The organism is Streptomyces sp. TS71-3 (assembly GCF_018327685.1).
In the GTDB taxonomy this organism is placed as follows: Bacteria; Actinomycetota; Actinomycetes; order Streptomycetales; family Streptomycetaceae; genus Streptomyces.
Genome location: NZ_BNEL01000003.1, coordinates 2,190,907 through 2,246,964, shown reverse-complemented (window position 1 = coordinate 2,246,964; position 56,058 = coordinate 2,190,907). Strand labels below are relative to the sequence as shown.

53 protein-coding genes (1 of these 53 only partly in view) are annotated in these 56,058 nt (G+C 71.1%); 31 read left to right on the top strand and 22 right to left on the bottom strand.

Translation table 11 applies throughout. The features are described 5' to 3' along the window. Positions 1-223 precede the first annotated feature (223 nt). The 5 genes from Sm713_RS33690 to Sm713_RS33670 all read left to right on the top strand — a co-directional run bounded on the left by Sm713_RS33690 (position 224) and on the right by Sm713_RS33670 (position 6,663). Positions 224-1,513 carry an ABC transporter substrate-binding protein gene (locus Sm713_RS33690; protein WP_212913742.1) on the top strand — a complete coding sequence of 430 codons (1,290 nt, stop codon included), beginning with the start codon at positions 224-226 and terminating at the stop codon, positions 1,511-1,513. A gap of 106 nt (positions 1,514-1,619) precedes the next feature. Then, on the top strand, positions 1,620-2,555 hold the full coding sequence (locus tag Sm713_RS33685) for a carbohydrate ABC transporter permease (RefSeq protein ID WP_212913741.1): 936 nt from the start codon (positions 1,620-1,622) through the stop codon (positions 2,553-2,555). 16 nt (positions 2,556-2,571) lie between these two features. Beyond that, entirely contained in the window at positions 2,572-3,399 is an 828-nt protein-coding gene (locus Sm713_RS33680; protein WP_212913740.1) for a carbohydrate ABC transporter permease, read from the top strand. Next, entirely contained in the window at positions 3,396-4,439 is a 1,044-nt protein-coding gene (locus tag Sm713_RS33675) for a LacI family DNA-binding transcriptional regulator (RefSeq protein ID WP_212913739.1), read from the top strand. The genes Sm713_RS33680 and Sm713_RS33675 overlap by 4 nt, the downstream gene beginning before the upstream one ends. 289 nt (positions 4,440-4,728) lie before the next feature. Further along, on the top strand, positions 4,729-6,663 hold the full coding sequence (locus Sm713_RS33670) for a cellulase family glycosylhydrolase (protein WP_212913738.1): 1,935 nt from the start codon (positions 4,729-4,731) through the stop codon (positions 6,661-6,663). Positions 6,664-6,719: 56 nt separating this feature from the next. On the opposite strand, the gene Sm713_RS33665 is transcribed toward Sm713_RS33670, so the two are convergent. Genes Sm713_RS33665 through Sm713_RS33655 form a run of 3 tightly spaced genes read right to left on the bottom strand, consistent with a single transcriptional unit; the run spans position 6,720 to position 10,578 of the window. Further along, positions 6,720-7,688, bottom strand: a complete 969-nt coding sequence (locus Sm713_RS33665; protein ID WP_212913737.1) for a dioxygenase — start codon at positions 7,686-7,688, stop codon at positions 6,720-6,722. Beyond that, complete coding sequence (locus Sm713_RS33660) at positions 7,685-8,740, bottom strand: maleylacetate reductase (protein ID WP_212915028.1); 1,056 nt, start codon at positions 8,738-8,740, stop codon at positions 7,685-7,687. Before Sm713_RS33660 ends, Sm713_RS33665 begins: the two co-directional genes overlap by 4 nt. A 5-nt stretch (positions 8,741-8,745) precedes the next feature. After that, positions 8,746-10,578 (bottom strand): FAD-dependent monooxygenase, encoded by a 1,833-nt coding sequence (locus Sm713_RS33655; RefSeq protein WP_212913736.1) that lies wholly within the window; start codon positions 10,576-10,578, stop codon positions 8,746-8,748. A 502-nt stretch (positions 10,579-11,080) separates the two neighbouring features. On the opposite strand from Sm713_RS33655, the gene Sm713_RS33650 reads away from it, so the two are divergent. The 11 genes from Sm713_RS33650 to Sm713_RS33600 all read left to right on the top strand — a co-directional run bounded on the left by Sm713_RS33650 (position 11,081) and on the right by Sm713_RS33600 (position 16,692). Then, on the top strand, positions 11,081-11,233 hold the full coding sequence (locus Sm713_RS33650) for a hypothetical protein (RefSeq protein WP_212913735.1): 153 nt from the start codon (positions 11,081-11,083) through the stop codon (positions 11,231-11,233). Next, positions 11,230-11,766 carry a DUF6879 family protein gene (locus Sm713_RS41855; RefSeq protein ID WP_374196137.1) on the top strand — a complete coding sequence of 179 codons (537 nt, stop codon included), beginning with the start codon at positions 11,230-11,232 and terminating at the stop codon, positions 11,764-11,766. Before Sm713_RS33650 ends, Sm713_RS41855 begins: the two co-directional genes overlap by 4 nt. Further along, a complete protein-coding gene (locus Sm713_RS33640) occupies positions 11,699-12,616 on the top strand; it encodes a helix-turn-helix transcriptional regulator (protein WP_212913734.1) in 918 nt (305 codons plus the stop codon). Before Sm713_RS41855 ends, Sm713_RS33640 begins: the two co-directional genes overlap by 68 nt. A gap of 134 nt (positions 12,617-12,750) precedes the next feature. Further along, a complete protein-coding gene (locus Sm713_RS33635; protein ID WP_212913733.1) occupies positions 12,751-13,278 on the top strand; it encodes a hypothetical protein in 528 nt (175 codons plus the stop codon). Further along, the gene (locus Sm713_RS33630) at positions 13,271-13,417 is read left to right on the top strand and encodes a hypothetical protein (protein ID WP_212913732.1); all 147 of its coding nucleotides are present in this window, start codon (positions 13,271-13,273) and stop codon (positions 13,415-13,417) included. The genes Sm713_RS33635 and Sm713_RS33630 overlap by 8 nt, the downstream gene beginning before the upstream one ends. After that, positions 13,381-13,869: a 3'-5' exonuclease gene (locus tag Sm713_RS33625; RefSeq protein ID WP_212913731.1), complete on the top strand. Its 489-nt coding sequence runs from the start codon at positions 13,381-13,383 to the stop codon at positions 13,867-13,869. Before Sm713_RS33630 ends, Sm713_RS33625 begins: the two co-directional genes overlap by 37 nt. Then, positions 13,856-14,494, top strand: a complete 639-nt coding sequence (locus Sm713_RS33620) for an aldo/keto reductase (RefSeq protein WP_212913730.1) — start codon at positions 13,856-13,858, stop codon at positions 14,492-14,494. The genes Sm713_RS33625 and Sm713_RS33620 overlap by 14 nt, the downstream gene beginning before the upstream one ends. Further along, positions 14,472-14,999 carry a dTMP kinase gene (gene tmk / locus Sm713_RS33615; protein WP_212913729.1) on the top strand — a complete coding sequence of 176 codons (528 nt, stop codon included), beginning with the start codon at positions 14,472-14,474 and terminating at the stop codon, positions 14,997-14,999. The genes Sm713_RS33620 and tmk overlap by 23 nt, the downstream gene beginning before the upstream one ends. 364 nt (positions 15,000-15,363) lie before the next feature. Beyond that, entirely contained in the window at positions 15,364-15,684 is a 321-nt protein-coding gene (locus tag Sm713_RS33610) for a recombinase family protein (RefSeq protein WP_249416870.1), read from the top strand. 20 nt (positions 15,685-15,704) lie between these two features. Next, positions 15,705-15,974: a hypothetical protein gene (locus Sm713_RS33605; RefSeq protein WP_212915025.1), complete on the top strand. Its 270-nt coding sequence runs from the start codon at positions 15,705-15,707 to the stop codon at positions 15,972-15,974. After that, complete coding sequence (locus Sm713_RS33600) at positions 15,892-16,692, top strand: hypothetical protein (protein ID WP_212913728.1); 801 nt, start codon at positions 15,892-15,894, stop codon at positions 16,690-16,692. The genes Sm713_RS33605 and Sm713_RS33600 overlap by 83 nt, the downstream gene beginning before the upstream one ends. Here the strand turns inward: Sm713_RS33600 and Sm713_RS33595 are convergent. Genes Sm713_RS33595 through mptB form a run of 3 tightly spaced genes read right to left on the bottom strand, consistent with a single transcriptional unit; the run spans position 16,617 to position 20,337 of the window. Then, the gene (locus tag Sm713_RS33595) at positions 16,617-17,645 is read right to left on the bottom strand and encodes a helix-turn-helix domain-containing protein (protein WP_212913727.1); all 1,029 of its coding nucleotides are present in this window, start codon (positions 17,643-17,645) and stop codon (positions 16,617-16,619) included. The genes Sm713_RS33600 and Sm713_RS33595 overlap by 76 nt on opposite strands. Beyond that, complete coding sequence (locus Sm713_RS33590; protein WP_212913726.1) at positions 17,642-18,778, bottom strand: glycosyltransferase 87 family protein; 1,137 nt, start codon at positions 18,776-18,778, stop codon at positions 17,642-17,644. Before Sm713_RS33590 ends, Sm713_RS33595 begins: the two co-directional genes overlap by 4 nt. Beyond that, on the bottom strand, positions 18,775-20,337 hold the full coding sequence (gene mptB, locus Sm713_RS33585; protein WP_212913725.1) for a polyprenol phosphomannose-dependent alpha 1,6 mannosyltransferase MptB: 1,563 nt from the start codon (positions 20,335-20,337) through the stop codon (positions 18,775-18,777). Before mptB ends, Sm713_RS33590 begins: the two co-directional genes overlap by 4 nt. 464 nt (positions 20,338-20,801) lie before the next feature. On the opposite strand from mptB, the gene Sm713_RS33580 reads away from it, so the two are divergent. From Sm713_RS33580 to Sm713_RS33555, 6 genes are all read left to right on the top strand, one after another. Next, complete coding sequence (locus Sm713_RS33580) at positions 20,802-21,848, top strand: LacI family DNA-binding transcriptional regulator (RefSeq protein WP_283249838.1); 1,047 nt, start codon at positions 20,802-20,804, stop codon at positions 21,846-21,848. 464 nt (positions 21,849-22,312) lie between these two features. Then, positions 22,313-24,493, top strand: coding sequence for an endo-1,4-beta-xylanase (locus Sm713_RS33575; protein ID WP_212913723.1), 2,181 nt, complete (start codon positions 22,313-22,315; stop codon positions 24,491-24,493). Positions 24,494-24,498: 5 nt separating this feature from the next. Continuing rightward, positions 24,499-25,983, top strand: a complete 1,485-nt coding sequence (locus Sm713_RS33570; protein ID WP_212913722.1) for an ABC transporter substrate-binding protein — start codon at positions 24,499-24,501, stop codon at positions 25,981-25,983. A 341-nt stretch (positions 25,984-26,324) separates the two neighbouring features. Further along, positions 26,325-27,332, top strand: coding sequence for a carbohydrate ABC transporter permease (locus tag Sm713_RS33565; protein ID WP_212913721.1), 1,008 nt, complete (start codon positions 26,325-26,327; stop codon positions 27,330-27,332). 13 nt (positions 27,333-27,345) lie between these two features. After that, on the top strand, positions 27,346-28,221 hold the full coding sequence (locus tag Sm713_RS33560) for a carbohydrate ABC transporter permease (protein WP_212913720.1): 876 nt from the start codon (positions 27,346-27,348) through the stop codon (positions 28,219-28,221). 156 nt (positions 28,222-28,377) lie between these two features. After that, complete coding sequence (locus Sm713_RS33555) at positions 28,378-30,387, top strand: hypothetical protein (protein ID WP_212913719.1); 2,010 nt, start codon at positions 28,378-28,380, stop codon at positions 30,385-30,387. Between the two features lie 32 nt (positions 30,388-30,419). On the opposite strand, the gene Sm713_RS33550 is transcribed toward Sm713_RS33555, so the two are convergent. Next, positions 30,420-31,271: a phytanoyl-CoA dioxygenase family protein gene (locus Sm713_RS33550; protein ID WP_212913718.1), complete on the bottom strand. Its 852-nt coding sequence runs from the start codon at positions 31,269-31,271 to the stop codon at positions 30,420-30,422. 90 nt (positions 31,272-31,361) lie between these two features. Here Sm713_RS33550 and Sm713_RS33545 point away from each other — a divergent pair, with 90 nt between their 5' ends. Both Sm713_RS33545 and Sm713_RS33540 read left to right on the top strand, forming a co-directional pair. Further along, positions 31,362-32,324, top strand: coding sequence for an AraC family transcriptional regulator (locus tag Sm713_RS33545; RefSeq protein ID WP_212913717.1), 963 nt, complete (start codon positions 31,362-31,364; stop codon positions 32,322-32,324). Continuing rightward, positions 32,314-33,663 carry a Gfo/Idh/MocA family protein gene (locus Sm713_RS33540; RefSeq protein WP_212913716.1) on the top strand — a complete coding sequence of 450 codons (1,350 nt, stop codon included), beginning with the start codon at positions 32,314-32,316 and terminating at the stop codon, positions 33,661-33,663. Before Sm713_RS33545 ends, Sm713_RS33540 begins: the two co-directional genes overlap by 11 nt. Before the next feature lie 361 nt (positions 33,664-34,024). On the opposite strand, the gene Sm713_RS33535 is transcribed toward Sm713_RS33540, so the two are convergent. Beyond that, positions 34,025-34,897 (bottom strand): AraC family transcriptional regulator, encoded by an 873-nt coding sequence (locus Sm713_RS33535; protein WP_212913715.1) that lies wholly within the window; start codon positions 34,895-34,897, stop codon positions 34,025-34,027. Positions 34,898-35,010: 113 nt separating this feature from the next. Here Sm713_RS33535 and Sm713_RS33530 point away from each other — a divergent pair, with 113 nt between their 5' ends. Then, on the top strand, positions 35,011-35,832 hold the full coding sequence (locus tag Sm713_RS33530) for a phytanoyl-CoA dioxygenase family protein (RefSeq protein WP_212913714.1): 822 nt from the start codon (positions 35,011-35,013) through the stop codon (positions 35,830-35,832). A 168-nt stretch (positions 35,833-36,000) separates the two neighbouring features. Then, positions 36,001-37,167: a HoxN/HupN/NixA family nickel/cobalt transporter gene (locus tag Sm713_RS33525; protein ID WP_249416868.1), complete on the top strand. Its 1,167-nt coding sequence runs from the start codon at positions 36,001-36,003 to the stop codon at positions 37,165-37,167. 62 nt (positions 37,168-37,229) lie between these two features. Here Sm713_RS33525 and Sm713_RS33520 read toward each other — a convergent pair whose 3' ends face one another. Together Sm713_RS33520 and Sm713_RS33515 are read right to left on the bottom strand one after the other, a co-directional pair. Further along, positions 37,230-38,807 carry an NCS1 family nucleobase:cation symporter-1 gene (locus Sm713_RS33520; protein ID WP_212913712.1) on the bottom strand — a complete coding sequence of 526 codons (1,578 nt, stop codon included), beginning with the start codon at positions 38,805-38,807 and terminating at the stop codon, positions 37,230-37,232. Between the two features lie 314 nt (positions 38,808-39,121). Further along, positions 39,122-40,120, bottom strand: coding sequence for a TIGR03842 family LLM class F420-dependent oxidoreductase (locus Sm713_RS33515; protein WP_212913711.1), 999 nt, complete (start codon positions 40,118-40,120; stop codon positions 39,122-39,124). Positions 40,121-40,492: 372 nt separating this feature from the next. On the opposite strand from Sm713_RS33515, the gene Sm713_RS33510 reads away from it, so the two are divergent. After that, entirely contained in the window at positions 40,493-40,648 is a 156-nt protein-coding gene (locus Sm713_RS33510) for a hypothetical protein (protein WP_212913710.1), read from the top strand. Then, positions 40,645-40,983 (top strand): nuclear transport factor 2 family protein, encoded by a 339-nt coding sequence (locus Sm713_RS33505; protein WP_212913709.1) that lies wholly within the window; start codon positions 40,645-40,647, stop codon positions 40,981-40,983. Before Sm713_RS33510 ends, Sm713_RS33505 begins: the two co-directional genes overlap by 4 nt. 117 nt (positions 40,984-41,100) lie before the next feature. Here the strand turns inward: Sm713_RS33505 and Sm713_RS33500 are convergent, their stop codons facing one another. The 4 genes from Sm713_RS33500 to Sm713_RS33485 form a co-directional block, all read right to left on the bottom strand. Continuing rightward, the gene (locus Sm713_RS33500; RefSeq protein WP_212913708.1) at positions 41,101-41,829 is read right to left on the bottom strand and encodes a heparin lyase I family protein; all 729 of its coding nucleotides are present in this window, start codon (positions 41,827-41,829) and stop codon (positions 41,101-41,103) included. A gap of 396 nt (positions 41,830-42,225) precedes the next feature. Next, entirely contained in the window at positions 42,226-43,278 is a 1,053-nt protein-coding gene (locus tag Sm713_RS33495; RefSeq protein ID WP_283249854.1) for an RNA polymerase subunit sigma-70, read from the bottom strand. Further along, on the bottom strand, positions 43,275-44,018 hold the full coding sequence (locus Sm713_RS33490) for an SDR family oxidoreductase (RefSeq protein WP_212913706.1): 744 nt from the start codon (positions 44,016-44,018) through the stop codon (positions 43,275-43,277). Before Sm713_RS33490 ends, Sm713_RS33495 begins: the two co-directional genes overlap by 4 nt. Before the next feature lie 272 nt (positions 44,019-44,290). Then, positions 44,291-45,784, bottom strand: a complete 1,494-nt coding sequence (locus tag Sm713_RS33485) for an aldehyde dehydrogenase (RefSeq protein ID WP_249416867.1) — start codon at positions 45,782-45,784, stop codon at positions 44,291-44,293. A 233-nt stretch (positions 45,785-46,017) separates the two neighbouring features. Here Sm713_RS33485 and Sm713_RS33480 point away from each other — a divergent pair, with 233 nt between their 5' ends. After that, complete coding sequence (locus Sm713_RS33480; protein WP_212913705.1) at positions 46,018-46,950, top strand: AraC family transcriptional regulator; 933 nt, start codon at positions 46,018-46,020, stop codon at positions 46,948-46,950. Positions 46,951-47,212: 262 nt separating this feature from the next. On the opposite strand, the gene Sm713_RS33475 is transcribed toward Sm713_RS33480, so the two are convergent. Together Sm713_RS33475 and Sm713_RS33470 are read right to left on the bottom strand one after the other, a co-directional pair. Further along, positions 47,213-49,357: a SpoIIE family protein phosphatase gene (locus tag Sm713_RS33475; protein WP_212913704.1), complete on the bottom strand. Its 2,145-nt coding sequence runs from the start codon at positions 49,355-49,357 to the stop codon at positions 47,213-47,215. 479 nt (positions 49,358-49,836) lie between these two features. Then, entirely contained in the window at positions 49,837-50,553 is a 717-nt protein-coding gene (locus Sm713_RS33470) for an SAM-dependent methyltransferase (RefSeq protein WP_212913703.1), read from the bottom strand. Positions 50,554-50,659: 106 nt separating this feature from the next. Between Sm713_RS33470 and Sm713_RS41310 the strand changes: the two genes are divergently transcribed. Then, complete coding sequence (locus tag Sm713_RS41310; protein ID WP_283249860.1) at positions 50,660-50,794, top strand: hypothetical protein; 135 nt, start codon at positions 50,660-50,662, stop codon at positions 50,792-50,794. Positions 50,795-51,054: 260 nt separating this feature from the next. Here the strand turns inward: Sm713_RS41310 and Sm713_RS33460 are convergent, their stop codons facing one another. From Sm713_RS33460 to Sm713_RS33450, 4 genes are all read right to left on the bottom strand, one after another. Beyond that, entirely contained in the window at positions 51,055-51,402 is a 348-nt protein-coding gene (locus tag Sm713_RS33460) for a hypothetical protein (protein ID WP_249417144.1), read from the bottom strand. Continuing rightward, complete coding sequence (locus tag Sm713_RS40975; protein ID WP_249416866.1) at positions 51,288-51,551, bottom strand: DUF427 domain-containing protein; 264 nt, start codon at positions 51,549-51,551, stop codon at positions 51,288-51,290. Before Sm713_RS40975 ends, Sm713_RS33460 begins: the two co-directional genes overlap by 115 nt. Before the next feature lie 192 nt (positions 51,552-51,743). After that, positions 51,744-52,097, bottom strand: a complete 354-nt coding sequence (locus Sm713_RS40970) for an amidohydrolase family protein (RefSeq protein ID WP_249416865.1) — start codon at positions 52,095-52,097, stop codon at positions 51,744-51,746. Between the two features lie 605 nt (positions 52,098-52,702). Next, complete coding sequence (locus Sm713_RS33450; protein WP_212913702.1) at positions 52,703-53,170, bottom strand: transposase; 468 nt, start codon at positions 53,168-53,170, stop codon at positions 52,703-52,705. Between the two features lie 117 nt (positions 53,171-53,287). On the opposite strand from Sm713_RS33450, the gene Sm713_RS33445 reads away from it, so the two are divergent. Then, entirely contained in the window at positions 53,288-54,094 is an 807-nt protein-coding gene (locus Sm713_RS33445; protein WP_212913701.1) for an ABC transporter ATP-binding protein, read from the top strand. 29 nt (positions 54,095-54,123) lie between these two features. Here Sm713_RS33445 and Sm713_RS33440 read toward each other — a convergent pair whose 3' ends face one another. Together Sm713_RS33440 and Sm713_RS33435 are read right to left on the bottom strand one after the other, a co-directional pair. Further along, positions 54,124-55,245: an IS630 family transposase gene (locus tag Sm713_RS33440; RefSeq protein WP_308293206.1), complete on the bottom strand. Its 1,122-nt coding sequence runs from the start codon at positions 55,243-55,245 to the stop codon at positions 54,124-54,126. Between the two features lie 205 nt (positions 55,246-55,450). Beyond that, a protein-coding gene (locus Sm713_RS33435) for an LCP family protein (RefSeq protein ID WP_212913699.1) crosses the window boundary here: on the bottom strand, positions 55,451-56,058 show its 3' portion. 1,108 nt of this gene lie beyond the right edge of the window; only the last 608 of its 1,716 coding nucleotides appear in the window; the start codon falls outside the window, past its right edge; its stop codon occupies positions 55,451-55,453.

The window sequence follows — 56,058 nt, the reverse complement described above, 5'->3', positions numbered from 1 at the left end:
CGCCACGGAGCCCGCCGCGCGGACACTCCGGGGCCGCCGGGCCCACGGTCCGGCGCCGGTCCGTCGGCCGCGCACCCACCCTCGGCCCGTCCGGCGCCGACCGGGCCCAACGGGCCGCCGTCAAGGGGTTGAAAAGAAGCCGAACGCCTCCTACATTCCTCGGACCCCGTCCAGGTACATCGATTAACCACGCGTTAACCGCCATGGTTGGAGGCACTCCGCTGTGCGCTCACCACTGACCCGGCGCGGCCTGCTCGCCGCCGGTTCCGGCCTCGCCGCCGCCACCGCCCTGCCGGCGCTGTCCGGTTGTTCCTCCCTGGCCGCGGCGGACTCCGATCCCGACACCCTCGTCGTGCACACCCAGCTCGGCACCACCGCCCCCGGCTCGCCCACCTACCTCTCCCTCCTCGACGGGTTCCGCAAGGAGAACCCGGGGGTCAAGGTCAAGAACCTCATCAACGGCGACGACCTCGGGCAGGTCTACGAGACCTCGCGGCTGGCCCGCAAGGAGGCCGACGTCGTCATGGTCAACATCGACGACAAGACGGTGGCGTGGACGGACGTCGGTGCCACCATCGACGTCACGCACCACCTGGACGCCTGGGGGCTGCGCGAGCGCGTGCTGCCCGACGCGCTCGCCCAGTGGACCGACGACAAGGGCAGGCTGCGCGGCTTCCCCTACTTCGCCGCCAACTGGCCCGTCGCCTACAACCGGGCGCTGCTGGAGCGGGCGGGCGTCGACGCGCTGCCCGCCACCGGCGACGAGCTGATCGCCGCCTCCCGCAAGCTGCGCGCCAAGGGGATCCAGCCCGTGACCGTCGGCGGCAACGACTGGACGGGCCAGAAGCTCCTCGCCCAGGTCATCCAGACCTTCCTGACGAAGGACGAGGCCCGGCACGTCTACTCCACCGGCGACTTCTCCGGCCGCGGCGTCCGGGAGGGCATCGAGTACTTCGTGACGCTGCGGGACGCCGGGGTGTTCGCGGACAAGGCGCAGGGCCTCACCTCCGACACGATGACCACGCAGTACAACACCCAGGCCGCGGCGGTGGAGTCGGCGATGTCGTCGGCACTCGCGAAGGTGCCGGACGGCGTGGCACGGCACACCGACGTGGGCGGCTGGCCGCTGGCCGGCGGCAGCGTGCACGCCAAGCCCACCATCATGCGGACGTACACCCTGATCGGCTTCTGGATCAGCCCCAACGGCACGAAGAAGATCGACCTCGTCGAGAAGTTCGTGCGCTACATGTACCGGCCGGAGAGCGTCGCCCGCTTCATCACCGAGAGCGGCCGTGACATGGCCCTGCACACGGACACCGTCAGCAAGGACTTCCCCCTCGTCGCCGCCGCCCGGCGGCTGGGCGGCGACGTGAGCGAGGTGCTGCTGGCCGACGTGTATGTGCCGGCCCCCGCCAACCAACCTCTCATCACGGCCACCAGCACGTCCTTCACCCGCGGCACCAGCGCCGCGAAGGTGCGCGCCGCGCTGGAGGCGGCGTACCGCACCGGATGAACGGCACACCGCCCCGGGCGCACCGCTCCCCGGCACGCGCGGACCACCCCACCCGCACCCGCCCGCACCCCCAGCCCCCTCGGCCCGATCCCACGGGAGCCACCCCATGACGACCCTCACACCGACCCCGGGCGGGACCGTGGTCCGCCCGGCCGACCCGCCCTTCGCCGCGCGGCACCAGTCGCCCCGGCAGGGCGGCACGATCCTCGCGGTGCCCGCGCTGCTCTGGTACCTGGTCTTCATGGTGGGCCCGCTGGTCGCCATCTTCGTGATCGCGGCGCTGCACTGGCCGGGCATGCTCCAGCCGGTGTCGTTCGCCGGGCTCGGCAACGTCCGCACCGTCCTCGACGACCCGGTCTTCTGGGACGCGGTGCGCAACACCGCCATCCAGCTCGCCGTGACGCTGCCGGTGATGATCGTGTGCGCCTACATGCTGGGCTACTACGTGGCGCAGCGCCCGCCCGGCCACCGCGTCATCCGCTATCTGCTGTTCATCCCCGGGCTCGTCTCGACACCGGCCAAGGCGATGGTGTTCTACGCCGCGCTCTCCCCCGACGGGCTGCTCAACGGCGCCCTGAAGGGCGTGGGCCTCGGCTCGCTCACCGACGCCTGGCTCGCCTCTCCGACGACGTCCCTGGCGTGCCTGATCGCGCTCGACGTGTGGAGCGGGGTCGGGTTCACCGCCGTGCTGTTCGCCGCCCGGCTCGCCGCCGTGCCCGGCGAGCTCGGCGAGGCCGCGCACCTGGACGGCGCCGGGCACTGGCGGACCATGTGGCGCATCCACTTCCCGGTGATCCGCGACTACGTGGGCGTGGTCACGATGCTCCAGTTCCTGTGGACGCTGTTCGACTCCGCGCAGCGCGTGCTGCTGCTCACCCAGGGCGGCCCCGGCACCTCGTCCACGACGCTGTCCTTCCTCGTGTACCAGAAGGCCTTCATCGCCGCCGACCTCGGCTACAGCCAGACCGTCGGCGTCATCCTCTTCCTCGTCGGACTCGCCGGGCTGCTCGCCATCCGGCGGCTGTTCCGCCAGACCTACTAGACCCAAGGCGGCTGACATGAAGCTCGGCAAACGATGGCTGCCCGCACACGTGCTCGTCTGGACCTACGCGGCGCTGCTGCTCGTGCCGCTCTACTACCTGCTCGCGTCGGCGTTCAAGTCCAACGACCGGATCTTCGCCCACCCCTTCGCGCTGCCGTCGTCCCTCGGCCTCGGCAACTTCCGCACCGCGTTCACCAGCGCTGACCTGGGCCTCGCCGTCGTCAACTCGTCGCTGGTGACGGTGTTCTCGCTGGCGCTGACGCTGCTGCTCGCGCTGCCCGCCGCGTTCGCGCTGGCGCGGTCGGCGGGGCGGGCGGCCGTGGTGATCGAGCGGGTCTTCTCGCTGGGCTTCCTGATCCCCACCTTCGCCGCGCTCTTCCCGACGTTCCTGCTGGCCGCGGCGACCGGGCTGTTCCACACCCGCACCTTCATGGTGCTCTTCCTGCCCGCGACCGCGCTGCCGCTGTCGATCGTGATCCTGGTGCAGTTCATGCGCACGGTGCCCGGGGAGATGGAGGAGGCCGCCCGACTGGACGGCGCGTCCACCTTCGGCGTGCTGCGGCACGTCTACACCCCGATGTGCCTGCCCGGCATCGCGACGGTGCTGCTGCTGAACTTCCTGACCTTCTGGAACGAGTACCTGTACTCGCTGGTCATCATCGGCCCCGACCCGGCCCAGCGCACCGTCCAGGTGGCCCTGCCCACCCTGAAGGCCATCACTGGCACCGACTACGGCGTGCTCACCGCCGGCACCGTGCTGACCCTGCTGCCGGTGTGGGTCGTGTACACCGTGCTCCAGAAGCGGATGCAGCAGTCCCTCGTCAGCGGGGCGGTGACGATGTGAGCGTCCCGACCGCGCGGCCCGTCAGGCGGCCCACCATCAAGGAGGTGGCGACCGCGGCCGGGGTGTCGACGGCGGCCGTGTCGCAGGCGTTCAACCAGAAGGGCCGGCTGTCCGCCGGGACCCGGCAGCGGATCCTGGACACGGCCGTGCGCCTCGGCTGGTCGCCCAGCGCGCCGGCCGCCGCGCTGCGCAGCTCCCGCACCCGCACCCTCGCCCTCGTCGTGCGCCGCCCCGCGGACGTGCTCGGTGCCGACCCGCACTTCAGCGAGCTGATCACCGGTCTTGAGGGCGAACTCGCGCCCCGCGGCTACGGCCTGCTGCTGCACCTGGTCGCCGGGGTGCAGGAGGAGAACCTGGTCTACGAGCGGTTCGCCGCCGAGGGCCGGGTGGACGGCGCCGTGCTGACCGACGCGCGCACCGACGACACCCGCCCCGCCCTGCTGGCCCGCCACGGCCTGCCCGCCGTGATGCTCGGCGCCCCCGACCGCACCGCCCCGGTGCCGGTCGTCGGCCTCGGCCACCAGGGCGCCGGGATCGCCGAGGCCGTCCGGCACCTGATCGGCCTCGGCCACCGGCGCATCGGCTACGTGGCGGGGCCCGCGGAGTTGCAGCACACCCGGATGCGGCACGGCGTCTTCGAGGCGGAACTGCGCGCGGCCGGCCTGCGGCCCTTCGCCGTGCTGCACACCGACTTCACCGAGCGCGCCGCCGTCGCCGCGACCGAGGCGCTGCTCGACGCCCCGAACCGGCCCACCGCCATCGTCTACGCCAACGACTCCATGGCGGTCTGCGGCATCGGCACCGCCCAGCGCGCAGGGCTGCGCGTGCCCGGCGACCTGTCGGTGATCGGCTACGACAACCTTCCGCTCGGCCACTGGCTGCACCCCCGGCTGACCACCGTCGACCAGCAGGTGCAGCGGGTCGGCGCGGCCGCCGCCCGGCTGCTGCTGGCCCGCTGCGGCGAGGACGTCGAGGAGCTGCCGCTCGACGGCCGGCCGCGCCTGGTGGCCCGCGAGTCCACCGGACCGGCACCCGACTGACACCACACGCCCGGCGCACGCACGCCAGCGGGCATCCAGTACCGCACGCACACCCGCGGGCACCCACCACCGCACGCACACCCGCGGGCACCAACTACCGCACGCCCATCACCGCCCACCCACCACCGCACAACTCACCACCGCGCACCCGACACCACACACGCACGCCCCCGCGATCCACACCGCCACCACGACCCCCACCGCACCCCCGCCCCACCCCACCCCGCGCCGCACCACACCGCCACCCGCACCCGCACCCGCACCCGCACCCGCACACCCGAGAAGGACCATGCGACGCCACAGCGCCCACCTCGCCCACGACCCCGCCGTCCTCCCGTGGCTCGGCGCCAACTTCTGGTCCCGCACCGGCGGGCCGCTGATGTGGCGCCACTACGACCCGGCGACGGTGCGCGAAGAACTGGCCGCCCTGCGCACCCACGGCCTGACGATGACCAGGTCGTTCTTCTACTGGCCGGACTTCCACCCCGAGCCCCACCGGGTCGACGAGGCGCTCTGCCGGCACTTCGCCGACTTCCTCGACGCCCACACCGAGGCGGGCATGGCGACGGTGCCCACCTTCCTCGTCGGGCACATGTCGGGCGAGAACTGGGACCCGGCGTGGCGCGGCGGCCGCGACCTGTACGAGGACGTGTGGATGGTGGGGCGGCAGGCGTGGTTCGTGTCGCAGATGACGCGCCGCTTCAAGGACCACCCCGCGGTCACCGGCTGGCTCATCTCCAACGAGATGCCCGGCTACGGCCGCGTCTACCAGGTCGACCCGCCCTCCAGCGATGTCGTGACGGCCTGGGCGGGGATCATGTGCGACGCCGTGCGCGCCGCCGGCGGCACCCAGCCCCTCTCCCTCGGGGACGGCGCGTGGGGCATCGAGGTCACCGGCCGGGACAACGGCTTCTCCCTGCGCGAGACGGCCGAGTACGTCGACTTCGTCGGCCCGCACGTCTACCGCTCCGACACCGACCGCGTCCGCCAGCACCAGCGCGCCGCCTTCGAGTGCGAGCTGGCGGCGGTCACCGGCGCGCCCGTCGTGCTGGAGGAGTTCGGCCTGTCCACGGACACGGTCTCGGACGAGAACGCGGCGGTGTACTACCGCCAGACCCTGCACAACTCCCTGCTCGGCGGCGCCACCGGCTGGATCGCGTGGAACAACACCGACTACGACGACCTGTGGGACCGCGCGCCGTACGACCACCACCCGTTCGAGATGCACTTCGGCATCACCGACGGCACCGGCGCCGCGAAGCCGCCGCTGCGCGAGATGGCCGCGTTCGCCGAGGTGCTCGGGGCCGTCGACTTCCCGCGCTGCCGCCGCGCCGAGGCGGACGCGGCGCTGGTCGTCCCGGCCTTCCTGGAACGCGGCTACCCCTACAGCAGGCCCGCCGACCGGCCGCTGATCTTCACGTCCCTGCACCAGGGCTACGTGGCCGCCCGCGCCGCCGACCTGCCGACGGCCCTCACCCGCGAGGCCGACGGCCTGCCCGGCCGGGCCGCCCTCTACCTGCTGCCGGCCACCCGCCAGCTCACCGCGCGCACCCGGCGCGAGCTGGCGGCGAGGGCCGAGGAGGGCGCCACGGTCTACCTCTCGTTCTGCTCCGGGGAGCACCCGGTCACCCGCGGCCCGTGGTTCGACGGCCTGGACGGCCTGTTCGGCGTGGAACTCCAGCTCTCCTACGGAGTCGCCGAGCCGATCGAGGACGACGTCCTGGAGATGACGTTCACCGCGGACTTCGGCCCGCTGTCCGCCGGGGACGTGCTGCGCTTCCCGGTCGCGGGCAACGCCGACAGCCGCGCGTACCTGCCGGTCGTGCCGCGCGGTGCCCGCGTGGCCGCCGTCGACGCGCACGGCCGGCCCGCGCTGCTGGTCAACGACACCGGGCGGGGCCGCACCGTGCTCGCCACCTACCCTCTGGAGCACATGGCGGCGCGCACCGCCCGCGTCAACCCCGAGGACACGCACAGGCTGTACGCCGCGCTGGCCGAGGTCGCCGGGGCCCGGCGGAGCGTGAGGGTCGACAGCCCGTACGTCGGCGCGGACGTGCTGGTCCACGAGGACGGCCGGCGGTTCGTGTGGCTGGTCAGCCAGTCGGCCGAGGAACTCACCCTCCGGCCCGCGACGGGCGGGACACTGCACGACCTCGCCACGGGCGAGCGGGCCGAGGACGTGACGCTCGCCCCGTTCGGGGTGCGGGTGCTCGAACTGCGGTGACGGGCGCGCCGGCGGCGCCGGGCCCCGGCCCCGTGCCACCGGTGGTGCGCCGAGTGTCAGCCCTCCGCCGCCGGAGCCGTGCCGTCCGCCGGCGCCAGCACGATGTCGAACCGCACCCGCGACCAGCCGGACATGCCCGGGTCGCGCCCGTCGGGGGTCTCCGTGCCGGGCGAGCACGCCTCGAAGTCCTTGACCAGGGAGGGCCTGACCCCGAACACCGCGTCCTTGTCGAGCAGGTCGTCACCGCGCACGAAGATGTGCGTGACCAGCGTGCGCAGCCCCTCCGCCGTCACCATGAAGTGCAGGTGCGCGGCGCGCAGCGGGGAGCGCCCGGACGCGGTGAGCAGGGCGCCCACCGGGCCGTCGTACGGGATCGGGTACGGCGTCGGGGTCACCGCCCAGAACGCGTAGCCCCCCTTGTCGTCGGTGAACAGGTGCGCACGCGCCGCGGTCCGGTCGTCGTCGTACTGGACGTCGTACAGTCCCTCGCCGTCCGCCTCCCACACCTCGATCCGGGCACCCGGGACCGGCGCGCCGTCGGCGTCGGTGACGGTGCCCTCGACCCAGCACGGCCGGCCGGTGGCGCCCGCCGCGATGTCGCCCCCGATGTCCACCCGCGGCGAGCCCTCCACGAAGAAGGGACCGAAGACCGTGGCCTCCGTGGCGTCGCCGTAGGCCTCGTTGTTGATCGCAACCGTCTGCATCGACGCGCCGAGCACGTCCGACAGCAGGATGAACTCCTGCCGGTGCTCGTCGGTGATGTCCCCCACCGCGGTCAGGAACTCCACCGCCTTGCGCCATTCGTCCTCCGTGAGCCGCACCTCGCGCAGGAACGCGTGCAGGTGGCGGGTGAGGCTCTGCATCAGCTCGCGGGTCCGCGCGTCCGGCGCGCCGGCGAACGAGGCCGCCACCCGGTCGGTCAGCTCCTGCTCGCGGGCCGCCTGTTCGGCGGGCACCGGGGCCCCTGATGCCGGGGCTCCCGGGCGGGCAGCGGTCTGGGCGGGCACCGTGTCACCTGCGGTCATGCGAGGTCGTCTCCGTTCCACGCCGCCGACAGGAGGCGTTCGAGCACAGCACGGGTCACCGGCGCCGGATTGTCCGGCGGTACGACGGGGAGGATGAGCTCGGCAGCGGCCGGGATGTCCGCCCTGGCGAAGCCGAGGTCGCGCAGGGATCTCGGGGCCCTCACCGCGCGCCGCAGGTCGGCGAGACCGGTCAGGGAGCTGCCGGACTCGAAGGCACGCGCCAGACGCGTCTCCGCCTCCGGCGCGTACGGCGCGTTGAGGGCCAGGACGTGCGGCAGGACCACGGCGTGGGTCTGGGCGTGCGGGAGGCGGTAGGCGCCGCCCAGCACGTGGCAGATCTTGTGGTGCAGTCCGGAGCCCGCCGAGGAGAAGGCCACGGCGGCCACGTAGGCGCCGTAGAGGACCAGCTCGCGCCCCTTGAGGCCGGAGGGCTCCGCGGCGACCAGCGGCAGCCCCCCGGCGAGTGCGGCGAGGCCCTCCGTGGCCAGCGCGCGGTCGATCGGGTCGGAGCCGGGGCTCCACATCGAGTCGACGCAGTGGGCGACGGCGTTCAGCCCGGAGGCCACGCTCATCGCCACCGGCAGCGAGAGGGTGAGCCCGGCGTCGTAGACGACCGCCGCGGGCAGCACCCGGGGGTCGGTGCCGGTCGTCTTGCGGGAACCCTCCGTGGTGCCCCAGACCGCGGTCGCCTCGGAGCCCGCGTAGGTCGTCGGAACGGCCACCACCGGCAGGCCGGTGGTGAGCGCTACGGCCTTGGCGAGCCCCGTCGCGGAGCCGCCGCCGACGCTGACCACGGCGTCCGCCTCCGCCCTGGCCGCGGCCTTCCGGGCGCGGGCGGCCACCTCGGTGGGCACGTGCATGACCACCTCGTCGTGGCGCAGCGCCACCGGGAGCCCGGCGGTGATCCGGTCGGCGACCGCCCCGGCCGAGGGCGAGGCGATCACCATGACCCGGCGCGCACCGAGCCGTTCGATCTCACCGGCCAGCGCGTCGGCGGCGGATCCCGGTGCGAAGTGCACCCGTTGGGCGTGGGACTCGTGAACGAAGCGCATGGACCTCATGGCGTGCCTCCCCGTCCCAGGATCCGCGACATCGCCGCCGAGAGCGACCCCGCGGGATCCTCCGGCATGCTTGCCACGCGCCACGCGATGTGCTTGTCGGGACGGACGAGCAGGGCACCGTCCTCCTCGACCTCCCGCAACCGGGCCCAGTCGTAGTACAGGTCGGTGACCTCGCGTCCGGGACCGATCACGACCACGGCGAGGTCCACGCCCAGCTCCGCGGCGACCTTCGCGGCGGACGCCTGCCAGGCCTCGCCCGCGATCCCGGTCAGGAGCGTGAACCGGCCGTAGGGCGCGAGGTCGTGCGTGGAGAGCTTGCGGGCGCTGTCCCCCACCCAGGCGTGCGGCAGCCGCCCGCCCGGGACCGTCGAGGGCTCGTAGTACAGCTCGGGGTCGCGGGTGGGCGCGGGGCGCTCGGAGCCGTCGGACGCCACGGCCTCGGAGGTGTAGAACTGGCCGAGCTCGACGCCGTGCGCGTTGAACTCGTAGTTCTTGAGCTCCATGGCCTCAAGCAGCGCCGCCCGCTTCCTGGCCCCGGCGGGCGTGTTCGCCTTGCGCTCCTCCATCTGCTCGACCATCTCGGCCTCGGTCATCCCGCCGTGCACGCCGAGGGCGTCGAAGAGCTGCACGAACTCCCGGCTGGACTGGTTGGCCCGCAGCACGATCTGCCGCGCCACGGGGGCGCGCTCGGCCGTGTACGTCTCCAGCAGCGAGGGCGCCGCCTGCCCGCCCAGCACGGCCGCGAGCTTCCACGCCAGGTTGTACGAGTCCTGCACGGAGGTGTTGGAGCCGAGGCCGTTGGACGGCGGGTGGCGGTGCACGGCGTCCCCGGCGCAGAAGACCCGGCCGGAGTGCAGCCGCGTCGCGTACATCTCGTTGTTGCCCCACAGGGAGGTGCCGGTGATCTCGACGTCCAGGTCCGGGAGGCCCAGCAGGTTGCGGACGATCCGGGTGGCCGCCGCCTCGTCGACGACCGGCGGCTCGTCGTTGATGTCGTAGCCCCACACGACGAGCCACTCGTTCCACGGGCGCACCATGCGCACCAGTCCGGCGCCGATGCCGCCGACGTCGGAGCCCGGCTGGATCACCCAGTACAGGACGGAGGGCCGGTGGCCCACGTACTCGCTGATGTCGGCCTTGAAGGTGATGTTCATGGAGCCGGCGATGTCCATCGCGCCCTCCATGGGCAGCGCGATGTCCTCGGCCACCTTCGACCGGGCCCCGTCGGCGCCGATCAGGTACTTCGCGCGGATCGTGTACCGCAGGCCGGTGAGCCGGTCGAGGACCTCGACGTCGACCTTCTCGGCGTCCTGGGTGTGCGAGAGGTACTCGGTCGAGAACCGCGTCTCGGTGCCGCGGGCCGTGGCGTTCCTGACCAGGATCGGTTCGAGGTAGTTCTGCGGTATGTCGCAGGTGAGCGACGGCGAGGCGAGCCGCTGGTCGGCCTCGCGCGCCGGGTGGGTGCCCCAGGTGAGGATCCGCCCGATCTCCTCCCCGGCGATCGAGGAGCAGAACACGGTGTCGCCGATCAGCGCGTGGTCGGTGGCGTCGGCCAGCACCTCGTCCTCGACGCCGAGGTCCCGGAAGATCTCCATGGTGCGCTGGTTGGTGATGTGCGCGCGCGGCGTGTTCGCGGTCCACCGGTACTTGGTGATCAGGATGTTCGGGACGCCGAGGGTGGCCAGGAACAGCGCGGCCGACGCTCCGGCCGGGCCGGATCCGACGATGAGGACGTCCGTCTCCACGACGGCACCGGTCGACGGTGCGCTCGCGCGCGCCGCCGCCGCGGTCTGACTCGTCGTGGCCCGGCCCTCGTCGACATCCGGCATGGAGTGCCCCTTCGCTGCGCTCGGCCCGCCCGCCGGACCGGTGTGGACGGCAGTGTCGCGCATGGTTCCGCTGGGGCGGGGGGGCCGGGCACTGCTGTGGCGGAAAGTGTCATGTGGTGACGGTTTCCGTGCGGCTTGGGGTGAGCCGGTTGTGCGCAGTTCCCCGCGCCCCTTTCACTTTCGGAGGCCGGGTTTGCGGTTGGCGCGTGCCCCGAGAGAGGCGCGTGGGGACAAGGGGGAGACCTCCTGACCTGTCCACCCCTGTCACGAGTCTCGGACACTCGTTGTGACTGTGACAGTGTGTGAAGAGGGCGGACCCGCAGGCGAGGTTCGCTCGGTGCGCCGTTGACGGGCAACCGCCCGTGGGCCACGATGGGCGAGAACGGTTCGCCAAGTTTCTCGCAACGGAGGCAACGATGCGTGCACAGTTCCTCGGCAAGGAAACCCGGAGTCCCAGGAGGGACAGTCGCCCACCCTGTTCGCCACTGACCGCACCGACCGGGTGACGTACATCGCCCAGGGCTGGGAGGTAACCGACCCCCAGGCGCTCGCGGACGTCGGGGACGTACCCGACCACGAGACCCTGATCGAGATCCCCGAGGACGTACTCAAGATGTATGCCCGCCGCTATCTGGAGCAGGAGGGTCAGCGCTGAGCCGCACGATCGAACCCGGTCCGGAGTTCGGCCAGCTCTTTCGCAGCTTCGAGCACACCGCGTTCCGCTTGGAGACGCGCGACCTCTACAAGTCCGCGAACGAGGCCAGGGCGCTCGACCAGTTCGCAGCTGGTGAGCCGGTGGACATGGGATGGTTCCAGAACTGGTTGAGCATGATCCGGGAGGCAACCGCGGCGGGCCGGCGGTTCTCACGTGTCCGAGTCGTGAGCACGCCTCTCACCGGCTACAGCCGCTTCGGCATCTTCTGCTCGGAGCACACCAACCAGGCCGGCGAGGACATCAGGTATGTGAAGCGTGAGGACGCCTCCGGCCTGCCGGACTACGACTACTGGTTGTTCGACTCGTCCAAGCTGGTGCGGATGCACTTCGATGACGATGAGGACTTCCTGGGCGGCGAACTGATCGAGGACTCCGCGGAGATCGTGAAGCACAACTACTGGCGAGATGCGGCTTGGCACCGCGCCATACGACGGGACGACTTTGCCACCGAAGCGAACGACCGGCATCACTAGCGTTCATGAAGCTCGTGATGCGCTTGGCAAGCGACTCCGCGAGCTGCGCACCGCTGCGGGACTGAGCGGGCGCGCGCTCGCGAAGTCGTTGTCGTGGCCACCCTCCAAGGTGTCGAAGCTGGAGAACGGCAAGCAGACGCCGACCGACGACGACATACGCGACTGGACGCGGGGGACCAACAGCGAGGGCGAGACGGAAGGGCTGCTCGCCTCTCTGCATACGCTTGAGGTGCAGCACGCCGAGTGGCAGCGCCAGCTGCGCGTCGGGCTCAAGCCGCACCAACAAGAGGTCGCGGACATCAACGCCAAGACGCGGCTGTTCCGGGCGTTCGAGTCCACGTTCATCCCTGGCCTGCTCCAGACCGCCCAGTACGCCCGCTACCGCTTCGCCCAGAGCATCACGGTCTTCAAGGTGCGCAACGACATTGACGAAGCAGTGGCCGAGCGGGTCCAGCGCCAAGACATCCTGTACCGGGCCGACAAGCGGTTCCACTTCGTTCTGACCGAGGCCGCCCTCCGCTACCGGCTGTGCCCACCGGAGATCATGCTCGGGCAGCTTGATCGCCTCGTGTCCCTGTCGGCTCTGCCGAACGTGAAGCTCGGCATCATCGGGTTTGAGACGGCCTACGTGGTCGCTCCCTCACACGGCTTCTGGCTGCTGGACAACGACCGCGTGATGGTCGAGACCTTCTCGGCTGAGCTGAACCTTGCCCAGCCGCAGGAGATTGCGCTCTACGGCGGCATCTTCGAGAGCCTGGCCGGAGTCGCCAGTTACGGCCGAAGCGCGCGGGCGATCATCAACAGGGTCATTGACGATCTTGCCCCGGAACCCTCGGAAGATGGCGAGTGACTTCCTAGGCATTCACTCGCCTGGGGATGTTTCGAGAAATACCAAGAAACTTTCTATTCACCACGGCTTTTCCTTCCTACTCTGCCGGTAGGGACGCTGAACGGCGTCCGTCCGCAGAGGACTTGGAGTAGCCAGTGGCCATCCGTGTTGCCCTGTTGAGCAGGGATCAGATCGACAAGCTTCCCGACCGTGCCCGCGAAGTCGTGGAGTACCGCAAGAGCGGCCTCAGCCTGAACCACATCCAGGGGTGCCCTCTGGACTGCGCGTACTGCATCCGGCATACCTACGGCCTGTGGGACCAGCGTGTACCGCGGGCGCTCATGTCCGACGCCCAGGCCGCTGAGGAGCCGGTGACTCACCGGTACTTCCAGCCGCACGTGACCCCGGTGCAGGTGTTCAACCGGGCCACCGACCCGTTCCTCCCGGTCGTCCGGCCGCACACGCTGGCCGTGCTGGAGGACCTGGACGAGCGGGGGCTGACTAACCACGTCCTCGTCATCACCAGGCACCAGATGAAGCCCGAGGACATCGAACGCCTGAACCAGCTCCAGCACATCAAGCTCACGCTGCTGTTCACCTACAGCGGCATCGACGACAAGGACGTCGAGCCCTACCCGTCGTCCGTGGCGGCTGGCTGGAAGGGCGAGAAGCAAGATGACTGACTGGACGAGCCTGAACTTCGTGGTCGTGGACGTCGAGGGCAACGGCCAGCAGCCACCCGACCTGACGGCCAGCAGCCACCCGACCTGGTGGAGCTGGCCGCCGTGCCGATCACCGGTGGGGTCATCGGGGAGCCGCTGAGCTGGCTGGTCAAGCCCGACGCCCCTATCAAGCACTTCGCCACCCGCATCCACGGCCTGACCAACAAGGACGTGGCCAACTGCCCGTCGTTCGAGGCCATCACCGGCAACGTGCTCGCCGCCCTGGACGCTGACGCCCTCGTGGCGCACAACGCCCACGTCGACCTCGGCGTGCTGAGCCGCAAGCTCCCCGGCTGGGAGGCGCCCGAGGTCTTCGACACCCTGAAGCTGGCGCGGCGGTTGGTGCCGGGGCTGGACGGCTACCGGCTCGGGAAGTTGGTCGAGGCGTACAGCCTGGCCGAGGGACTGCCGGAAGACCTCAACCCGCACCGGGCGACATACGACGCACTGGTCGCCGCGCGGCTGTTCGTGTTGCTCGCCACCAAGGCCGCCAGCCTGGAAGACCTGCGTGGCCGACCTCCCAAGGAGGTCGACGAAGATGCCCTCTTCTAACGGCAGGCGCATCGGCTTCGGCTCGATGCAGCTCACTGGCCCTGGCCACTGGGCCGCACCGGACGACCCGGAACAGGCCATGCAGGTGCTCCGCGATGCGGTCGACGCGGGCGTGACGCACATCGACACCGCCGACGCCTACGGTCCGTTCACTGCGGAGAAGTACATCCGCAAGGCGTTGCTTCCCTACCCGGACGACTTGGTCATCACCACCAAGGGCGGCCTGACACGGCAAGGTCCTAACCAGTGGGCACCGTGCGGACGGCCGGAGTACAACGTCGCCAACCGGTCATCAGAAGACGTGCTCCGGCATTGTGAGGTGACCGGCATCTCCTTCGTGCCGTACGCCCCGCTGGCAACGGGTCGGCTCGCAGAACCCCACGCTGTGCTTCACGAGCTGGCCACCGAGTACGGCGTGACACCGGCACAACTCGCGCTGGCATGGCTGCTGCACCGGTCTCCGGCGATGGTGCCAATTCCCGGAACCAGTAACGGCGCACGTCTCCGCGAGAACTTGGCGGCCGAACAGATCAGCCTCACCCCCGAAGCCATGACCGCTATCGAACTGGCGGCCATCGGCCAGAAGCCGGGAGGGGGCGAGGATGAGTCTCAGGCCCTTCTCTGACCACCAGCGCGGCCTGTTCGTCAGCGTCGATGGGCCGAGCGGCGCCGGGAAGTCCACGATCGTCCAGCACCTCGCGCAGCTCCTGGTGGCTGCTGGCGAAGAGGTCCACGTCACGGCCGAGCCGAGCACCGGCCCCATCGGCGCGCTGTGCCGGGAACTGACCGAGACGACCACCGGTCACGCCCTCGCCTGCTTGTACGCGGCCGACCGCTACCACCACCTTGAGGCCGAAGTCCGGCCCGACACCGAGACCGACCGCGTCGTGCTGAGCGACAGGTACATCCCGTCAGGTCTGGTGATGCAGCGGTTCGACGGCATCGACCCGGCCTTCCTCTGGGAGCTCAATGCCGAGGCTGACCGGCCCGACTCGCCGTCATCCTGGAAGCCGACCCCGAGGTCATCTCGGAACGGCTCCAGGAGCACGGCCCGCACAATCGCTTCCAGCTCTCGCCGGGCAGTTCGCACGCTGAGACGCACTCCTACCGGCAAGCCACCGAACGACTGATCCAGGCGGGCTTCGAACGTGCTGCGGGTGAACGTCAACAGGCGACCTCCCGAGCAGTCCGCGGCGCTGATCCGGGACCGGCTTCTGACCTTCTTCGCTCCGGCGGCGGGGTGAGCGGGCGTGGTCGAGACGGTCACCGTCCCCGAGGCGGGTGGCGAAATCGACGCGCTCCACCAGCTCGCCACCGTGGTTCTGAACGAGCACGCCGACGACCGCGGCCTGTGCGCCGTGTGCGCCTGTCCCGTGCGAGCGAGCGGTGCTCGCGGAGCACAACCTCGCCCTCTGAGGAGTCGCCACCCAAGTCGGCCGGACCGGCGGCGGTGAGCCCTGTGCCCGTCGCCGGTCCGGTCATCCAACATCGGAGATGACCGTGAAGCCCTTGATCTACGGCTACATGCGCTCGCCTGACGAAGTATCCGACAGCGAACTCGACCACGCGCTTTCCGAGATGGAGCGCTTCGCCGAGGCCGAGGGCTTCTGTTATGCGACAACGTTCTTCGAGTGTCAGGAAGGTTCACGCTCGGCGTTCGAGGAGCTGGTTGCCGAACTCAAGCGTGCCGAAGCACGGCACGTCGTTGTGCCGTCTCTGGATCACCTGTCGGGCCATCAGCTTCTGCGCGACCACATGGTCGAACGCCTGGAGCGCGTCGCCAACGCCTGTGTGCTGACACCGGACAGTGCGTAGTGGATCGGCGCGACTTGAGCATGGCGATCGTCCAGCAGCTCAAGGACATCAACACCGACGCTGGCCAGTTCGTCGCAGGTCTGCTGAGCTACGACATCTCCCGCGAGGACCAACTCACCTTCGCGTTGCGGCTGGTGCGGCTGGCCGGACAGATCAAACAGCGAGCGAGCAGCACGGCTGGAATGGTCATTGAAGGAGACGTTCCCCATGACGGTGGTAGCAGACGACCTGCGCTCACGGCCGGAGCAGCTGAACCGGCCGGCCATCCCGGCCCCGCGGTCGATGAATGAGCGACCCTGCCCCAAGGCCATAGTCGATCTCACCTTGGCCGCGACGTCCACGGCGGTCAACATCGGTGTGATGTTCCTGCGCCACACCCTGACGGACTGGCAGCGCGACGAGCTGGGCACCAACGGCGAAGTCGTGCTCTTCGAGCTGATCTCGCAGGCCGTGACGCTGACGGGCGTGCCTGAACCGTCCCCGCGCTGGACGGAGCTGACTGACCTCGCGCTCATCCGCGTGCGCCTGGTGCTGCTGGAGACCGGGGTCGTTGTCGAGGTAGCCGACCGCCATGACCAGCCGCCGACGTGGGCGGACGCGGTGACGTCGCTGTGCTCGCGGTGGAGTTCTTACCGCACCAACGTCGGGCGGGTGGTCTGGTGTGAGCTTGCGCCGCCCACGTACGAGCTGACCGAGAACGGCCTCCCGAAGCGAGTTCGACAGAAGGCTGCGGGCCCCAACCCGAGGCCGGCGGCGCCGGTCGATGTGGAGCTTCTGCGGCGCGTACGTGAGGGGCTGGAAGCGCTGTTTATCCCGAGAGAGGCGCGGGGAACTGCGCGAGAAGCCACAGCGTGCCCGCAGCAGACCACCGAACCGGGCCATGGAAAGGGAGCGGAGAACTGCGCGAGCGGCCGGGGCGTGCCCGCGGCAGGTCAGCACGGCCCTGAGCCTTCGCCGCGGGTCCGGCGCCGTCCCGCGCCCGGGGGCGTGCCGGTGTGCTCGCGGTAGACCCGGGAGAAGTGGCCCACGGAGGTGAATCCGCAGCGCAGCGCGATCCGCTCCACCGGCTCGGAGGAGAGCGACGGTGCCCGGAGCATCCGCTCGGCCAGTTCGACGCGGCGCTGCTGGATGTAGCGGGGCACGCTGGTGCCCTCCTCGGCGAAGATCCGGGAGAGGTGCCGCTCGCTGACCCCGATGCCCCGGGCGATGCGCGCCGCCGACAGGTCGTGGGACCGCAGCCTCTGCCGGATGTACGCCTCGGCGGCCGCGTAGTGCGAGGCCGCCGAGCGGTTGGCCGGCTCCAGAAGGGTGGCGACCAGGTCGAGCAGGGCGTCCTCGTCGGGCCGGCCGCCGCCGTTCCCGCGCGGCCCGACGGACCGGGCGACCGCACGCGCGAGTGCCTGGGCGTAGAGGTTCACGTGCGGGGATCCGTCGAAGTCGAGGACGACGGGGGCGGTGGGCACCGTCCGGTCCGATATCTCGCCGAACACCGACTTGGGAATCTTGACGGCCAGCTCTTCCAGGCCCTGGGAGAAGCCGCGCATGAAGGGCCGGTCGACGTCGCAGAGCAGCAGCTGACCCGGGCGGACGGTACGCACCCCCTCGTCGTGGTAGAAGAACGCCTCGCCGACGAGGGTGAAGTACAGGGCGACGGAGTCGGTGGGCGAGGCCCGGACGACGTCCGCGGTCCGCTCCACCACGTGGGAGTTCCCCTCCACGTGGGCCAGGTGCAGCCGGGGCAGCTGGAGGTTGGTCTCGCTCGCCTCCAGCGACGTGCCGGCGAGGGTGCGGCAGCGCAGCCCCACCAGGGAGGCGGCGTTGTGCGCTTCCCACAGCTCGATGCGGCGGCTCTCCGACAGACCCGCCAGGCCCCTGGTGCTGAACCGCACGGCCGTGGGCACGGCGCCGCCGCCACCGCCGTCCGGCGGGGCCGCGGGCGGTGGCGAGGGGAGGCCTGTCATGGGGTGAACTGTAGTGGCCGGCCCGCCGGGCCAGGGTCCGGGGCCGCCAGGCGCGGCAGCGTGACCAGGAACCACACCGCCAGCCACACGTAGGCGTTGGAGCCGATGAAGCCGAGGGGGCCCGAGGCGTCGAAGCGCCAGATCCACACGATGCTGCTGCACAGCATGACGTAGGCGATGACGCTCGCGGTGCGCCGGCCCGACCGGATGAGCAGCGCGAGCGCGGGCAGCAGCCAGACCAGGTGGTGGACCCATGTGACCGGGCTGATCAGGCAGGCCGCGACGCCGGTGAGGGCGATGCCGGTGCGCTGGTCGGTGCGGCGCACGAGGACGGCCCAGGCGCAGAGGACCGCGAGGACCGCCAGCGCCCACACGATGCCGCCGCCGGGGTCGCCCAGCCGGGCGAGGACTCCGCGCAGGGACTGGTTCGACACATAGGCGGGCACGCCGACGCGGTGGGTGTTCCACAGCTCGTGGCCCCAGTAGCGCCGGGAGGGGCCGGGCGCGAGCAGCCAGCCGAGGGCCGTGGCGGCCAGGGCGGTGGCCCCGGCGATCCCCGCCTGGCGGCGCCGTCCGGTCAGCGCCAGGTAGAGGATGAACAGCGCGGGGGTGAGCTTGAACGCGGCGGCGACACCGGTGGCCACGCCCGAGAAGCGGCCGAGGCGCGAGTCGCCCAGCACCAGGGCGAGCAGCACCAGGTTGACCTGGCCGAAGCTGAACGTGTCGCGCACCGGTTCCAGCAGGATGAACAGGCAGGCCACGACGGCGTAGCCGGTCCAGTCGGTCATCCGGCCGAGCAGCGTCCGCACGATGAACGCGGAGGCGGCGACGTTCAGCACGAGGATCGCGCACACGGCGACGGGGCTGCTCATCAGGGCCAGCGGCAGCATGCAGACGGCGGCGAAGGGCGGGTAGGTGAACCCGTACTGCGTGCCCGGGATCACGAAGTCGTAGATCTGCCCGCCGTGCCAGACCCAGGAGTGCACGGTTCCCCAGTACACGTACAGGTCGAACCAGTCGCGGAAGAGCGGGACGGTGGCCGTGAACAGGGCGGTCGCGCAGATCAGCAGGAGCACCGAGGGCACCGGCCAGCGCCGCACGGCCCTGACGGTCAGGGCTCCGATGGCCCTCATGATGCGGTGTGCACGCTGCGTGCCCGCATGTCCAGGCCGAGCAGGCAGAGGGCGGCCAGCGCGGCGAGTGCGCCGCCGGCCACGGCTATCTTCAGTTGCGTGGCGTCGGCGGCGGAGCCGCTGGGGAGCACGACGAGGGCGAGGACGCCGCTGGCGGCCGCGGTCCAGCGCCGGGTCCGGCCGGGTGGCGCCGCGGCGGCTATCAGGAACAGCCCCCACAGCATGTACCAGGGGCGTATCGCGGGGGCGAGCACGGCAGCGGCCGCGAGGCTGACCCCGAGCGCGTACACCGAGCCGAGCCGGGCCCGGTGCCACCAGGCGAGGGCCGCGATCACCGCGGTGGCGCCCAGGCCCACCATCCTCCAGAAGTCGACCACCAGCGGGGCGAGACTGCTTCCCGCGTCGGCCAGCATCCGGCCGGTGACCCGTCCGAGGGCGGCCATGGGTGCCCAGTTGTGGGCGCTGACGGGGGTGCCGAGGGCCGATATCCAGCCGTAGCCGGTACCGGTCAGCGCGGTCACCACGGCGGTCACCAGCAGCGCCACGGCGGTGGTCGCGAGGACCGCACGCACCGCCCTCCAGCGGCCCGTCAGGCGCGCCGACCACAGGGAGCCGACGGCCACCAGGCCCAGCGCCGCGGGCGCCTTGACGAGTGCGGCGAGCGTCACGAGGACGGCGGCGGCGACGGGCCATCCGACGGTGTAGCCCTGCGTGCGGGGGGCGTCCTGCTTCCCCGGCTCGCCAGGTCTGCGGAGCCTCCAGGCGTTCCCGAACCGCCAGAAGCCCGCGGGCACCCTGGGCCTCGCAAGTCCCCAGGCGCTCCCGGGCTCTTCGAGCCCCCCGCCGTCCGGGGCGCCGCGGCGGCTGCCGCTGAGTGCGGCCAGCAGTCCGGCGCCGAGCAGTCCGAGCATCACCGCGTCGTTGTGCGCGCCCCCTATCAGGTGCTGGAGCACCAGCGGGTTGAGCCCGCCGAGCCAGATCGCCGCGGAGGGGTCGACGCCGCACCGCCTGGCCAGCACCGGCAGGAAGACCACCATCAGGGCGACTCCGACCAGCGCGAGTATCCGCATGCCCAGCAGCCCGCCCGGCTCCAGCAGCCGCGCGAGTCCGAGGAACACCGGGCCGTACGGCGCCGGGCTGGCGCGCCACATCGGCTCGACGTTCGCGACGAGCGGGCCGCCCAGGTGGTCGGGGCCCATGGAGTAGACGTCCATGTGGGCGTTCACCATGGCGCCCTGCGCGAGGTAGCTGTAGATGTCCCTGCTGAACAGCGGTGGCGCGAGCACCAGCGGCACGCCCCAGATGACGAGTGTGAACTGCAGCTCCCGCGGCGTCGGCCGGGCCCCGGCGCCCCCTGAGACCAGCCGGCCCAGGCACCACCAGGCCCCTATGAGGAGGACGAGGCCGAAGTACGAGAGGAACAGGCCGAGGGCCGGGTGCTCGGCGGACGGTCGCATCACGTCCTGGACCGGCAGCGCCCCCGCGCCTCCGATGCTCCCGAGCGCCAGCACCGCCGACCCTGCAAGCCCGAGCAGACGGCAGCCCTTGATGTTCAACACGGCCCTGAGGCTGATCGCTTTCGGTGACACGAGGACGAATGGGGGGCGTCCTGGAGCTTACAGCTTGACGAGTCCCGGCAGGACAGAGCCGTTCGGAGGCGGAAACAGGACGAGTGGGTATCCACCGCCCGATGGCCGGAAGAAGCCTCGAAGAGGCGCTCACGAAGCCCTGGGGGAAGCCCTGAGGGAAGGCGGTCCGGGAGCCGCCGGAGAGGGCTCGCCGCCGCGCGGCAGGCTCGCGTGGCAGAGGAGAGTACCCCCCTCGCCCTGCCGAACCGGCCTCCGGATCCGCCCCGTTCGCAACTGAATCGGTCAGACGCATTGACGGTGGACCAGTCCAACGTTAACTTCCGTGCACAGCGTTGGATCGGTCCAACGGACCACTTGTGGCCCGCGTTGGACCAGTCCACACAAGGCCGTCCTAACCGTCCGATGAGCACCGCCGACTGATCGGGGACCGGGCAATGGGGAAATTGACGATCCGTGATATCGCGCGGCTTTCCGGGCTTTCGAAATCCACCGTCTCGCTGGTGCTCAACGACAGCCCGCGGGTCGACCCCGCCACCCGGCGCCGGGTCCTGGCCGTCATGGAGCGCCACAACTACGTGCCGAGTTTCGCCGCGACCGCGCTCGCGAAAGGCAACACGCGGCTGATCGGCATGGTTGTCCCCGGCCTGACCTGGCGGATGGTCGCGCCGATCAACTACGGGGTCGCCAGCATCATCGAGCAGAGCAAGTACGAGATGCTGCTGTACACGGCCACCAACGACCGGGGCTACGACGGCGTCATCGACCGGGTGCTCGGCTCGGGGCTCTCCGCCGGCCTGCTCGTCGTCACGGGCGACCACCCGCTCGCCCCCCTGGAGCAGTTGCACCGCGACGGGCTGCCCACCGTCCTGATCAACACCCTGGCCGAGGAGGTGGACCTGCCCTCGGTGGAGGCGGACAACTTCGCCGGGGGTGTGGCCGCGGCGCGGCACCTGCTGTCGCTCGGGCACCGGCGGATCGCGTGCGTGCTCGGCCCGTTGCGGTTCCCCGGGTTCCACGAGCGGCTGCGCGGCTGCCGCGACACCCTCGCCGAGGCGGGGATCGCTCCGGATCCGAAGCTGGACGTGGAGACCGGGATGCACGAGGAGCTGATCCGGGGCCGCACCGCCGAGCTGCTCGAACTGCCTCAGGCAGAGCGGCCCACGGCGTTCTTCGCCTTCAACGACCCGGCCGCGTTCATCGTGCTCGACGAGGTCGCGCAGCACGGCCTGCGGGTGCCGGAGGACATCGCCGTCGTCGGGTTCGACGACATCGAGGCGGCGTCGCACGTGCGGCCGTCGCTGACCACCGTCCGCCAGCCGTTCGTGGAGATGGGCAAGCGCGCGGCACGGATGCTGCTCGACCTGGTGGAGCCCGCTGCCGGCACGCCCGGGGGCGGGGCGGCAGGGCCCCCGCACGAACGCGTCGTACTGCCCACGGAACTGATCGCCAGGGCCAGCACCGGGCCCTCTCGGAGCACGTGACCGGGTCCTTTCAAAAGTCCGGCGCATTCGACGTCACGCTCTTTCGCCGCGCTCTTCGTCCACGCTCTTTGTCCACGGCTCTTGTTCACGTACTTGTCAACGTCCTTGTTCGCGTTCTCATTCACTTAGTTCGCTCTCGCTCTCTGAAATCTCGCCCTCCAATGCGCTCACCATCCCACGCGAGCCGCGAAGTCGAGCCGATCACCCGAGCCCGAGCGCTCAGGATTTGAGCTCGCAAACGATCCGGGAATCTCCTGTCGTACCTGGGTTCTCAGGAACGGAGCCGCAGCACGGTGCATCAGGGCGCCGCGCACACATCGAGTCCCGAAAGGGTCGGCACAGTGAGACCAAGACAGAGAAAGCTCGTCAGAAAGTCAGGTGCACCACTAGCCCTTCTCCTCCTTGCCGCCTTCTCCGCCCACGCCGCTCCGGCGGCGGCCGAGGCAGCCGCCCCCTTCGAGGTCATGCCGGCGGACCCGCTGGCCGCCTTCACCGAGTTCAAGGGCGCCCCTGCACCGACGGCGCAGGTCGTACCGGTCTCCGGCAATCCGGACTTCGACCGGGCACTTCAGATCAGGACCACCGCGAGCCCGTCGAGCACGGGCCTGGACGGCGAGTACCAGATGACCCTCGGCGCCCCCACCGGCGCCGCGGTGAACGCGAACGACGCCATGGTGGCCACGTTCTGGGCGCGTTCGATCACCCCGGTCGACGACTCCTCCCACGCCTCGTTCGTCGTCGAACGCGACGGCACCACGTTCAGGAAATCGGCGAACGCCGCCCTGAGGTTCGGCTCGGCCTGGCAGAAGTTCACCTTTCCGTTCCGCATGGCCGAGGGTTACGCCCCCGGCGAGGCGCATGTGAACTTCTGGCTCGGCTACGGGGCGCAGACCTTCCAGATCGCCGGCCTGTCCGTGCTCGACTACGGGTCGGGCGACCCCGCGGGCTGGCCCAGGGCGACCTACGCGGGCCGCGAGTCCGACGCCGCCTGGCGCGCTGCCGCGGCGCAGCGGATCGACCAGTACCGCAAGGGCGACCTGAAGGTGAACGTCGTCGACGCCGCGGGCAAGCCGGTCTCCGGCGCCTCGGTGAAGGTCGAGATGCAGAAGCAGGCGTTCGACTTCGGCACGGCCGTGGACCCGGCCACGATGAACCAGAACACCTCCGACGGCCAGATGTACCGCCAGAAGGTGCAGGACGACTTCAACGAGGTCAGCTTCGGCACCAACCTCCAGTGGAACCACTGGGCGAACGCCACGGAGAAGAACAACGTCACCCTGCCCGCGATGAAGGCGATCCGGGGCCAGGGCAAGGCGTACACGCGCGGCGCCCACCTGATGTGGGGGTCGTTCAGCAACGGCAACATCCCGCCGGACATCGTGGCGCTCAAGGGCGATCCGGCGGCGCTCGGGCAGGCCGTCGACAGCCACATCACCGACGAGGTGTCCAACCTGGCCGGCTCGGTCGACGGGTGGAACGTGGTCAACGAGCCGTACTCCGAGCACGACGTCACCGACGTCCTGGGCACCGGCAGGACCAGCCACTGGTTCGACGTGGCGCGGCTGGCGGACCGCAAGGCCGACCTCGTCCTCAACGACTACGACCTCATCGAGGACAACGGCTGGAACACGCGGCACCAGAACTTCGACTACAACCTGATCCAGAAGGTCAAGTCCGACGGCGCCCCGATCGGCGGCATCGGCTTCCAGAGCCACTTCAGCGGGCTCCAGCTCACCCCGCCCGACGACCTGCTGAAGCTCTTCGACAAGTTCGGCGCCCTCGGGCTGCCGATGGCCGTGACGGAGTTCGACGTCGCCACACCCGACGAGCAGCTCCAGGCCGACTACACCCGCGACTTCCTCACCCTGGCGTACAGCGTCCCCCAGATCACCGGGGTCGGCACCTGGGGCATCTGGGAGAAGAACATCTGGAACCCGCAGGTGGCGCTCTTCCGTGCCGACTGGTCCGCCAAGCCCAACGGGCAGGCCTGGGAGGACCTGGTCAGAAACCAGTGGTGGACCGACGCCTCCGCCACCACCGACGCCGACGGCAGCTCCACCACGCGCGGCTTCCTCGGCGACTACACCGTCACGGTCACCGCGAACGGCGCCACCGAGAAGGTGCACGTGTCGATGCCGGGCAACACCGGCAAGACCGTCACCGTGGTCGCCGACGGCACCTCGTCCGACGACACCGACCTGCTCGGCAACGGCGGCGCGGAACAGGGCCCGAACGGCTGGTACGGCTTCGCGCCCAGCACGGTGAAGGCCGACACGGCGAACCCGCACACCGGTGACACCGCGATCCGGTCCGTCGGGCGCACCGCGGAGTGGCAGGGCCCGGCCGAGGGCGTGCAGGTCGCCTCGGGCCAGACCTACACCAGCGACGCCTACGTCAAGCTTCCGTCCGGCGCCTCCACCGTCGCGAAGCTCCAGCTCAAGCTCACCTACACGGACGGCACCTCCCTGACCGTCCCGCTCGCCCAGGGGACGGTGTCCACGACCGGGTGGACGCACGTGCAGTCCCCGACACCCGTGCGGGTCACGGCCGCCAAGGCCGTCGACCACGCCGAATGGTGGGTCAGTACCTCGTCCGGCACCGCCGACCTGCTGGTCGACGACGCCTCGCTCAGAAACGGAGCGTAGACACCATGTCCCGCACTCTCAGCAGGCGCGGGTTCCTGTCCGCCTCGGCCGCGGCGTTCGGCGCCGCGGCCGTGGGCGGGGGGCTCACCGCGTGCAGCACCTCCTCCGGCGGCGACGCCCCGCCCGGCACCCGCACCGTCAAGCACTGGGACTGGTACGTCAGCCAGGAGCCCTGGATCAAGTCCGAGATCGAGCTCTTCCAGAAGCGCCACCCGAAGATCAGGATCGACCGGAGCGTCCAGGTCAGCGACAAGTACCCCGACCTGGTCAACCTGGCCTTCCGCGGCGGCGACACCCCGGACATCCTCATGGTCCCCGCCACCCCGACCTTCCCCGACCAGGTGAGCAAGGGCTGGCTGCACCCGCTGGACCAGTGGGCCACCGACACGTGGCGCTCGCGGTTCCCCGCGGACAGCTTCTTCAACGGCGTCGACATGGCCGAGGACAAGATCTACAGCGCGCCCTTCGGCGGCAACGCCCCCTGGGTGCAGCTCTACATCCACAACGGCCTCTTCAAGGAGGCGGGCCTGGTCAACGCCGACGGCAGCGTGGCGATACCGCGGACGTGGGACGACGTCACCCGCGCGGCGGAGGCGGTGACGAAGAAGACGGGCGGCAAGGCGTACGGCCTCGGCTTCGGCAACGCCCAGAACGCGACGTTGACCTGGTGGATCGAGCTGTTCGTGCGGGGCGCCGGATCCCCCGCCGGCTACGGCACCGACGGCCCCGACTACCGCGTCGGGAAGTGGACGTTCGGCAGCGACCGCAACTACGCCGACTTCCTCTCGCTGCTCCTTGAGTGGAAGAAGAAGGGCTACGTCTATCCGAGCGCGATGAGCGTGTCGGACGAACAGGCCCGCGCGTTCTTCGAGCGCGGCAAGTTCGCGATGACGGTCGGCGGTGTGTGGAATCAGGCGACGTGGACGGAGCACAAGTTCACCGACTACAGCCTCACCACGCTGCCCTCGCCGACCGAGAAGCCCAAGGCGTTCTTCTACTACCCGCCCGGCGGCCGGGTGTGGGGGATCGCCAAGGACACCCACGAGGCCGACGCCAGCTGGGAGTGGTTCAACTGGCTGCACAGCCCGGAGGCCGGGCAGCGCTGGGTCGAGGCGGGGCAGGGCCTCTCGATCTTCCCGGAGGCCAACCAGAAGGCGAAGATCAAGGACGAGCGGTTCCAGGCGTTCGTGGACACCCGCAAGTGGGCCCTGCCGTGGCCGGTGCCGGCGATCCGCAACCCCGATGTCTCCAAGGTCGTCCTGCCCGCCGTCAAACCGGACCTGCCGGACGTGGTGGCGGGCCTCTACACCGGCCAGGTGGGCAACATGGGGGACGCGCTGAGCGCGCTGGAGGACCGCAGGAACGCTGCGCTGGCTTCGGCCGTGAAAAAGGCTCAGGCCCAGGGGGCCAAGGTGAGTCTCTCCGACTGGGTGTTCTCCGACTGGGACCCGACGAAGCCGTACCGGAACAAGCCGGGCAAGCCGGCTTGACCGCTGCGCCGTTCCCCGGCGCCCCTCAAAGGCGGGGCTGCGCCCCGGACTACCCAGGGGCGCGGGGTGGGGGCACCTCCCACGCCCTCAAGGCAGTGGGGGAGCGACCAGCCACGACTGGGGGTACCTCCCACGCCCTTCAGGCAGTGGGGGACGTCACGTCGTCACCGTCCCAAAGGGGCAGTTTCTGCCGTCTCCGGACCACCGGCCGGTGGTGGGTTGCTCGCGCAGTTCCCCGCGCCCCTTTCAAGCCGGGGCTGCGCCCCGATAGGGGCGCGGGGAACTGCGCGAACGGCCACGACGAAACCGCCACGTCGTCACCGAGCGACAGGAGGGGATGAATGCACCTCATCGACACCGCGCGCCCACCGGGCGCCACCGCACCGCCGGGCCGCGCGCTCCCGCAAAGAGCCAAGAATCCCGGCCCATGGCAGCGCATACGCGCTGCACGGTGGAGCTACCTGTACCTGGCCCCCCTCATGGTGCTGGTGCTCACCTTCGTGGTGTACCCGATCGTGGGCTCCCTGGTGTACACGTTCTACCAGTGGAACGGCATCGGCGACCCGTCCGACTTCGTGGGCCTCGCCAACTTCCGGCAGATCGCGCACGACCACATCTTCTGGAACGCCGTCGCCCACACGTTCGTCTACGCGATCGTCGTGGTCCCCGTGCAGCTGGTCCTCGCGCTGGTGCTCGCGCTGGTGCTGAACAACAAGAAGCTGCGCTTCTCGTCGTTCTACCGCACGCTGTTCTTCCTGCCGGTGGTCACCTCCCCCGCCGTCGTCGGCGTGGTGGTCCAGCTGATGCTGTCCAACTTCGGCGACTCGCTCAACGGCTGGCTGCTCGACGCGCACATCATCCACGCCCCGGTGGACTGGCTGGGCAACCCGCACATCGCGCTCGGGATCATCATCCTCGTCGGCATCTGGCAGACCCTGGGCTACAACCTCGTCTACTTCCTGGCCGGGTTGCAGACCATCCCCGAGGAGATCAACGAGGCCGCGAAGATCGACGGGGCGGGCCGGGTGCGGGCGTTCGTGCACATCACCGTGCCCATGCTGCGCTCGGTGGGCGTGATGATCGTGATCCTGGCCTTCATCGGGTCGTTCCAGATCTTCGACCTGGTCCAGGTGCTCACCGACGGCGGGCCCTACTTCGGCACCGAGGTCGTCAACACCTACATCTACCACCTGGCCTTCGGGGGCAACTCGGCCGCCGCGGTGGAGCCGAACGTGGGCCTCGCCTCGGCCGCCTCCTTCTTCTACGGCCTGATGCTCATCGTGTTCTCGGTCCTCCAGGTGCTCATCTTCCGTTCGATCGCCAAGCGCCGCGCCGCGGGGCGCGCGTGAAGGAGCCGTGTCCATGGCCTTGATCTCCGCCCCCCGCCGCGGCCCGGTCCGCCGCGGCGCGTTCCGCCGGGGGCTGCGCATGGGACCGACCCATCTGGTGCTGCTGGTGTGCGGCCTGCTCTGGCTCTTCCCGTTCCTGTGGACGCTCGGCAGCTCCCTCAAGAGCCCCGACGGGTTCTTCTCGCAGGGACTCGACCCGATACCGAAGGACGTGCACCCGGGCAACTACGCCGCGGCGTGGAGCGAGGCGTCGTTCGGCCGCTTCTTCCTCAACACGGTGCTCATCGCGGGCGGCACGGTGGTGGTGACGCTGGCCGCCACCTCGATGGCCGGGTACGTGCTCGCCCGGACCCGGTTCCCCGGGCGGCGGATCGCCATCGGGCTGATCTCGGTGACGATGTTCCTGCCGCACGGGTACACCATCATCCCGATCTTCGACATCATCCGCCGGCTCGGCCTGCTGAACTCGCTCTGGTCGGTGATCATCGTCCAGTCCTCCAGCGGCCTGGTCTTCGCGACGTTCCTGTTCATGGGCTACTTCTCGACCATGGACCGGGAGCTGGAGGACGCCGCCAGGGTGGACGGCGCCGGCTTCCACCAGACGTTCTGGCGGGTGATGCTCCCGCTGTCCGGGCCGATGCTCGCCACCGTGGGCCTGTTCACCTGCATCAGCGCCTGGAACAGCTTCTTCATCCCGCTGGTCTTCACCCTGTCCCGGCCCGACCTGCACACGCTCTCGGTCGGCATGTACTCCTTCCTCGGCCAGAACTCCACCGACTGGACGCTGCTGTGCGCGGGCTCGGTGATCACCCTGATCCCGATCATCGTCGTCTTCCTGCTGTTGCAGCGGTACTTCGTCAACGGCCTGGCAGGGGCGGTCAAGCAGTGACCGGCGGCGTCCGGGCTCCCCGCGGGCAGCCGCGCGACCCCCCGCCCGCGGTGCCCCGGGGCCTTCGGCCCACCGACGTGCCGAAGGCCTCCCCCGCCGCCCCGACGGCCGGGGAGCATCCCACCGTCCCGCTCGCCGAGTTGCAAAGGATCATCCGTGACCCGTTACGCACTCAACGACTTCGACTTCGACCTGCGCCGCGCGGTCGCCGGACCGCTCTGGACGACCAGCGGATGGAGCACGGTCTCGCCCGAGCCGGGCACCGTCTGCTCGGTGGCCGGGTTCTTCGCACCCCCCTACGCCGCTCCCGGCACCCGGCTCGGCATCGGGTTCGAGGTGGCCGGGCGGCGCATCCCGGACGCGGGACCCGCCGGGATGGGCGCCCGCGGGCTGCTGCTGTCCGGTGGCACCTGGCGGCTCGACGGCATCGAGCGGCACGGCACGTACCACCGGCGCACGGAGGGGGAGCTCGTCTCGCTGCGGGTGTCCAGCACGCTGACTCCGCTGCACGGGCAGGCCGGCTACGCGCTGCGGGTGCGGGTCCACAACCGCGGTGACGCGCCGGTGCCGGTGCGGCTGCTGCCGGAGCTGTCCGGGCGTGCGGGGCAGGTTCCGCTCGGCCTGTGGGGCTGGATGCCGCCCGAGCCGTCCGCCGGGTCCCCGGAGGCGCTCGACATGGCCGTCGAGGACCGGGAAAAGGTGGTCCCGGCCGGCGCGGGGGCCGAGTTCGTGCTCGCCGTCCGGGTCGGGGAGACCGCGGCACCCGGCACGCCGCGGCAGTGGGCCGAGCACGCCGAGCAGCGGATGCGGGCCCGCGTCGAACGCGCTCTGGCACGGGTGCCGGTGCTGCGCACCGACGTTCCCGGGCTCGACGGCTACTACCGCCGCTCGCTCGCCAGCGGCCTGGTCAGCCTCTGGGACAACCCTTCGTTCGCCACGGTGCCGTTCGTCGCGACCTCCGGGATCGACGGCGGCGCGCTGTGCGCCTACGCCTGGGACACCGGCGGCTACGCCCCGCACACCCTCGCCCTGATGCTCGGCGACGGCGTCGTCGACCTGGTGGAGGCGATGGTGAAGGCGGACCTCACCGAGCACTACGCGATCGCCCCGGACGGCACCGGGGTGGGTGTCGCCTACGCCTACAGCGGCTGGTCCCTGATCTGCCTGGCGGCCGCCGCGGCCTGCCACACGGGCCTCTCCCCGCACCTGGTCGGCCGGCTGCACCAGGTCGAGGCGGCGCTGTCCGACCGCTTCCCGGCGCGCGGCGTGCTGCGCGACTACGGCGGCCACGAGAACCTGCTGGAGATGCGCTCCACCGGCTGGGAGCACGTGGTGGCCAGCCCCAACGCCGAGCGCGCGGCGAGCCTCGACACCCTCGCCGACCTCGCGGCGGCCACCGGCGCCGCGCTGCCCGCGGACGGGCTGCGCCGGGAGGCGGACCTGATCCGGCGTGCCGTGGCCGAGGAGCTGTGGGACCCGCGGGCCGGATGGTTCCGCAGCCGCCACCCCGGCGGGCACGACGAGACGGTCTACTCGGTGCAGGCCTTCGACGCGCTGCGCGCCGGCGCGTGCACCCCTGCGATGGCGCGCGAGCTGCTCCGGCACCTGCGGGACGGGGCGTTCCTGGGCCGCTACGGCGTCAGCAGCGTCTCGGCCGAGGACGGCCGCCACTACGAGCTCGGCGACGTCGACTGGTCGGGCGGCGGGGCCTACACGGGCGAGACGCCGCAGCTGGCACTCACCCTCTGGGAGCGTGGCGAGTCGGCACTCGCCTGGGACGTGCTGTCCCGGGTGCTGTGGATGGGCGACCACTTCCCGTACTACCCGCAGGACCACTACTGCGACCGGCCCGGGGCGCAGCCGACCGGCCGCCGCGCGAACGTCGTCGCGGGCCTGACCGGGGCCGAGGCCCTGCTGGTCGGGCTCGCGGGCCTGCGTCCGGGACCGGACGGCGGCCTGGCGCTGCTGCCGCGCCCCGGGCTGCCCGGCGAGGTGTCGCTGACCGGCATCGGCTACCGGGGGCACCAGGTGGACGTCCGCGTGGACGCGTCCGGGTGGGAGGCGGCGGTGGACGGCCGGGCGGTGCGCGCCTCGGGCGACGGGCCGGTGGAGGCCCTGCCGCCCGGCGCCCCGTTGGCGGACGCGCCCGGTGCGGGGCGCGGATGACGGGCGGGCGGGCCCGCCGCGGTTGCCACGGCTCAGCGGTCCACGGGCGGCCAGAGCCGGGGGCAGATCAGCGGGTCGGCGTAGTCGGGGGCGCCGTCCTCCGCCGCCCGGACCAGGTCGTCGTTGCCGTGCCGCACCGGACGGCCGTCGGGTCCGGTCCGCGCCCGCCAGCGGTTGTCGCCGGGCTGGAGGTGGACGGCGATCGAACGGCGGGGTGCCGTGCCCCGGTTGGGACCGGAGCCGTGCACGGTGCGGCAGTGGTGGAAGCTGACCTGGCCGCGCCGCATGCGGGCCGGGCGGATGTCGAGGCGGTGGCCCTGCGCCGCCAGGTGGGCCTGGAGCGCGTCGAGGTCCTGGGAGTAGAAGTCGAGGCCCGACACCTCCCAGCGGTGGCTGCCGGCCATGAAGCGGACCGCGCCGCCGTCCTCGTCGACGTCGTGGAAGCCGATCCAGGCCGTCAGCATCGCGTCGCTGGTGCACGACCGCCAGTACTGGCGGTCCGTGTGCCAGCCGACGTTGGCCGGGGCGCCCGGCGAATCCGCGGGCTTGTAGAGCAGCTGGTCGTGCCAGAGCCGGATGGTCGCGGCCCCGGACAGCAGGGCGGCGGTCCGGGCGATCACGGGGGCGGTGACGAGCCGCGCCAGCTCGTCCACCCGCAGGGAGGCGTAGTCGTGCTTGCGCAGGCCCTCGGGCGGCGGCGGGTCCGGGACCCCGGCCGTGTCGTGGTCCACGTCCCCGGCGTAGAAGCGGGCCATGCCTCGTTCCGCGGCGTCCAGCACCTCGTCGGAGAGGATCACCGGGGAGATCCAGTAGCCGTCTTCCCGGTACCGGGCGATGTCCTCGCCGCCGGGAAGCAGGTGGGCGTGCTCGGGATGGGGTTCCATGACCGCGACGGTAGGCGGGGCGCGCCCCGGTGGCGTGCCCGCACACCAGGTGTTCGTGGACGAAGCTCAGGTCGGGGGTGAGCTGCGCGGATGACCGAGGCGACCCGGGCGCTGTCCGGCGGCGCCGTGACCCGGCCGGCCGGTCTGCGGGCCGGGTTCCACGCCGAGGTGGGCGACGCGGCACGGAGCGGGCTGTGGCACGCGGGCGAGCAGTGGGCGCCCGTGCGCTTCCTGATCCCCCGGCACACCCACCCGGTGTGGGAGTTCTACCTGCAACTGCACGGGATGAGCCGGTGGTACGCCGGAGGGCGGAGCCACCGGGTCGGGCCGGGCGGCCTACTGGCGGTGGCGCCCGGGGTGGTCCACCACATGGCGGAGCGGACGGCCACGGGCACCCACTTCTCGTTCGCGGGCATCGCCGTGGAACGCGTCCTTCAGCGCCATCCCGAGCTGAAGGCGCACTGGCACCGGGCGCCGGAGGTGGTCCGCCGGATCGGCTCGCTGCCGCTGGCCGGGGCCTTCGACCAGCTCATCCAGGAACTCACCGTCGCCCGGGAGTTCTCCGGTGCCGGCCTGGTACTGGCCGTCGACCGGCTGGTCCTGGAAGCCGCCCGGCTGCTGGTGCCCGGCGGCGCGGCGCCGAGACTGGCCACCCACCCGTCCGTGGCCCGCGTCCGGGCCCTGCTGGACCGGGAGTACGCGCACAACTGGACGCTGCGGGACCTCGGCGCGCTGGTGGATCTCGCACCGGCCTACCTGGCCTCGCTGTTCACCTCCCAGGTCGGCCTGCCCCCGCACCGCTACCTGCTCCGGCGCCGCATCGAGCGTGCCAAGCACCTGCTGGCGACAGGCGACCTGCCGATCACCGGCATCGGCATCGAGGTCGGCTTCGGCTCCGGGCAGCACTTCGCCCGGGTGTTCCGGCGGGCGACGGGGCAGGCACCGAGCGGGTACCGGCGCGCCGCGCGGCAGGCGGCCGGTGCCGAGCACCGAACGGAAACACCCTTTTGCCCGACTGCCGTGCCTATCGAGGGAGCCATTCATGACCGCTGACCGTCACCCGTCCCGCGTGGCCATCGTGGGAACGGGCCACCGCGCGCAGACCTTCACGGAGGGGTTCGCGCGGCGCCCCCACCTGACCGTGGCCGCGCTGTGCGACCGCAACCCCGTGCGCATCGCCCACCACCGGCGCATGCTGACCGAGGCGGGAGAGCCGGAGCCCAGCGCCTGGGTCGCCGAGTCCGCCGAGGATTTCTCGCGGATGCTCGCCGCGGAGGGCATCGAACAGGTCCTGGTCACCACCATGGACTCCACCCACGACCAGTACATCGTCGCCGCTCTTGAGGCCGGCTGCCGGGTCGTGACCGAGAAGCCGATGACGGTCGACGCCAAGCGCTGCCGCCGTATCCTTCAGACGGTGGAACGCACCGGCGGCGACCTGTCGGTGGCGTTCAACTACCGCTTCAACCCGGTGCACGAGCTGGTGTGGCGCCAGCTCTCGGAGGGCGTGATCGGCGACATCCGCTCGGTGCACTTCGAATGGGACCTGGACGTGCGGCACGGCGCCGACTACTTCCGGCGCTGGCACCGCGAGAAGGCCAACAGCGGCGGTCTGATGGTGCACAAGTCGGGCCACCACTTCGACCTCGTCAACTGGTGGCTCGGCGCCCGGCCCGAGCAGGTCTTCGGCTACGGGAAGCTGGACTTCTACGGTCGCGAGGCCGGCACCCGCAGCGGCTACCGGCGCGAGTACGAGCGCGCCCACGGGGCGCCCGAGGCGGCCGACGACCCGTTCGCGCTGCACCTCGCCGACAACCCCGGCCTGCGGTCGCTGTACCTGGACGCGGAGGCCGAGGACGGCTACCTGCGGGACCGCAACGTCTTCGGCGACGGCATCACCATCGAGGACGACATGGCCCTGGTGGTCCGCTACGCCACGGGCGCGACCATGAGCTACCACCTGCACGCCTACTCCCCCGGCGAGGGCTACCGGGTGGTGTTCAACGGCACCGGCGGCAGGCTCGAACTGGACGTGGTCGAGAGCAGGTGGCAGCCGCCCGCGACCCGGGTGGACTCGGCGAAGGGCTCGGTGCACGGAGACACCGCCTCCGCGTACGCCGGGGGCGCGACCATCACCGTCCGCCCGCTGTGGCAGCCGCCCTACGAGGTGCCGATTCCGGAGTTCGACCACGCGGGGCACGGCGGTGGCGACGCACGCATGCTGGACACCCTGTTCGGCCCCGTGGACCCGGCCGCGCCGGTGCCCGGGATCGACCACGCGACGGCCGTGGACGGCGCACTGGCGCTGGCCACGGGCCTCGCCGCCAACGAGGCGTTCGCCCACGGGCGGCCGGTGGACATCTCCGAGGTGGTGGAGATCCCGGCGGGCTGAGCCGGGCCCTGCCGCCCGGCCGCCCCATCGCACCGGTTGGCCGCATGACTCGTCGTGGCAATCGGGGCGGAGCCCCACCCTGAAAGCTTCGGTTCTAGTGGTCGTTGCAACACCCCAGTTCAAGGGGCGCGGGGAACTGCGCGAGCAACCACCACCTGCCGGTGGTCCGGAGACGACAGGGACTGCCCCTTTGGGCCGGTGGCAACGTGCCGTCCCCCCTGCCTGAAGGGCGTGGGAGGTACCCCCAGTCGTGGCTGGTCGCGCAGTTCCCCGCGCCCCTGGCCAGGCCGGGGCACAGCCCCGGACACAGGGCGGCCGGGCAGCCGGGCGGCAGACGGCTGGGCCGTGGGACGGACGGGGCTCACGGACGCCGCAGCCGGGCCCGGTACTCGCGCGGTGCCATGCCCGTCACCTCGCGGAAGCGCCGGTTGAAGTTGGCGAGGTTGGCGTAGCCGCAGTCGGCGGCGATGTCCGCGACGCGCCGGTCGGTGGCCGCCAGCAGGTGGCAGGCCGCGCGCACCCGGAGCGCGTTCAGGTAGGCGGTGAGGGTGGTGCCGGTGGTGCGGCGGAAGAACCGGCTGGCGGAGCTGGGCGCCATACCGGCGGCCTCGGCCACCTCCTCCAGGCCGATGGGGCGGGTGTAGCCGGTGTGCAGCAGCCGCATCATCGCGTCGATGCGCTGCCCGGCGGCCCGGCCCGGTGCCGGGCTGTACCCGGCGCCGGCGAGGAACCGGTGGTCGTCGCGCCCGGCCAGGGCGACCAGGATCCGCAGGAGCCCCAGCGTGCGCTCGGCCGGCGGGAGGCCGATGAGCGCGGCGGTGGACGGGGCCTCCGGCAATGGTTCCCCTCCCGGGGAGGGGCCGGTCCCACGAGGGAAGCGGACGCCGCGCGAGGCCCGCTCCAGCAGCGTGCTCACCGCGGCGAACTCCGGCCGGGCGAAGAGCTCGCCGCCGAGGAAGTCCCGCCGGAACTGCACCACGACCGCCTCGTTCGCCGCCTGCCCCGGCGACGACGCGTACGTGTGGGGCACGTCGGGGCCGATCAGCGTCAGATCGCCGGGACCGTAGTCCTGGACGCTGTCGCCGACCACGCGGGTGCCCGTGCCTCCGGTGATCAGGGTCAGCTCGTACTCGGGGTGGAAGTGCCAGTGGAAGGAGAACCGCGGCTCGCTGCGCACCCACAGCTTCCAGGACATCGCGGGCGTGGGGACGATGTGCTCGAAGGAGGCTCGCATCCTACGGTGATGCCCCGCTCCGGGGCCCCGGCACCGCGTTCGGGGCAAGGGAGTACCGGTATCGCGCCATCACAGGCGTGGCCCGTCGCCCGCCCGGCGCCCACGCTGTGTCCATGACCACCACGGAACGGGACCTCCAGCGGCCCCACGCCCTCAGCGGCGCATCCCGGCGGCACTTCGACGAGCACGGCTTCGTCACGCTGCCCGGCCTCCTCGCGCCCGCCACCGTCGAGGCGTACGAACCCGAGATCACCGCGAAGGTGATCGAGCTGAACACCCAGCACCTCCCGCTCGCCGAACGCGACACCTACGGCAAGGCGTTCCTCCAGGTCACCAATCTGTGGCGGCACAGCGAGCGGGTGAGGGAGTTCGTCTTCTCGCCGCGCCTGGCCGGGACCGCCGCCGACCTGCTGGGCGTGGACGCCGTGCGGCTCTACCACGACCAGGCCCTGTACAAGGAGCCCGGCGGCGGTATCACCCCCTGGCACGCGGACCAGTACTACTGGCCGCTGTCGACCGACCGCGCCGTCACCGCGTGGGTGCCCCTCCAGGACACCCCGGCCGAGATGGGACCGCTGGCGTTCGCGGCCGGCAGCCACCGCTTCGCGTTCGGCCGGGACCTGCCGATCGGCGACGACTCGGAGCGGGCGGTCCAGCGGGCGCTGGCCGACGCGGACCTGCCGCTGGTGGAGACACCGTACGGCCTGGGCGACGTGAGCTTCCACCTGGGCTGGACCTTCCACCGGGCCTCGGCCAACCGGGCGGCGTCCCCGCGCCGCGTGATGACCGTCATCTACGTGGACGCCCGGATCACCGTCGCCGAGCCCGCCAACGACCCCCAGCGGAACGACCTGCGGACCTGGATGCCCGGAACCGCGGTGGGCGAGATCCCCACCTCGCCGCTCAACCCGGTTCTCCACCCCGGCCGGAGCTGAACGGGTCGTTACCGGGCGGAAACCCGCCCGGACCGGCCGCTGATATCCCCCCACCGCCGCCGGAGCGCCCTCTTGCCAGGCATCCCCAGTTGCGACCTCCTTGCAGTAATGGTCTGGCCAATGTTAGCCTCGTCGCGTTTTGGCTGGTCATCGCTGATAGGAGGCGTGTTGAGCGGCGATATAGGTGCCGAGCCGAAGCTGGGCGAGCGTCTGGGGCTGTTCCGGCGCTCGCTGAGCCGGCAGGACTGGCGGGCGCTGGGCGGGATGGCCGGGTTCATCGTGCTGCTGCACGTGGTGGGCTTCGGCATCCTCTTCGGGCTCGTGGTGCCCCACCACTACCACCTGGGCGGTGACCACCCCGTCTTCAACGTCGGCGTGGGCATCCTGGCCTACACGTTCGGACTGCGGCACGCCTTCGACGCCGACCACATCGCCGCCGTCGACAACACCACCCGCAAGCTGCTGGCCGACAACGCGGCCGCGGAGGAGGCGGGTGAACCGCGCGGACGCCGGCCGCTGTCGGTCGGCTTCTGGTTCTCCCTGGGCCACTCCACGATCGTCTTCGCGCTGGCCTTCCTGCTCTCGGTCGGCGTCAAGGCACTCGTCGGCGAGGTCGAGAACGACGACTCCAGCCTGCACTCGGTCACCGGGGTCATCGGCGCGTCGGTCTCCGGCGTCTTCCTGTGGATCCTCGGCATCCTCAACCTCGCCGTACTCCTCGGCATCATCAAGATCTTCCGGCAGATGCGCAGCGGCCGGTACGACGAGCGGGAGCTGGAGGAGCAGCTCAACAAGCGCGGCCTCATGAACCGCTTCCTCAACGGCCTCACCCGATCCGTGCGCAAGGCGTGGCACATCTACCCGATCGGCGTGCTGTTCGGCCTCGGCTTCGACACCGCCACCGAGGTGGGACTGCTGGTGCTCGCGGGAGGCGCCGCGGCCTTCAGCCTCCCGTTCTACTCGATCCTGGTCCTGCCGATCCTCTTCGCGGGCGGCATGTGCCTGATGGACACCATCGACGGGGTGTTCATGAACGCGGCGTACGGGTGGGCCTTCGCGAAGCCCGTCCGCAAGGTCTTCTACAACATCACCATCACGTCGATCTCCGTCGCCGTCGCGCTGATCATCGGCACCATCGAGCTCATCGGCGTCCTCACCGACCAGGCGAACATCACCTCGGGGCCGCTGGCGGCCATCGCCGACATCAACCTCGACTACGCCGGCTACGGCATCGTCGGCCTGTTCTTCGCCTCCTGGCTGATCGCGCTGCTGGTGTGGCACTTCGGCCGCATCGAGGAGAAGTGGTCGGCGGACCTCACCTCCGAGAGCCGCTGAGCGGACCACGTCAAGCGCACCGCGGTCGACCACGGCCGCGGTGCGCTTGACGTCCCGTCCGGCTATCCGCGCCGTTCCCGCCTGGCCGCCGGCCACATGAGCAGCGCGTACACCACGAACGCCGAGGACAGGCCGATGGCCCAGCCGTAGTCGGCGAGCGGCTTCAGGGCCGGGATCAGGCCGTCCTCGGGGAAGGGGCCCTTGCCCGGGGCGGAGTGCGAGCCGCCCACCGCCAGCACCCCGCCGACCAGGAACGCGAGCACGGCCCGCAGGTTCCAGCCGCCGGCGTACCAGTACCGCCCCTGGCGCTTGTAGAGGTCCACGAGCTCCAGCGAGGTGCGGCGGACGAACCAGTAGTCCGCGATCAGGACCCCGGCGACCGTGCCGAGCAGCCCCCCGACCACGCCCAGCCACACGTAGATGTAGAACTCGGGCGTCTCGATCAGCTTCCACGGAAGGATCAGCACGCCCACCACGCCCGTGACCACCGCGCCGGTGCGGAACGTGATGAGCTTGGGTGCCAGGTTGGCCAGGTCGTAGGCGGGAGAGACGACGTTGGCGGCGAGGTTGGTGGAGATCGTCGCGACCAGCACGGTGACCAGCGCGAACAGCAGCCCCAGCACGCTGTCGGCCTTGCCCGCCACGTCCACCGGCTCCCAGATCGGCTCGCCGTACACCGCCTGCGTGCCCGAGGTGACCAGCACCGACAGCAGCGCGAAGGCCGTCATGGTGGTCGGCAGGCCCAGCGTCTGGCCCCACACCTGCGCGCGCTGGCCCTTGCCGAAGCGGGTGAAGTCCGGGATGTTCAGCGACAGGGTCGACCAGAAGCCGATCATGCCCATGAGGGCCGGGAAGAACACCGGCCAGAAGCGGGGCCCCCAGCCGAGCTTGGACGGCTCGTCGAGGAGCGGGCCGAAGCCGCCCGCCTTGTCCGCCATCCACACGAGCAGGACCACGGCGCCGATCAGCACGAAGGGCCCGGCCCAGTTCTCGAAGCGGCGCAGCGTCTCCATGCCGCGCATGATGATGGCGAGTTGCAGCACCCAGAAGATGACGAAGCACAGCCAGAGCGTCCAGGGCCGGCCGCCGATCTCCGCCGCGCTCTGCCACGCCCCGCCGTAGGCCTTGCCCAGCAGCACGTAGATGCCCTGGCCGCCGATCCAGGTCTGGATGCCGAACCAGCCGCACGCCACCGCCGCGCGGACCAGCGCCGGGAGGTTGGCCCCGCGCAGCCCGAAGGAGGCGCGTGCCAGCACCGGGAAGGGGATGCCGTACTTCGGCCCCGCGTGCCCGGTGGCCAGCATCGGCAGCAGCACGATCACGTTGGCGAGCGCGATGGTGAACACCGCCTGCTTCCAGTCCATGCCGAGCGCGACCAGGCCGGAGGCGAGCGTCCAGGACGGGATGTTGTGCGCCATGCCGATCCACAGCGCGGTGAAGTTGTAGGTGCCCCAGTGGCGTTCGGCGAGCGGGATGGGGCGCAGGTCCTCGTTGGCGAACCGGCTCTCGGCCGGGAAGGCGCCGTGCAGGAGTTCCACGCGGCCGTCGCCGGTGACGAACTGCGCGCCCTCTATGGCGGGCGCGGGCCCCAGAGGACCCCGGCTGCCCGACGACGGGCCAGGGGGGACGGTATGGGTCATATGGCGTGCCCCTTCGCTGATGGGGTGCTTGGCAGGCGGTTGGGGGGTGCCTCCCCGGAGCTGTGTGGGCGCCGAGGGCGGGTGCACGGGGGTGAGGTGGCGGATGCGTGGGGTTGCGGGGGAGCGCGCGGGGGAGCGCGGGATCGAGCGGAGTTCGGGCAGAGCCCGCGCAGGGGAGATACCCCGGCTGACCGGCGCGAATGCGCTGGTGATGGGTGGGAGATGCGGGACGGTTGAGGGGGAAACGCAAACGGCCCCCGTGCCGGTGCCGGCTGGGGGGCCGCGCGCGGCCGTCCGCGCCGGCCCCGGTCCGGTCAGCCGAGCGCCGGGATGACCTCGGCCCCGTACGCGTCGACGACCTGCTCGCGGGCGTCGTGCATCGCGTACACCGCGAACTGGTCGACGCCGAGGTCCCTGAGCGTCCGCAGCTTCTCCAGGTGGGCCTCGACGGGGCCGAGCAGGCAGAAGCGGTCCACGATCTCGTCGGGCACGAACGCGGTGTCGGGGTTGTCGCTGCGGCCGTGGTGGGCGTAGTCGTAGCCTTCGCGGCCCTTGATGTACGCGGTGAGCGCCTCCGGTACGACGGCGGAGTGCTCGCCGTAGCGGGCCACCAGGTCGGCCACGTGGTTGCCGACCATGCCGCCGAACCACCGGCACTGCTCCCGGGCGTGCGCGAGGTCGTCGCCCACGTAGGCGGGGGCCGCGACGCAGACGGTGAGCGAGGCCGGGTCCCGGCCGGCGGCGGCCGCCGCGTCCCGCACGGACTTGATCGTCCACTCGGCGAGGTAGGGGTCGGCGAGCTGCAGGATGAACCCGTCGGCCTCTTGCCCGGCCAGCGCGAGCGCCTTGGGGCCGTACGCGGCCATCCACACCGGGAGCCTGCCGCCGCTGACCCACGGAAGCCGGATGCGCTGCCCGTCGATCTCGGCCTCGCGGCCCTCGGCGAGGTCGCGGATCACCCCGATGGCCTCACCCAGCCTGGCCAGGGTGTTGGGGCGGCGGCCGGCCACCCGCATCGCGGAGTCGCCGCGCCCGATGCCGCAGACGGTGCGGTTGCCGTACATCTCGTTGAGGGTGGCGAAGGTGGAGGCCGTCACCTCCCAGGTGCGGGTGCCCGGGTTGGTGACCATGGGGCCGACGACGAGCCGCTCGGTGTGGTCCAGGATGCGGCTGTGGATGACGAAGGGCTCCTGCCAGAGCACGGCGGAGTCGAAGGTCCAGCCGTAGCGGAAGCCCGCCTGCTCGGCGCGGCGCATCAGGTCGACGACGGCGGAGCCGGGCGGGTCGGTCTGCAGCACGAGTCCGAAGTCCATGGGCACAGCCTCCTAGTGCGAGGGCTGATGGCCCCGGTGCCGTGAGGTGGCGGCACCGGTCCGGCCGGAGGAGCGGGAGGGGACAATCCTGGACTTCGCTCCGGGGCTTGGCAAGAGGGACTCGCCAGGCGCCGGGTATGGCGACGGGGGTCCTGAGCTCAACGCCGTCCTGGCCTTGTGTCTCGCGGCGGGTGGGAGGCGGGACCCACGTGCTCCTGCTGCCGCCCCGCCGTCCGAGCACGGGGAGAGGCCGCCCGTCGCTGCGGCCACAGTGCGACGACGACCCTCATGCGAGAGGCCAGAGGGCGTGATAGACAGGAAGACAGGAAATAGAGGCGCATTCCGTATGAGCCAGAAGGATCGGCCACCGGCATGACGAACAGCACTCAGGATTACATCGACGCGGTGAACGTGGTCCACGAGGATTTCCAGCGCTGCGACGCCAAGGATTTTTCCGGAGCCCGGTCGCTGTGGGCCGATGAACTGGCAGTCGACCTCGGGGCGTCAACCCGGACGCCGAGGGCGTGATCTCGGCCGACGCCCTGAAGGCTGCCTGGGAGGGCCTGCTCGGCCCCATGGAGCTCACCCAGCACATGCTCACCAGCCACGTTGTCAGCGTCGACGGCGACGAGGCCACCGTGAACTACCACCTGGAAGCGCTGCATCATCATTCCGCTCTCGGCGAGAGCGAGGACGTCAACACATGGATCTTTTACGGCCGAGGGTCACACGGGTTGAGGCGCAGCTCCGGAAGCTGGAAAGTCGCCTCCGTACGACTCGCCGTCGTCCACAGCGTCGGGAACAAGAACATGCCCGCCGCCATCATGGCCGCGGAAGGGTCGTCCGCGTCGTCAGGGAACTGAGGCGACCGGCGCGACACGGTCGCGCCTGGCGGGACATGGCCGTGTCGTGACGGCCGCGCCGGCCGCCGGCGCGGGACGGGGTGCTCGCGGCGGGGCGCGAGCGGCTCGGCGTCCGCGTCAGTCGACGTCCGCGTAGGCCGTTCCGATCCGCTGGTCGTCGACGTGGTCGCTGACCTCGGTGCCGGAGGCCCCGTACACGCCCCACTTGACGTCGTTGTAGCTGTCCCAGGTGCGGCACGCGTAGCGCTTCTGCCCGTCCTCGAACGTCTGCTGCCTGCCGTTCACGTACAGCTCGACCCAGCCGCCCTTGAGCTCGCTGGAGGTGTGGATTCCGAGCACCACGTGGTTCCACTGGTTGGCGCTGATCGCCTGCGACCAGGGCAGCGTCTCGACGCCATCGGGCTGGCGCTGCAACATCGTCAGCCGGCCGCCGATCATCTTCAGGACGACCGGATAGTTCTGGATGTGGTCCTCGTAGGACTTCCACTGGAAGACGGCGTTGTTGTCCGTGGTGCTGGAGAGCTTGAACTGCCAGCCGATGTAGTAGGTGGCGTTGTTCGTGAAGCGGTACATCTCGCCGTCGACCCTGACTCCGCGGCTCTCGCACCTGTTCGAGCCCTTGGGCTTCAGGTAGCGCCACACCTTTCCCCGCGTGGAGTCGGTGACGGCCGAGATGGTGTTCGTCTCGCAGTTGCCGGTGCCGATGTTGCCGAACACCTGGGCCGGCGACCCACCGCTCGCGGCGTCCGCGCTCCAGATCGTCGAGGCGCTGGCCTGTCCGGCGGCGAGCACCAGGCAGAGCACGGCGATGGCCGACGATCCCGCGAGCCCCTGTCTGCGTAACACTGGAGGTCTCCTCTCCGGTGACCGGCCGCTCGCACCAGGGGCGCGAGCGGGCCGACCCGATGGGTGGGGTGGAGCACGGACCCGAGCGCCCGGGCGTGGAGATCGCGCTGCTTCTTCCAGAAGGTGATGTTCTCGACGTGCGCCTCGGCTCGTGCACCGTTGGTGTCGTACACACCGGGGGCGGCCGGGAGCACCGGCCGGAGTACCGGCCGGCGTGGGTCGCTCCCCGGCGGCTCCAGCGCCACTGTGGCGCTTCTGACTGAACACCGTCAAGTCTTTCATCCGATGAATTTCAGGCAGAAGGGCTGGGATCTTCGACCATGATTCGAATGGAGGCGGAATTCTTGAGGGGGAACCGTGATTCCAAAGACCTCCAGAGGTCTTACATCGGATGTATCAGAGCGCTGGGGAACCGGGGCCAAGGTCACCTGCCCGGATCGAGCGGCCCAGCGCCGGGGCGAGACCGAACGTCGGTACGAGGCTGGGGTCGTTGAACGCCGTGATGCGGGCGATCCGGGGCCCGATCAGGGTCAGGACCTGGACGCCGTACGCCTCGTACCGGCCCTCGCCCGCGTGCTGGTAGGCGGCGAGCGCGGGCTGGCCGTTGGCGCGGGTGGGCACCAGGCGCCACCGGTCCCTGTGCAGCACCCGGGCGGCAAGGAATCCGACGACGGCCCGCCGGCCGGTGAACCACGTCGGGGTCGGCGGCATCTCCATCTCGACGTCCGCCCGCAGCAGTTGCACCAGCGCGTCGGGGTCGGCCCGGGTGAAAGCGTCGACGTAGCCGTCGAGGAGGGTGCGCCGGGTCTGCTCGTCCGGCTCGGCCAGGTCGTCCCACGCGGGTCCGGCTTCGGCCAGGCGGGCCCTGGCGCGGCGGAGGGCGCTGTCGACGGCCGCGGTCGTCGTGTCCAGCATCTCGGCGACCTCGGCCGTCCGGAACGCCAGCACGTCGCGCAACGTCAGCACGGCCCGCTGCCGGGCGGACAGCAGTTGGAGTGCGGCGATGAAGGCGAGCCGCACGCCGGTCCGCCGGGCCACCACGGCAGCCGGGTCGTCGGCGCCGACCAGCGCGTCGGGGGCCGGCTGGAGCCATGCCACCGACGTCTCGCGGGGAGCCATGGCCACCCGGTGGTCGCCCGAGGGCGCGCCGAGCCCTGACGGGAGCGGCCGCCGGGAGCGTGTTCCCAGCGCGGTCAGGCAGGCCATGGTGGCGATCTTGTACAGCCAGCGCCGCACCGAGGAGCGGCCCTCGAACCGGTCGAACGCGCGCCAGGCTCGCAGGTAGGTCTCCTGCACCAGGTCCTCGGCGTCGTGGATCGAGCCGAGGATCCGGTAGCAGTGCGCGAGCAGCTCCGGCCTGAACGGCTCGGTCAGGGTGGCGAACTCGGCGTCCGACGGCATGGCGGCCTCTCCTCGGTGCGGTGATGTCCTCGCTGGGCGGTGGCTCAGCTGATCGGGTGCAGTCCGGTACCGCCGACCCGGTACTCCGCATCCTTGCCGGGGTCCTGGGCGACTTCCACGACGGCTTCGGCGAGCTGCTCCGCGGTGAGTACCGGCTGTTCCCGGCCCTTGACGAAGGTGTCCCGGTCGACGCCCTGGCGCGCGGCGTAGCCGTCGACCGCGACCGAGCCGACGCCGCCGGCCGGGGTCATGTTCGGGAGCAGTGCGTGGAACCGGATGCCGAGGCCCGCCCGCTGCGCCTCGTCGGCCGCGTAGCCGCGGATGTAGCGGATGGCGGCCTTGGCGCTGGCGTATCCGCCACTGAGCGGGGAGCCCGCCAGGGCCGCTCCGCTGGACATCGAGACGACCACGCTGCCCGGCGCCAGCGGCTCCCGCAGTGCCGCCCGGGTCCAGGCGAAGACGTGCCGGGTGTCGATGTGCCAGTTTCGGCTGAAGGTCTCCCAGGTCTGCTCGTGCACGGGCGCCATGTGCGGCGTGACCCCGGCGTTCAGGACCAGCAGCCCGGGACGGTGTTCCCGGATGACGTCCTGCGCGAGCGCTTCGTCGGCGGCATCGGCGGCGACGGGTGTGAAGCCCTCGCCGAGTTCGTTGCGTACGGCGCGCAACTCCCGCTCGTTGCGGGCGATACCGACGACGCCGGCGCCCCTGGCGACGAGCGCCGCGGCGATCGCGCGCCCGAAGCCGCGGCCGGCACCGGTGACGACGGCGGTCTGGAAAGGATCGGACATCGAAGGCTCCGCGGTGGTGGTGGTCGGGTTCGGTCGCTGTCAAGACCAGCCGCTGGGGCAAAAACCGTCGCCGCACCCGAAAGCCAGGAGTGGTATGGGCCACAGTTGCTCGGCCACCGCACGCTCGGCTCCGCACGTCGGCCGCGTGATGCCGGGGTGAGCGTCAGTGGCATTCAGCCCGACTCGCCGGCCGCGTTCGCACGGACCACGGACGCCGGACCCGTCGCCCGGCCGGGACGCGGCCCCGAGCGCGGGACGGCGGATGTGCGGAACTAGCCGAGATGCCGCGGATAGCGGTCCAGCAGCACCGTCTTGCTCTCAAGGTAGGGACGCAGCCCCTCGGTCCCGCCTTCGCGCCCGATACCCGACTGCTTGAAGCCCCCGAACGCGATCGTCGCGTCGGTGCGGGTGCCGTTGTGGCCGACCGTTCCCGTCCTGAGCCGCCGCGCGACGGCGTAGGCGCGGTCGACGTCATGGGTGAAGACGGAGGCGTTGAGCCCGTAGATGCTGTCGTTCGCCTTCTCGACGGCGTCCGCTTCGCCGTCCGCGGGGATGACGGTGAGCACCGGGCCGAAGATCTCCTCCTGCGCGATCACCGAGCGGTTGTCGACATCGGCGAAGACGGTCGGCTCGACGTAGAAGCCGCGGTCGAGGTGCGCAGGTCGGCCGCCGCCGGTCACGAGCCGCGCGCCCTGCTCGCGCCCCTGGGCGAGGTAGCCCTCGATCCGCGCGCGCTGGCGCCCGGTGATGACGGGGCCCATCTGCGTCCGGGGGTCGAACGGATCACCGACCGTGAGCCTCCCGAAGGACTCCCTCAGCGCCTCGGCGAAAGCGTCGTGCCGCTTGCGGTCCACGATCAGCCGGGTGGTCGCGTAGCAGACCTGACCGCTCAGGTACCGGGCCGAGTCCGCGATCGTCCGGGCCGCCGCCGACACGTCGTAGTCGTCGAGGATCAGTGCCGCAGACTTTCCGCCCAGTTCGAGCGTCACGCGTGCCATGCGGCCGGCGCAGGCGGCGGCGATGCTGCGGCCGGCCGCGTTGGAGCCCGTGAAGCTCACCTTGTCGACCCCCGGGTCCCTGACCAGCGCCTCGGATGCCCGGCGGTCGGCGGTGACGACGTTGAGCACGCCCGCGGGCAGGCCCGCGTCCTCGGCGATCTCGGCCAGGACGTAGCCGGCGCTCGGCGCCTCGGGGGGCATCTTGAGGACGACGGTACAGCCCGCCAGCAGGGCCGGGCCCGTCTTGTAGGCGCTGATCACCGCCGGGCCGTTCCACGGGACGATGGCCGCGACCACGCCCACCGGCTCCTGCACCAGCAGGCCGGCGCCACCACCGCCGGTCGGGCCGGGGACATGCCGTTCGACGAACGGGAAGGTGTCCGCCATGCCCGCATAGGACGCGAAGACCGAGGCGAGCAGCGAGGCCGAGCCGCGGGCGAGCGACTGGAGGACACCGGACTCCAGGGGCGCCGCGCCCGCGAGGTCGTCGACACGCTCGCCGATCCTGGCGGCGATCTCGCGCAGGTAGCCGGCCCGTTCCGCGTGCGTCAGCCGCGGCCAGGGACCCTCGTCGAACGCCGTGCGGGCGGCGGCGACCGCGGCGGCCACATCGGCCTCGGTCGCCTCCGCCACCCGGAAACCGACCTCCTCGGTCGCGGGGGTGACGACGTCGATCATGGCGTCGGTCGAGGGCCTGACCCACCTGCCGCCGATGTACAGGCTGTCCGGGTGGCGCATGGGGCTGGAAGTCGTGGCTGTCGAGGTCATCGGTCGCTCTCCGCTCAGGTGGGACTCGGTGCGAGGGAGCCGGCGGGGGATCTTGGCGACCCTGGGTTCTCGATCGGCCCTTCCTGGGCTTTCGATCGGCCCTTCCTGGGCTTTCGACCGGCTCTCCTTCGCCTCTCCTTCGGCTCCCCTTCGAAGCTACGCATCCCGTCCTGGACGATCCAGACACCACAGTCCAGAAAAGTTGTCGCATCGTCCGGGGTATCGTCCGGAGCATGGATCCGCTCTCCGAGGCTTTGGACGTATTCGAGCTCACGCTGACGTCGTCGGCCCGGTTCGAGGCCGCCGGGCTCTGGGCGCTGGCGTTCGACCGGCACGACCACATCAAGGTCGGCGCCGTGCTGGGCGGAACCTGCTGGATCGAGGCCGCCGACGGCAGCTCGGTGCACCTGGCGGCAGGCGACTGCTGGCTGCTGGCGGGCGGGCCGGGATTCACGGTGTCGTCCGCCCCGGGGGTCACCCCCGTACCGCAGGCCGAGGCACTGCCGAGCCCCTGGGCCAGCACCGTCCACTACGCGCCGGACCCGGAGGCGACGAGCGACCCGGAGCAGCGGACCGTCATCGTCAGCAGCAGCCTGACCCTCAACAGCGACGCGACCGACCTGCTGATCGCCGCCCTTCCGTCGCTGACGCGGATCTCGGCGGGCGATCCCGACGCCACGGGGATCGTGCCCATCCTCGAACTGCTCAACGGGGAGTCGGCGGTGGACCTGCCCGGTGGGGCCGCCATGCGGCGGCACCTCGCCCACGTCCTCTTCCTCCACGCGCTGCGTTTCGTCTACGGAGCCGGCCAGAGCGCGCCCGGCCGCGGCTGGCTGGCCGCGCTCGCCGATCCGCAGATCGGCCGGTCCCTGCGGGGCGTGCACGGCGACCCCGCCCGGAGGTGGACCGTGGCCGAGCTGGCCGGGGAGGCCCGGATGTCGCGCAGCTCCTTCGCCGACCGCTTCCACCGGGAGGTCGGGCTGCCTCCCATGGAGTACGCGGCCCGCTGGCGCGTGTACGTCGTCGCACACCGGCTGCGCACCGGCGACCGCCGCATCGCGGAGATCGCCTCGGACCTCGGCTACAGCTCCCCGTCCGCGCTGAGCGCGGCCTTCACCCGCCACACGGGCCGCTCACCCGCCCAGTACCGGAGTGAACACCGGTGAAGCTCCTCGGATGTCCACCGGCACTCCGCGGCACGAGGGGATGTCCACCGGCGCTCGGAGGCGCGAGGGGAACATCCGCCGGCACTCCGAGACGAGGGGGACGTCCACCGGCACTCCGAGACGCGAGGAGACATCCGCCGGCACTCCGAGACGAGGGGGACGTCCACCGGCACTCCGAGACGCGAGGAGACATCCGCCGGCACTCCGAGACGAGCTGGACGTCCACCGGCACTCCGCGGCGTGGCGCCTCCGCCCCGGTGGCTCACTGGTGTTCCCGCGCGCCGCCGTCCCCGGCGGGCAGCACCCGGGTGCGGGCCATCAGCAGGGCGATGTCGTCCTCGGAGGACCCGCTCTTGCGTACGCCCCGGGGAAGGACGGTCGGGGCCCGCCGTACGTACGGGACCATCGCGTCGATCACTTGCGCGCACTGCCGCTCCAGCGAGTCCGCGGGCCGGGCGAGCGCGGAGCGCAGGCGGCCCAGGCCGGCGTCGAGGTCGGCGGTGCGCGTCTCGATGAGGCCGTCGGTGTAGAGGACGATCACGCTCCCGGCGGGCAGCGTCATGGTGATCGACTCGTAGTCCATCCGGCCGAGCCCGATCGGCGTCCCCGAGGGCACCTCGGGGAAGTCGACGCGGCCGTCCGGGTCCACCACGGCCGGCGGCGGGTGGCCGGCGGATGCCATCGTGCACCGGCGGGTGACCGGGTCGTAGACGGCGTAGACGCAGGTGCAGCTCATGACGGGGCCGTTGACGCCGTCGGGGCCGTCCTCCTGTTCCGCCGTCAACGGCACGAGCCGGTCGAGCCCGGCCAGGAGCTCCGCGGGTGACAGATCGCGGTCGGCGAGGGTGCGCATGACGGTGCGCAGCTGGCCCATCAGTGCCGCCGCGTTGATGCCGTGCCCGACGACGTCGCCGACCACCAGACCGACCTGGGCGCGGGGCAGCGGGATCACGTCGAACCAGTCGCCGCCCACCCCCTCGTGGGTGTCCGCCGGCAGATAGCGAGAGGCGATGTCGACCGCCCGGCCGCCTGAGAGGTGGTGCGGCAGCAGGTTGCGTTGCAGGGCGATGGACGCGGCACGCTCGCGGGTGTAGCGGCGGGCGTTGTCGAGGCTCAGGGCCGCCCGGCCGGTCAGCTCCTCCAGCAGCAAGAGGTCGTCCCGGGAGAAGGGTGTCTTGTTGTCGGTGCGCACGAAGACGGCCTCACCGAGCAGCGTGCCGCGGGCCTGGAGCGGGACGATGATCAAGGTGTGTATCCCGGTCGCCGCGATGGCCCGGGAGCGCTCCGGATCCTTCTCCAGCCAGGTGCCGGGACCGGTGCGCAGGATCGGCTCGAAGTAGCTCCTCCCCGAGGACAGCACGCGGGTGAACGGCGAGGCGGGAGGCACGTAGACCACTTCACCCGGCTGCCACAGCGCCTCCGGCGCCCCCTCGTGGACGGAGGCCATGCCCGCCCGGCGGAACACCGGAATGCGGAAGTCCTCGGCGGGGAGCCGCTGCGGTGGCTCGTCGCCGAGCTGCACCGGCTCCGCCAGGTCGACCGTGGCGTAGTCGGCCAGCAGGGGGACGACGGCGTCGGCGAGCTCCTGTGCGGTCGTGGTCAGGTCGAGGGTGGTGCCGATCCTGTTGCCGGCCTCGCCGAGCAGCAGCAGATGCTGGCGGGCCCTCGACTTGTCGATGTCGGTCGCCATGTTGACCACACCGATCGGCCGGCCGTCCGCGCCGTCGAGGCGGAAGTAGGAGGCGGACAGCACGCGCGTCTCGTCCTCGCCCGGCACCTGCCAGGTGTACTCGCGCTCGATGACCGGCTCGCCGGTCGCCAGCACGTCGCGCATCGCGGAGGTGAGCGCCCTGCCGGTGTCGCCGGGCTGCACTTCCGTCATCAGGCGGCCGAGACGCTCCCGGCGCAGCAGGCCGTCCTGGCGCTCGGCCGCGTCGTTCAGCCAGATGCACCGCAGATCGGTGTCCCAGATCGACAGTCCGATCGGTGACCGGGCCATCAGCGCGGCCGACACCGTGCCCTCCGCGGGGGCCCACGCGGAGGCCATGCCGGGCTCGGACACCGACACCAGCCAGTCGGTCCTGCCGCCCCCCGACAGCGGGGAGGCCTCCAGGCTCAGCTGCCTCTCAGTGCCGTCCCGGGTGCGGACGGTGACGGGCCCTGACCGCGGCCTGCGCGCCGCCGCGTGCGCCGCCCAGACTCCCCGTTCCCCGGCCGTCTCGCCGTCGGCGAGCAGCATCGCCCCGGTGCGGCCGACCACCTCCTGCGCCCGGAAACCGAGGAGCTGCTCGGCGGCGGCCGTCCATCCCAGGACGACGCCGTCGGCATCGATCAGGGCAGCCGCCTTGGCGACCGGTCCCAACGATTCCTCGCTGCTCCCCTGTGCGAAACGGCTGGAATCGGTCATCACCTGCATCCCGTCGATCTGCTGCGAGCACACATGATCCACTGGCCCGCCGGCCCTGCTCCGCGCTCCCATTCCCCGGGAGACGGCGCGCGGGCACACCCGGACCGGCCGCAGGAACCACGACGGCCGCTCGGCCGCGGGCAGGCGGCGACGTTCTGCGCCGGCCTGCGGGCAGCCCGGGAGCGTGCCGCAGTGCGCTCGGGCGCGTTCACGGCCCTTTACCGGTCCCTACCCAGCCAATTATGGGCGTCATGTAACGAATGTCGAAAATGACGTGGCCAGGCGATACGAGTGCCGTGAATCATGACGGACAGCGGGACGCGGGGTGGCCGTACGGTGGCTCCGTGCAGGTGCCGTAGGGCGGGCTCGCGGGGTCTGCCGGCGGGCCGTACGACGGGTGCGGGCGGGAGTCGTAACGATCGCTCCGCTGGTCCGGGGTTCTTGCGCTGGTTGGCGATGAAGCGCGGTGCCATGACCTCTCAGGGGACCCTGGCGACGCCCACATGGAAGCCGCTGCGCTCGGGTGCCGGTGCCGGACCCTCCCTGTACCACTCGGTAGCGGACACCAGCCCCGGTGCGACGAGTTCCAGTCCTTCGAAGAAGGGCTCGACCTCGCCGCGGGTACGCAGCCGCAGCGGGATCGCGCCCTTCTCGTAAGCGGCCCCGATCTTCCCCTCCCACTCCGGGTGCTGGTCGGCCGTCCCGTGCGAGAGGAGCAGGAAGCTGCCCGAGGGAAGTGCCTCCACGAAGGTGCGCACGACGCCGTACGGGTCCTCGTCGTCGGGCAGGAAGTGCAGCAGGGCGAGCAGGGACAGAGTGACGGGACGTGCGAAGTCGAGCTTCTCACCGGCACGTTCCAGGATGGCCGCGGGCTGCCGCACATCCGCGTGGAGAAAGCCGGTGACACCCTCCGGCGTGCCGGTCAGCAGCGCCTGCGCGTGAGGCAGGACGCTCGGATCGTTGTCCGCGTAGACGATCCGGGCCTCGGGGCTGATCGCCTGCACGATCTGGTGCATGGTGGGCTCGGTGGGGATGCCGGAGCCGATGTCGAGGAACTGGTCGATGCCGTTCCTCGCCAGCCAGGCGGCGGCGCGGTGCATGAACGCCCGGTTCCGGGCCGCGTTGCGGCGCGTCTCCGCGGGCAGCGCCTCACCGACCTGCTGGTCGACGGGGTAGTTGTCCTTGCCGCCCAGCAACCAGTCGTAGACGCGTGCGGGGTGGGGCTTGCTGGTGGCAGGCGCAGCACGGCTCGACCGAGTGGCCGCGAACCGATGACCCGGCGATCGCCGCCGTCCTGCGGGATTGATCCACGAGAACCCGCAACGGCAGTGGACGGTGGACCGGTTGAGCGAGGTCGCCGGGCTGCCCCGCGCGGCGTTCACCCGGCGCTTCACCGCGGGAGTGGGCCGGCCGCCGATGTCCTACCTGCTCAGCTGACGGTTGAGTCTCGGTGCGCGGCTCCTCCGGGAGACCGACGTGACGCTGGCGACGATCGCCCGCGAGGTCGGGTACTCGACGGAGTTCGCCTTCTCCGGAGCGTTCAGTCGCGAGTACGGCATGGCCCCCAGGCCGCTTCCGCCGCACTCCGACCACCACCTACATCGCGTCGCCGATGAATCGCCGGGCCCCAAAGGCGCCGAGTGGGGAACTGCCGCCATCGCGCTGACCGGGTTCGGTGCCCCGCCTTCTACGGGTGTTCAGGCCTCCTCCGAACCGCGGACGGGCGGGCTGGTCCGGGTCTGTGCCTGGTCCGCGGGCTGGGGGTCCGCCGTCGCACCCGACTCCACGTCGCGGACGCCGGTGCGCAGGCCGGCCCCGACGCCCAGCAGGGCAGCGGCGGCGGTGACGACGAAGACGATGCCGAGGCCGGCGTTCGTCGCCCAGTCCTGGGAGGCGGCGAAGGCGCTGACGGCCGTCCCCAGGCCGGTCATCACGGCCACGGACAGCGTCTCGGACAGCTGGAGGTTCGAACTGGCCACGCCCTCCTGGCCGCTCGGGGCGAGGGCCGCCATCTCGCCGACCACAACGTCGTGATACTGCGCCATCCCCTTCCAGGGCAGGTGTAAGGGGTCGGGCTGTCGCGGAGCGCGCCGGCCGCCACTGAGTCCGGCGGGAAGTAGACATTCCCCTCGATGCTGACTACCGCCTCGCTCGCGGCCTCGGCCACGGCGGTCTCCCCGACCGCTGCCTTCATCAGACTTTCCTCTCAACGATCCCATTGCTTGGGCCACATCCAGCCCCGTGGCCGCCCGCGTTGGCCCAGAGGCACCAATTCCTTGCGCGGTGGCTCTCCACGTCGCGCGCGCTGCGAGTCCTTGCCCAGTCATAGTCCGAACACCCCGCCTACCAGCAGGAATGGCGCCCAGGGCCTTCAAGGAGACCGGCCCTAGCATAGGTACTGGGTGACACCGCGCGGGAGGTACGCACCCGGTCCGGCGCGGCCGGTGAACTTCCTCTCGTCGATCACGAGTTCCCCGCGGGAGATGACCGTCTCGACGCGGCCGGTGACCCGCTTGCCCTCGTAGGCCGAGTAGTCGACGTTCATGTGATGGGTCTCCGCGGACATCACCTGCTCGGCCACCGGGTCGTAGATGACCACATCAGCATCCGCGCCCGGCGCGATCGTGCCCTTCCTGCCGTACAGGCCGAACATCCGCGCAGGCGATCTCGATCCAGCGGCGGCGGCTGATGTGCCCGTCGACGACCGCCTGGTGGAGGAGGTCCATGCGGTTCTCGACACCCGGCATCCCGTTCGGGATCTTGGAGAAGTCGCCCCGGCCCAGATCCTTCTGGCCGGTGAAGCAGAACGGGCAGTGGTCGGTGGAGACGACCTGGAGATCGTTCGTGCGCAGCCCCCGCCACAGCGCCGCCTGGTGCTCCCGCGGCCTGAGCGGCGTCGAGCACACGTACTTCGCCCCCTCGAAGTCGGGCTCCGCGAGGTTGTCCGTGGACAGGAAGAGGTACTGCGGGCAGGTCTCCCCGAACACCGGCAGACCCTCGTCACGCGCCCTCGCCAGCTCCGCCACCGCCTCCTGCGCCGAGACGTGCACCACGTACACCGGCGCCCCCGCCACCTGCGCCAGCTTGATCACCCGGTGCGTCGCCTCCGCCTCCAGCAGCGCCTTGCGCACCTCACCGTGGAAGCGCGGATCCGTCTCACCACGGGCGAGGGCCTGCTCCACCAGGACGTCGATGGCGAGCCCGTTCTCCGCGTGCGTCATGATCAGCCCGCCGTTGCCCGCGGCACGCTGCATCGCGCGGAGGATCTGGCCGTCGTCACTGAAGAACACACCGGGGTAGGCGGTGAAGAGCTTGACGTTTGTCCGTCAGGACAGCCGCGTTCGTTCATGTCCGCATTGGTGAGCCGAGCGTCGAAAGAACCTGTGATCTTGAAGTCGGGCAGGGAGTAGAGCGCTGGCACAGGGGTGCCCTCGTAGTCCCCCAGCGCACACACCGCGCCTCGCCCCATACCCCTTCCTGCAGGTAGTCCAGCGCCCGCTGGTACACGCTCAAATGCCGTCCGAACGACTCAGGCAGGTCCTGCCACTGCATGCCGTTGCGGACCTTCATCAGAGATCCCTCGAACGCGATGCGGGGCGAGATGGTCCTGATGGTCTTCCTGGGCTGGGGGAAGATGTGCTCCACTCGGGTCCACTGCTCGTCGGTGAGGGGAGACGGCACCAGCTTTCCACGGGAGGTGAACCACGTCTCGAACGGGCAGCCTCCCGGGCGGGTCTGGCCCTCGTGGCCTCTGACGATCTCGATGCGTACGTCGAGCAGATCCAGGAGGTCGCACTTACGCTCGTACGTCAACTCATCGAGTCGGGGGCGTGCTAGTGCTGTGACCGGCGACGTTCACCGGGTTGTCCGATCGCCGATGGCGGCATGGAAGTCCGGTGAGGTTGCCAGTCATGGCACTACTCTGGCGATGTGACCGAAACCCAGGAGCCCCGCGCCGTCGTCGCTCTGACGGATGTTGCTGTCCACCGCCGTACTACCGGACAAGAGATTGTCCTTGACGGGATCAACTGGACCGTTCGGCCTGGCGAGCACTGGGCGCTGCTGGGGGCCAACGGAGCTGGCAAGACCACCCTGCTCCGGCTCGTGGGGGCGGTTATGTTCCCTACCGTCGGCACGGTCGAGGTCCTCGGTGACCGACTCGGCCGCGTCGACATGCGCGAGCTGCGAGCGCGCGTCGGCCTGGTATCCACCGCCCAGAAGGTCCCGCTAGATGTCACCGCCCACACTGTCGTCCTCACCGGGGCGACCGGCACTGTGCAGCCCCTGTGGCGGGAGTACGACACCGCGACCCGCGAGCGCGCCCATGCCCTGCTCGCTGAGCTTGGGTGCAAGGAGCTCGCCGACCGCCGTTTCGGCGACTGCTCGGGTGGCCAGCGCGCCCGGATCCTCATCTGCCGTGCCTTGATGGCCGATCCGTCGCTGCTCCTGCTCGACGAGCCGTTCAACGCCCTCGACCTCCCGTCCCGCGAGGACCTCGTGGACGCACTGCATCGGCTGGCGGCCGACCGGGCGGGCCTCGCCACCGTCACGGTCACCCACCACTTGGAGGAACTCCCGCCCAGCACCACTCATGCCTTCCTGCTCAAGGAAGGCCGCGAGTTGGCGTCCGGCTTGGTTGACGGCGTGCTCACTCCGGACAACATGACGGTCTGCTTCGGACGTCCCGTTCATGTAGCCCGCCACGACGGCCGGTGGTACGCACGCTCGGGCCGCTAGTGCTGTGCCCCCTGGGTTGGCCGGGCCGGTCAGGATGCGGGTGCAAGGGGGCGTCCGCCCCAGCGGATGCCCTTCTCACCGCGGATTCGGGCGCGTTCCCTGCGTTGCGCGGCGAGTACGTCGGGGTGGCGGGCGTTGGCGTTGCGCCAGCGCAGGTAGCGGTGCAGGGCCCGGGTCTGCACGGGGTGGCTGCGGTGGTGGGAGTTGGCCAGGGTGAACTGCCGCAGCGGGCCGAAGTGCGCCTCGATCGGGTTGGCCCAGGAGGTATAGGTCGGGGTGAAGCACAGCTCGACCTTGTTCTTCCTCGCCCAGCGGCGAATCGTCGCGCCGGTGTGGGCGGAAAGGTTGTCCAGGATGATGTAGATCGGGGCGCCGTCGGGCCGGGCAGCGCGGATCGACTTCAGCGCGGCCAGCGTATTGACGGTGCCTTTGCGGCGGCGGTTGACACCCCACAGCCGGTCCTCACCGACGGAGTAGCAGCCGTGGAAGTAGGTGACGCCGTGGGTGCGGTGGTAGGTCGCCGGGAGCCGGTTGGGCTTGCCCTGCTTGGCCCAACAGGAGCCGGCGGCGGGCCGGATGCCCAGCGGGCCGAACTCGTCGAAGGCGAAAACCCGGTCCGTCAAATACTCCAGGACGTGCTCGATGCGGTCGAGTTTGGCGTCGCCTTCGGGATCGGTGGACTCCTTCCAGGTCTTGGTGCGCTGGAAGGTGATGCCGCGGCGCAGGAGCAGGCATCGTAAGGCTTCCCGGCCGATGCGGATGACGCGTCCGTGCACGCGGCGCAGGTAGGCGGCGAGTTTGCGGATCGACCAGCGGGTGAAGGGCTGGCCGAGCTTGGTGGGGCGGGTGGTGGCCGTCTGAATGACGAAGTCCTCATCGTCAGGGGTGAGCAGGCGGGGACGGCCTCCCGCCCATCGAGGGTCCAGGCAAGCCAGGCCGATCTCGTTGAACCGGTGGATCACCTCCCGCACCGTGTCCTCGTCGGCCTGGACGAGCTGGGCGATGACCGGGACACGGTTTCCGCCGGCGGACGCCAGCAGCGTCATCGCCCGCCGGTAACGAACCGAGCTGGTACTGCCCCGGCGCACGATCTGCTGCAGCTTCTGCCCTTCCTGGTCGGTCAGTCGGCGAACCCGCACAGGCTCGGCCACCACACCTCCAGCGGTCGGAACGAACGTCACCGCCCATCCAACCTCTCCCACCACCAACCCGGCGAACCTATCCGGTCACAGCACTAGCTGCGGCTCCTGCCCAGCCGTCGCCCCAAACGGCGCCGCCTTCTGGCAGGCGTACTGCACCGAGGTCGCGCAGCCCTCGGTCGCGAACCACTGATCTGTGGCCCTACGCCCACCCTCTTCACTCGTCGGAGTCGGGTTTGCTGCTCGCGGCCGCGTATGCCTGGGCAGGGGTCATGGCAAAGCCGTTGAGGCTGACGGTCCTGTAGGGACTGACCTTGGCGCAGGACTTGGACTCGTCGGCGGTCGAGGCATGGGCGTCGGAGACGGCAGCCTGCGTGTCGGCGGGCGTGGACGAGAAGGCGCTGCCCGGGTAGGTGGCGCCGCTGGGCCAGTCACTTCCGATCACAAGCGTCAGGCCGCTACCGCTGTCCTGCTTGAGGTGCGAGGACGACAGCCCCAAGGCCTTGGCCACAGTCTGAGCCTCGGCCTTCTGGCCGGCGCCGTACGAGAGGGTGGTGTCGCTCGCCGGGCTCGGGGCGTTGGCCGTGGTCGTGCCGGAGCCGAAGCCCTGGTCGGTCAGGGCGGTGGCGACGGCGGAGGCGCGGCCGGTGATATCGGTGCCGTTCTCGACCGTCACCGCGACCTGGGAGGCGGGCATCGCCGAGGCGGTGGGACTCGTGGAAGCCGTCGGGGACTGCTTGCCGGAGCCGCTGGTCAACGACTGGTCGCCCGCGATGGTGGCGAACAGGGTCTTGGCCGCCGCCGCGGGCACCACGCGGTTGCTGT

What these genes read in the sequence shown, in the direction of transcription:
- Sm713_RS33670 (WP_212913738.1), top strand. Translation starts at nt 4,729, where the DNA reads ATGCGACGCCACAGCGCCCACCTCGCCCACGACCCCGCCGTCCTCCCG.
- Sm713_RS33520 (WP_212913712.1), bottom strand. Translation starts at nt 38,807, where the DNA reads ATGACCCATACCGTCCCCCCTGGCCCGTCGTCGGGCAGCCGGGGTCCT.
- Sm713_RS33640 (WP_212913734.1), top strand. Translation starts at nt 11,699, where the DNA reads ATGCGGCTTGGCACCGCGCCATACGACGGGACGACTTTGCCACCGAAG.
- Sm713_RS40975 (WP_249416866.1), bottom strand. Translation starts at nt 51,551, where the DNA reads ATGAAGGCAGCGGTCGGGGAGACCGCCGTGGCCGAGGCCGCGAGCGAG.
- Sm713_RS33685 (WP_212913741.1), top strand. Translation starts at nt 1,620, where the DNA reads ATGACGACCCTCACACCGACCCCGGGCGGGACCGTGGTCCGCCCGGCC.
- Sm713_RS33660 (WP_212915028.1), bottom strand. Translation starts at nt 8,740, where the DNA reads ATGCGCTTCGTTCACGAGTCCCACGCCCAACGGGTGCACTTCGCACCG.
- Sm713_RS33560 (WP_212913720.1), top strand. Translation starts at nt 27,346, where the DNA reads ATGGCCTTGATCTCCGCCCCCCGCCGCGGCCCGGTCCGCCGCGGCGCG.
- Sm713_RS33485 (WP_249416867.1), bottom strand. Translation starts at nt 45,784, where the DNA reads ATGACCTCGACAGCCACGACTTCCAGCCCCATGCGCCACCCGGACAGC.
- Sm713_RS33535 (WP_212913715.1), bottom strand. Translation starts at nt 34,897, where the DNA reads ATGCGAGCCTCCTTCGAGCACATCGTCCCCACGCCCGCGATGTCCTGG.
- Sm713_RS33510 (WP_212913710.1), top strand. Translation starts at nt 40,493, where the DNA reads ATGACGAACAGCACTCAGGATTACATCGACGCGGTGAACGTGGTCCAC.
- Sm713_RS33530 (WP_212913714.1), top strand. Translation starts at nt 35,011, where the DNA reads ATGACCACCACGGAACGGGACCTCCAGCGGCCCCACGCCCTCAGCGGC.
- Sm713_RS33540 (WP_212913716.1), top strand. Translation starts at nt 32,314, where the DNA reads ATGACCGCTGACCGTCACCCGTCCCGCGTGGCCATCGTGGGAACGGGC.
- Sm713_RS33475 (WP_212913704.1), bottom strand. Translation starts at nt 49,357, where the DNA reads ATGACCGATTCCAGCCGTTTCGCACAGGGGAGCAGCGAGGAATCGTTG.
- tmk (WP_212913729.1), top strand. Translation starts at nt 14,472, where the DNA reads ATGAGTCTCAGGCCCTTCTCTGACCACCAGCGCGGCCTGTTCGTCAGC.
- Sm713_RS33550 (WP_212913718.1), bottom strand. Translation starts at nt 31,271, where the DNA reads ATGGAACCCCATCCCGAGCACGCCCACCTGCTTCCCGGCGGCGAGGAC.
- Sm713_RS33655 (WP_212913736.1), bottom strand. Translation starts at nt 10,578, where the DNA reads ATGCCGGATGTCGACGAGGGCCGGGCCACGACGAGTCAGACCGCGGCG.
- Sm713_RS33580 (WP_283249838.1), top strand. Translation starts at nt 20,802, where the DNA reads ATGGGGAAATTGACGATCCGTGATATCGCGCGGCTTTCCGGGCTTTCG.
- Sm713_RS33515 (WP_212913711.1), bottom strand. Translation starts at nt 40,120, where the DNA reads ATGGACTTCGGACTCGTGCTGCAGACCGACCCGCCCGGCTCCGCCGTC.
- Sm713_RS33590 (WP_212913726.1), bottom strand. Translation starts at nt 18,778, where the DNA reads ATGAGGGCCATCGGAGCCCTGACCGTCAGGGCCGTGCGGCGCTGGCCG.
- Sm713_RS33570 (WP_212913722.1), top strand. Translation starts at nt 24,499, where the DNA reads ATGTCCCGCACTCTCAGCAGGCGCGGGTTCCTGTCCGCCTCGGCCGCG.
- Sm713_RS33680 (WP_212913740.1), top strand. Translation starts at nt 2,572, where the DNA reads ATGAAGCTCGGCAAACGATGGCTGCCCGCACACGTGCTCGTCTGGACC.
- Sm713_RS33460 (WP_249417144.1), bottom strand. Translation starts at nt 51,402, where the DNA reads ATGGCGCAGTATCACGACGTTGTGGTCGGCGAGATGGCGGCCCTCGCC.
- Sm713_RS33480 (WP_212913705.1), top strand. Translation starts at nt 46,018, where the DNA reads ATGGATCCGCTCTCCGAGGCTTTGGACGTATTCGAGCTCACGCTGACG.
- Sm713_RS33620 (WP_212913730.1), top strand. Translation starts at nt 13,856, where the DNA reads ATGCCCTCTTCTAACGGCAGGCGCATCGGCTTCGGCTCGATGCAGCTC.
- Sm713_RS33600 (WP_212913728.1), top strand. Translation starts at nt 15,892, where the DNA reads ATGACGGTGGTAGCAGACGACCTGCGCTCACGGCCGGAGCAGCTGAAC.
- Sm713_RS33665 (WP_212913737.1), bottom strand. Translation starts at nt 7,688, where the DNA reads ATGACCGCAGGTGACACGGTGCCCGCCCAGACCGCTGCCCGCCCGGGA.
- Sm713_RS33605 (WP_212915025.1), top strand. Translation starts at nt 15,705, where the DNA reads ATGGCGATCGTCCAGCAGCTCAAGGACATCAACACCGACGCTGGCCAG.
- Sm713_RS33610 (WP_249416870.1), top strand. Translation starts at nt 15,364, where the DNA reads ATGACCGTGAAGCCCTTGATCTACGGCTACATGCGCTCGCCTGACGAA.
- Sm713_RS33545 (WP_212913717.1), top strand. Translation starts at nt 31,362, where the DNA reads ATGACCGAGGCGACCCGGGCGCTGTCCGGCGGCGCCGTGACCCGGCCG.
- Sm713_RS33630 (WP_212913732.1), top strand. Translation starts at nt 13,271, where the DNA reads ATGACTGACTGGACGAGCCTGAACTTCGTGGTCGTGGACGTCGAGGGC.
- Sm713_RS33565 (WP_212913721.1), top strand. Translation starts at nt 26,325, where the DNA reads ATGCACCTCATCGACACCGCGCGCCCACCGGGCGCCACCGCACCGCCG.
- Sm713_RS33595 (WP_212913727.1), bottom strand. Translation starts at nt 17,645, where the DNA reads ATGACAGGCCTCCCCTCGCCACCGCCCGCGGCCCCGCCGGACGGCGGT.
- Sm713_RS33575 (WP_212913723.1), top strand. Translation starts at nt 22,313, where the DNA reads ATGCCGGCGGACCCGCTGGCCGCCTTCACCGAGTTCAAGGGCGCCCCT.
- Sm713_RS33490 (WP_212913706.1), bottom strand. Translation starts at nt 44,018, where the DNA reads ATGTCCGATCCTTTCCAGACCGCCGTCGTCACCGGTGCCGGCCGCGGC.